The organism is Croceivirga sp. ABH4_376 (assembly GCF_056160685.1).
In genome coordinates this window covers 115,344-173,014 of record NZ_JBSWXQ010000004.1, presented here as the reverse complement: position 1 = coordinate 173,014, position 57,671 = coordinate 115,344, and the positions used below count along the sequence as shown (strand labels likewise).

General features: G+C 36.2%; 60 protein-coding genes and 1 tRNA gene (2 of these 61 cut by a window edge). 35 read left to right on the top strand and 26 right to left on the bottom strand.

Features of this window, described 5'->3' with window-relative positions; genetic code table 11:
* Positions 1-572: the 5' portion of a DUF6503 family protein gene (locus tag ACXAGS_RS10995; protein ID WP_474906727.1), read on the bottom strand. 286 nt of this gene lie to the left of the window's left edge; 572 of the gene's 858 nt are visible here — the first part of the coding sequence; it begins with the start codon at positions 570-572; its stop codon lies off the left edge, out of view.
* A gap of 51 nt (positions 573-623) precedes the next feature.
* On the bottom strand, positions 624-1,118 hold the full coding sequence (locus ACXAGS_RS10990; protein WP_474906726.1) for a metallophosphoesterase family protein: 495 nt from the start codon (positions 1,116-1,118) through the stop codon (positions 624-626).
* A gap of 81 nt (positions 1,119-1,199) precedes the next feature.
* On the opposite strand from ACXAGS_RS10990, the gene truA reads away from it, so the two are divergent.
* On the top strand, positions 1,200-1,946 hold the full coding sequence (gene truA, locus ACXAGS_RS10985) for a tRNA pseudouridine(38-40) synthase TruA (protein WP_474906724.1): 747 nt from the start codon (positions 1,200-1,202) through the stop codon (positions 1,944-1,946).
* Positions 1,939-3,711, top strand: a complete 1,773-nt coding sequence (locus tag ACXAGS_RS10980; RefSeq protein WP_474906722.1) for an ABC transporter ATP-binding protein — start codon at positions 1,939-1,941, stop codon at positions 3,709-3,711. The genes truA and ACXAGS_RS10980 overlap by 8 nt, the downstream gene beginning before the upstream one ends.
* Here the strand turns inward: ACXAGS_RS10980 and ACXAGS_RS10975 are convergent.
* Genes ACXAGS_RS10975 through folP form a run of 3 tightly spaced genes read right to left on the bottom strand, consistent with a single transcriptional unit; the run spans position 3,708 to position 6,175 of the window.
* Positions 3,708-4,505: a DUF3667 domain-containing protein gene (locus ACXAGS_RS10975; protein ID WP_474906720.1), complete on the bottom strand. Its 798-nt coding sequence runs from the start codon at positions 4,503-4,505 to the stop codon at positions 3,708-3,710. The genes ACXAGS_RS10980 and ACXAGS_RS10975 overlap by 4 nt on opposite strands.
* Positions 4,506-4,510: 5 nt before the next feature.
* Positions 4,511-5,296, bottom strand: coding sequence for a diadenylate cyclase CdaA (gene cdaA, locus ACXAGS_RS10970; RefSeq protein WP_010517863.1), 786 nt, complete (start codon positions 5,294-5,296; stop codon positions 4,511-4,513).
* A 45-nt stretch (positions 5,297-5,341) separates the two neighbouring features.
* Positions 5,342-6,175, bottom strand: coding sequence for a dihydropteroate synthase (gene folP, locus ACXAGS_RS10965; protein WP_474906719.1), 834 nt, complete (start codon positions 6,173-6,175; stop codon positions 5,342-5,344).
* Between the two features lie 92 nt (positions 6,176-6,267).
* Between folP and ACXAGS_RS10960 the strand changes: the two genes are divergently transcribed.
* The 16 genes from ACXAGS_RS10960 to ACXAGS_RS10885 all read left to right on the top strand — a co-directional run bounded on the left by ACXAGS_RS10960 (position 6,268) and on the right by ACXAGS_RS10885 (position 22,619).
* Entirely contained in the window at positions 6,268-6,810 is a 543-nt protein-coding gene (locus ACXAGS_RS10960) for a DUF1599 domain-containing protein (RefSeq protein ID WP_474906717.1), read from the top strand.
* 1 nt (position 6,811) lies between these two features.
* Entirely contained in the window at positions 6,812-7,909 is a 1,098-nt protein-coding gene (locus ACXAGS_RS10955; protein WP_474906716.1) for a BT_3928 family protein, read from the top strand.
* A gap of 6 nt (positions 7,910-7,915) precedes the next feature.
* Positions 7,916-8,665: a triose-phosphate isomerase gene (tpiA, locus tag ACXAGS_RS10950; protein WP_474906715.1), complete on the top strand. Its 750-nt coding sequence runs from the start codon at positions 7,916-7,918 to the stop codon at positions 8,663-8,665.
* Between the two features lies 1 nt (position 8,666).
* Positions 8,667-9,494, top strand: coding sequence for a 50S ribosomal protein L11 methyltransferase (prmA, locus tag ACXAGS_RS10945; RefSeq protein WP_474906714.1), 828 nt, complete (start codon positions 8,667-8,669; stop codon positions 9,492-9,494).
* Positions 9,495-9,512: 18 nt separating this feature from the next.
* Positions 9,513-9,788, top strand: coding sequence for an ATP-dependent Clp protease adaptor ClpS (locus tag ACXAGS_RS10940; protein WP_474906713.1), 276 nt, complete (start codon positions 9,513-9,515; stop codon positions 9,786-9,788).
* Positions 9,789-9,897: 109 nt separating this feature from the next.
* Complete coding sequence (locus ACXAGS_RS10935; RefSeq protein ID WP_474906712.1) at positions 9,898-10,494, top strand: hypothetical protein; 597 nt, start codon at positions 9,898-9,900, stop codon at positions 10,492-10,494.
* Positions 10,495-10,724: 230 nt separating this feature from the next.
* Positions 10,725-10,952 carry a hypothetical protein gene (locus ACXAGS_RS10930; RefSeq protein WP_010517853.1) on the top strand — a complete coding sequence of 76 codons (228 nt, stop codon included), beginning with the start codon at positions 10,725-10,727 and terminating at the stop codon, positions 10,950-10,952.
* 85 nt (positions 10,953-11,037) lie between these two features.
* Positions 11,038-11,898, top strand: coding sequence for a sugar phosphate isomerase/epimerase family protein (locus tag ACXAGS_RS10925; protein ID WP_474906710.1), 861 nt, complete (start codon positions 11,038-11,040; stop codon positions 11,896-11,898).
* Positions 11,899-12,049: 151 nt separating this feature from the next.
* Entirely contained in the window at positions 12,050-12,370 is a 321-nt protein-coding gene (locus ACXAGS_RS10920) for an integrase core domain-containing protein (protein ID WP_474906708.1), read from the top strand.
* Positions 12,371-13,012: 642 nt separating this feature from the next.
* Positions 13,013-13,207 (top strand): hypothetical protein, encoded by a 195-nt coding sequence (locus ACXAGS_RS10915; RefSeq protein ID WP_474906707.1) that lies wholly within the window; start codon positions 13,013-13,015, stop codon positions 13,205-13,207.
* A gap of 248 nt (positions 13,208-13,455) precedes the next feature.
* Positions 13,456-13,758 (top strand): hypothetical protein, encoded by a 303-nt coding sequence (locus tag ACXAGS_RS10910; protein WP_474906706.1) that lies wholly within the window; start codon positions 13,456-13,458, stop codon positions 13,756-13,758.
* 190 nt (positions 13,759-13,948) lie between these two features.
* Positions 13,949-14,638, top strand: coding sequence for an ABC transporter ATP-binding protein (locus tag ACXAGS_RS10905; protein ID WP_474906705.1), 690 nt, complete (start codon positions 13,949-13,951; stop codon positions 14,636-14,638).
* A gap of 23 nt (positions 14,639-14,661) precedes the next feature.
* Positions 14,662-17,154 (top strand): TonB-dependent siderophore receptor, encoded by a 2,493-nt coding sequence (locus tag ACXAGS_RS10900; RefSeq protein WP_474906703.1) that lies wholly within the window; start codon positions 14,662-14,664, stop codon positions 17,152-17,154.
* Positions 17,155-17,156: 2 nt separating this feature from the next.
* On the top strand, positions 17,157-18,596 hold the full coding sequence (locus ACXAGS_RS10895; RefSeq protein WP_474906701.1) for an ABC transporter permease: 1,440 nt from the start codon (positions 17,157-17,159) through the stop codon (positions 18,594-18,596).
* Between the two features lies 1 nt (position 18,597).
* On the top strand, positions 18,598-19,938 hold the full coding sequence (locus tag ACXAGS_RS10890; RefSeq protein WP_474906699.1) for a DUF3526 domain-containing protein: 1,341 nt from the start codon (positions 18,598-18,600) through the stop codon (positions 19,936-19,938).
* Positions 19,939-20,063: 125 nt separating this feature from the next.
* A complete protein-coding gene (locus ACXAGS_RS10885) occupies positions 20,064-22,619 on the top strand; it encodes a DUF1963 domain-containing protein (protein ID WP_474906698.1) in 2,556 nt (851 codons plus the stop codon).
* 33 nt (positions 22,620-22,652) lie between these two features.
* On the opposite strand, the gene ACXAGS_RS10880 is transcribed toward ACXAGS_RS10885, so the two are convergent.
* From ACXAGS_RS10880 to ACXAGS_RS10855, 6 genes are all read right to left on the bottom strand, one after another.
* Positions 22,653-23,564 (bottom strand): bifunctional metallophosphatase/5'-nucleotidase, encoded by a 912-nt coding sequence (locus tag ACXAGS_RS10880; RefSeq protein WP_474906697.1) that lies wholly within the window; start codon positions 23,562-23,564, stop codon positions 22,653-22,655.
* Complete coding sequence (locus ACXAGS_RS10875; RefSeq protein WP_474906696.1) at positions 23,561-24,310, bottom strand: 5'-nucleotidase C-terminal domain-containing protein; 750 nt, start codon at positions 24,308-24,310, stop codon at positions 23,561-23,563. The genes ACXAGS_RS10880 and ACXAGS_RS10875 overlap by 4 nt, the downstream gene beginning before the upstream one ends.
* A 12-nt stretch (positions 24,311-24,322) precedes the next feature.
* Positions 24,323-24,760: a hypothetical protein gene (locus ACXAGS_RS10870; protein WP_474906694.1), complete on the bottom strand. Its 438-nt coding sequence runs from the start codon at positions 24,758-24,760 to the stop codon at positions 24,323-24,325.
* Positions 24,750-25,958: an ABC transporter permease gene (locus tag ACXAGS_RS10865; protein ID WP_474906693.1), complete on the bottom strand. Its 1,209-nt coding sequence runs from the start codon at positions 25,956-25,958 to the stop codon at positions 24,750-24,752. Before ACXAGS_RS10865 ends, ACXAGS_RS10870 begins: the two co-directional genes overlap by 11 nt.
* Complete coding sequence (locus ACXAGS_RS10860) at positions 25,955-26,584, bottom strand: ATP-binding cassette domain-containing protein (RefSeq protein ID WP_474906692.1); 630 nt, start codon at positions 26,582-26,584, stop codon at positions 25,955-25,957. The genes ACXAGS_RS10865 and ACXAGS_RS10860 overlap by 4 nt, the downstream gene beginning before the upstream one ends.
* A 122-nt stretch (positions 26,585-26,706) precedes the next feature.
* Positions 26,707-27,105, bottom strand: coding sequence for a MerC domain-containing protein (locus ACXAGS_RS10855; protein WP_474906690.1), 399 nt, complete (start codon positions 27,103-27,105; stop codon positions 26,707-26,709).
* A 76-nt stretch (positions 27,106-27,181) separates the two neighbouring features.
* On the opposite strand from ACXAGS_RS10855, the gene ACXAGS_RS10850 reads away from it, so the two are divergent.
* Entirely contained in the window at positions 27,182-27,562 is a 381-nt protein-coding gene (locus ACXAGS_RS10850) for a Fur family transcriptional regulator (protein WP_474906688.1), read from the top strand.
* Here the strand turns inward: ACXAGS_RS10850 and ACXAGS_RS10845 are convergent.
* From ACXAGS_RS10845 to ACXAGS_RS10835, 3 genes are all read right to left on the bottom strand, one after another.
* Complete coding sequence (locus tag ACXAGS_RS10845) at positions 27,559-28,632, bottom strand: succinylglutamate desuccinylase/aspartoacylase family protein (RefSeq protein WP_474906686.1); 1,074 nt, start codon at positions 28,630-28,632, stop codon at positions 27,559-27,561. The two genes, ACXAGS_RS10850 and ACXAGS_RS10845, sit on opposite strands and share 4 nt — an antisense overlap.
* A 66-nt stretch (positions 28,633-28,698) precedes the next feature.
* Positions 28,699-28,863: a Lacal_2735 family protein gene (locus ACXAGS_RS10840; RefSeq protein ID WP_474906685.1), complete on the bottom strand. Its 165-nt coding sequence runs from the start codon at positions 28,861-28,863 to the stop codon at positions 28,699-28,701.
* Between the two features lie 11 nt (positions 28,864-28,874).
* Positions 28,875-29,096: a hypothetical protein gene (locus ACXAGS_RS10835; protein WP_474906683.1), complete on the bottom strand. Its 222-nt coding sequence runs from the start codon at positions 29,094-29,096 to the stop codon at positions 28,875-28,877.
* Between the two features lie 604 nt (positions 29,097-29,700).
* Between ACXAGS_RS10835 and ACXAGS_RS10830 the strand changes: the two genes are divergently transcribed.
* Together ACXAGS_RS10830 and ACXAGS_RS10825 are read left to right on the top strand one after the other, a co-directional pair.
* Entirely contained in the window at positions 29,701-30,066 is a 366-nt protein-coding gene (locus ACXAGS_RS10830) for a DoxX family protein (RefSeq protein WP_474906681.1), read from the top strand.
* 7 nt (positions 30,067-30,073) lie between these two features.
* Positions 30,074-30,544, top strand: a complete 471-nt coding sequence (locus tag ACXAGS_RS10825; RefSeq protein ID WP_474906680.1) for a DUF4199 domain-containing protein — start codon at positions 30,074-30,076, stop codon at positions 30,542-30,544.
* A gap of 234 nt (positions 30,545-30,778) precedes the next feature.
* Here the strand turns inward: ACXAGS_RS10825 and ACXAGS_RS10820 are convergent.
* Positions 30,779-30,852, bottom strand: a tRNA-Arg gene (locus ACXAGS_RS10820).
* A gap of 61 nt (positions 30,853-30,913) precedes the next feature.
* On the opposite strand from ACXAGS_RS10820, the gene ACXAGS_RS10815 reads away from it, so the two are divergent.
* On the top strand, positions 30,914-31,426 hold the full coding sequence (locus ACXAGS_RS10815; RefSeq protein WP_474906678.1) for an adenine phosphoribosyltransferase: 513 nt from the start codon (positions 30,914-30,916) through the stop codon (positions 31,424-31,426).
* Here the strand turns inward: ACXAGS_RS10815 and ACXAGS_RS10810 are convergent.
* Complete coding sequence (locus tag ACXAGS_RS10810) at positions 31,423-31,563, bottom strand: SsrA-binding protein (RefSeq protein ID WP_474906677.1); 141 nt, start codon at positions 31,561-31,563, stop codon at positions 31,423-31,425. The two genes, ACXAGS_RS10815 and ACXAGS_RS10810, sit on opposite strands and share 4 nt — an antisense overlap.
* A 135-nt stretch (positions 31,564-31,698) precedes the next feature.
* Between ACXAGS_RS10810 and ACXAGS_RS10805 the strand changes: the two genes are divergently transcribed.
* Positions 31,699-32,271 (top strand): hypothetical protein, encoded by a 573-nt coding sequence (locus ACXAGS_RS10805; RefSeq protein ID WP_474906676.1) that lies wholly within the window; start codon positions 31,699-31,701, stop codon positions 32,269-32,271.
* Positions 32,272-32,326: 55 nt separating this feature from the next.
* Here ACXAGS_RS10805 and ACXAGS_RS10800 read toward each other — a convergent pair whose 3' ends face one another.
* From ACXAGS_RS10800 to ACXAGS_RS10785, 4 genes are all read right to left on the bottom strand, one after another.
* On the bottom strand, positions 32,327-32,803 hold the full coding sequence (locus ACXAGS_RS10800; protein ID WP_474906675.1) for a hypothetical protein: 477 nt from the start codon (positions 32,801-32,803) through the stop codon (positions 32,327-32,329).
* Positions 32,804-32,872: 69 nt separating this feature from the next.
* Complete coding sequence (locus ACXAGS_RS10795; RefSeq protein WP_474906673.1) at positions 32,873-34,204, bottom strand: cell envelope integrity TolA family protein; 1,332 nt, start codon at positions 34,202-34,204, stop codon at positions 32,873-32,875.
* 510 nt (positions 34,205-34,714) lie between these two features.
* On the bottom strand, positions 34,715-36,661 hold the full coding sequence (locus ACXAGS_RS10790; protein ID WP_474906671.1) for a M56 family metallopeptidase: 1,947 nt from the start codon (positions 36,659-36,661) through the stop codon (positions 34,715-34,717).
* Positions 36,662-37,021 (bottom strand): BlaI/MecI/CopY family transcriptional regulator, encoded by a 360-nt coding sequence (locus ACXAGS_RS10785; RefSeq protein WP_474906670.1) that lies wholly within the window; start codon positions 37,019-37,021, stop codon positions 36,662-36,664.
* Between the two features lie 128 nt (positions 37,022-37,149).
* Between ACXAGS_RS10785 and ACXAGS_RS10780 the strand changes: the two genes are divergently transcribed.
* Positions 37,150-38,088, top strand: a complete 939-nt coding sequence (locus ACXAGS_RS10780; RefSeq protein ID WP_474906668.1) for a calcium/sodium antiporter — start codon at positions 37,150-37,152, stop codon at positions 38,086-38,088.
* 90 nt (positions 38,089-38,178) lie between these two features.
* Here the strand turns inward: ACXAGS_RS10780 and ACXAGS_RS10775 are convergent, their stop codons facing one another.
* Positions 38,179-39,189, bottom strand: a complete 1,011-nt coding sequence (locus tag ACXAGS_RS10775; RefSeq protein WP_474906667.1) for a glutamine synthetase beta-grasp domain-containing protein — start codon at positions 39,187-39,189, stop codon at positions 38,179-38,181.
* 217 nt (positions 39,190-39,406) lie between these two features.
* Here ACXAGS_RS10775 and ACXAGS_RS10770 point away from each other — a divergent pair, with 217 nt between their 5' ends.
* From ACXAGS_RS10770 to pyrF, 10 genes are all read left to right on the top strand, one after another.
* Positions 39,407-41,584 (top strand): glutamine synthetase III family protein, encoded by a 2,178-nt coding sequence (locus ACXAGS_RS10770; protein ID WP_474906666.1) that lies wholly within the window; start codon positions 39,407-39,409, stop codon positions 41,582-41,584.
* 42 nt (positions 41,585-41,626) lie between these two features.
* Positions 41,627-42,613: a serine/threonine dehydratase gene (locus ACXAGS_RS10765; protein WP_474906665.1), complete on the top strand. Its 987-nt coding sequence runs from the start codon at positions 41,627-41,629 to the stop codon at positions 42,611-42,613.
* A gap of 33 nt (positions 42,614-42,646) precedes the next feature.
* Positions 42,647-43,825: an AIR synthase related protein gene (locus ACXAGS_RS10760; RefSeq protein ID WP_474906663.1), complete on the top strand. Its 1,179-nt coding sequence runs from the start codon at positions 42,647-42,649 to the stop codon at positions 43,823-43,825.
* 53 nt (positions 43,826-43,878) lie between these two features.
* Complete coding sequence (locus ACXAGS_RS10755) at positions 43,879-44,337, top strand: Rieske (2Fe-2S) protein (protein WP_474906662.1); 459 nt, start codon at positions 43,879-43,881, stop codon at positions 44,335-44,337.
* Positions 44,338-44,345: 8 nt separating this feature from the next.
* Positions 44,346-44,771, top strand: coding sequence for a thioredoxin family protein (locus tag ACXAGS_RS10750; protein WP_474906661.1), 426 nt, complete (start codon positions 44,346-44,348; stop codon positions 44,769-44,771).
* Between the two features lie 96 nt (positions 44,772-44,867).
* Entirely contained in the window at positions 44,868-45,764 is an 897-nt protein-coding gene (locus ACXAGS_RS10745; protein WP_474906659.1) for an FAD:protein FMN transferase, read from the top strand.
* 7 nt (positions 45,765-45,771) lie between these two features.
* Complete coding sequence (locus tag ACXAGS_RS10740) at positions 45,772-45,981, top strand: DUF4266 domain-containing protein (protein WP_474906657.1); 210 nt, start codon at positions 45,772-45,774, stop codon at positions 45,979-45,981.
* 156 nt (positions 45,982-46,137) lie between these two features.
* A complete protein-coding gene (locus ACXAGS_RS10735; protein WP_474906656.1) occupies positions 46,138-47,406 on the top strand; it encodes a DUF3570 domain-containing protein in 1,269 nt (422 codons plus the stop codon).
* A gap of 57 nt (positions 47,407-47,463) precedes the next feature.
* Positions 47,464-48,540, top strand: coding sequence for a peptide chain release factor 1 (gene prfA, locus ACXAGS_RS10730; protein ID WP_474906655.1), 1,077 nt, complete (start codon positions 47,464-47,466; stop codon positions 48,538-48,540).
* The gene (gene pyrF / locus ACXAGS_RS10725; RefSeq protein ID WP_474906653.1) at positions 48,540-49,358 is read left to right on the top strand and encodes an orotidine-5'-phosphate decarboxylase; all 819 of its coding nucleotides are present in this window, start codon (positions 48,540-48,542) and stop codon (positions 49,356-49,358) included. The genes prfA and pyrF overlap by 1 nt, the downstream gene beginning before the upstream one ends.
* Positions 49,359-49,360: 2 nt before the next feature.
* On the opposite strand, the gene ACXAGS_RS10720 is transcribed toward pyrF, so the two are convergent.
* From ACXAGS_RS10720 to ACXAGS_RS10700, 5 genes are all read right to left on the bottom strand, one after another.
* Positions 49,361-49,552: a hypothetical protein gene (locus ACXAGS_RS10720; protein WP_010517765.1), complete on the bottom strand. Its 192-nt coding sequence runs from the start codon at positions 49,550-49,552 to the stop codon at positions 49,361-49,363.
* Positions 49,553-49,795: 243 nt separating this feature from the next.
* Positions 49,796-50,644 carry a hypothetical protein gene (locus tag ACXAGS_RS10715; RefSeq protein WP_474906651.1) on the bottom strand — a complete coding sequence of 283 codons (849 nt, stop codon included), beginning with the start codon at positions 50,642-50,644 and terminating at the stop codon, positions 49,796-49,798.
* A 24-nt stretch (positions 50,645-50,668) separates the two neighbouring features.
* Positions 50,669-52,099, bottom strand: a complete 1,431-nt coding sequence (locus ACXAGS_RS10710) for a SusD/RagB family nutrient-binding outer membrane lipoprotein (RefSeq protein WP_474906650.1) — start codon at positions 52,097-52,099, stop codon at positions 50,669-50,671.
* A gap of 12 nt (positions 52,100-52,111) precedes the next feature.
* Positions 52,112-55,300, bottom strand: coding sequence for a SusC/RagA family TonB-linked outer membrane protein (locus tag ACXAGS_RS10705; RefSeq protein WP_474906649.1), 3,189 nt, complete (start codon positions 55,298-55,300; stop codon positions 52,112-52,114).
* 341 nt (positions 55,301-55,641) lie between these two features.
* Positions 55,642-56,058 (bottom strand): helix-turn-helix domain-containing protein, encoded by a 417-nt coding sequence (locus ACXAGS_RS10700; RefSeq protein WP_474906647.1) that lies wholly within the window; start codon positions 56,056-56,058, stop codon positions 55,642-55,644.
* A 1,017-nt stretch (positions 56,059-57,075) separates the two neighbouring features.
* On the opposite strand from ACXAGS_RS10700, the gene ACXAGS_RS10695 reads away from it, so the two are divergent.
* Positions 57,076-57,671, top strand: the 5' portion of a protein-coding gene (locus ACXAGS_RS10695) for an alpha/beta fold hydrolase (RefSeq protein ID WP_474906646.1). Its footprint extends 181 nt past the window's final position; 596 of the gene's 777 nt are visible here — the first part of the coding sequence; its start codon is at positions 57,076-57,078; the stop codon falls past the right edge of the window.

Genomic DNA, 57,671 nt, shown 5'->3' with positions numbered 1-57,671 from the left:
GCGTCGTAAGTAACTTCAACTATATCATAATTTGTGTTGTTGTGTAATTCTTTGCCAATGTATTTGGCAATCGTACCCGGGTTATTAAGCTTATAGGGCATTGTAAACCAAAAGTAATTGGCGCGTCTAATAAAATCTGATAATTGAATAACGTTCTTATCCTCAATAAATTTACCGTTAAGGCTTACGGTAGTTGTATCCCCATTAAAGAGGTGTACTACGCGCCCTTCGGTTTTAGGAAAAACATTTATTTGGTGTCTCTCATAAGCACCGTAAGAAACTTCATTTTTAAAGATGTAACGCTCTAAGGATTTGTCCGCTCTATTTTCCGCAGTTATTTCATAATTATAGGTAAATTCAACATCTTTCTTTTTCCATAAATCGGCCCACCCGCCATACGCTTGGGCTACTATTTTAAGTAGTTCTTTAGGTTTATTGGTATCGTATGTTGGTTCTTGTTGTTCCAACTTAGTAGTTGTGTTAACACTTTTGTTTTTTGAGGGGTTTTGCTTGCAAGAAAGTTGTAGGATAACTAAAAAAAGCAAGATTACTATAGTGTTTTTTTTGTTCATGATTGATTGATGTTAATGTGTATGGTTTTAAAACTGAAAGGCTAAATAGGCTTATTTTTTTCCGAGTTCTATAACCTCTAAATCTGTTATTTTATCCTTGTCTATTACAAAACGAAGCATAGTCCTAACCTGATGAAAACCATGTTTGCCGCATGCGCCTGGATTCATATGAAGCAAATCCAGTTTTTTGTCAAACATCACCTTAAGAATATGAGAGTGTCCACAAATAAACAATTTTGGCGGATTAGCCTTTATTTTCTCTTTTACCCTAACATTGTACCGGTTGGGATAACCGCCAATATGGGTAATCCAGACGTCTACATCTTCGCAAAAAAATCTATTGTTCTCTGGAAATTCTTTCTGAATTATATGGTTGTCTATATTACCGTGTACCCCTTTTACGGGTTTTATTTTTGCTAAAGCATCCGTTACGGATAAATCCCCAATATCGCCGGCATGCCAAATTTCATCAGCCTTTTCGGCATAGGCCAATATTCTTTCATCTATATAGCCGTGTGTGTCAGAAAGGAGTAAGACTTTTGTCATGCCCTAAAAATATGCTAAAAAAATACTTGTGCCAGAACTTACCAATAGATTAAAGTATCTTTAACGCTTCAATTACCAAGTTTGAGATATTTTATAGAATTTGCTTACAACGGTACGTCTTATCACGGTTGGCAACGGCAACCCAATGCCATTTCCGTACAACAAGTTTTGGAAGAAGCACTTTCTTTATTGTTACGCCAAAATATTTCTGTTGTTGGGGCAGGTAGAACAGATGCCGGTGTACATGCAAAACAGATGTATGCCCATTTAGATGTGGCCAACAAGTTAGATGTAAATGAACTGGTGAAAAGGCTTAATAACTATCTGCCAAAAGATATAGCTATTAAGCGTATTTTTCTTGTAAAAGAAGAGTCCCATGCAAGATTTGATGCTACCTTAAGAGCTTATGAATATATAATTGTACCGTTTAAGGATCCTTTTAGTCAAGAAAGCGCACATCATGTTTTTTTGCCGTTAGATGTTGAGGTTATGAACCAAGAGGCAAAAGCGCTATTAGGACGGCAAGACTTTGAGTGCTTTTCTAAATCCCACACAGATGTACACACTTATTTCTGTGAAATTACCCAAGCAGAGTGGCGTAAAGTTGGTGATAAATTGGTGTTTACCATTGCGGCCGATCGTTTTTTACGTAATATGGTCAGGGCCGTGGTAGGTACCCTTTTAGAAGTAGGGTTGCATAAAAAACCGTGCGGACATATTAAAGAGGTTATTGCGAGCAAGAGCAGAGGTAAGGCTGGTGTTTCCGTACCGGCTAAAGGACTATATTTAACTAGAGTAGAATATTCAGATATAGAAATAGATGAGTAAAGAAAAAGAAAGCGGAACCGCATTTGATTTTAGGCTATTTAAGCGTGTTTTTGCCTATACAAGACCCTATAGATTAATTTTTTGGGTGGTAGCAATTACCGCAATATTTTTATCGGCCTTTGCCATTTGTACACCAGTTCTTGTAAAACGAATTATAAACGAAGCATTGCCCAATAAGGATGCAGCCCAATTAACGTTTTTGGTACTATTAATGGGAGGTGTTTTGTTGGGGCAAGTGGTGAGCCAATTATCTTTTAATTACTATGCCAACCTTTTAGGAGAATCTGTAATAAAGGATTTAAGAATAGGATTGTTTAAAAAAATGATGGCTTTTAAAATGACCTATTTTGATAAATCTAGTATTGGGCTATTGGTAACACGTGCCGTGGCAGATATGCAACGAATAGGCGAGATTTTTAGTCAAGGTTTTTTTGTGATTGTTTCAGATTTGTTAAAAATGATAGCTGCTGCTGGGGTAATGTTGTATATGAACTGGCGCTTGGCTTTAATTGTTTTTGCAATTATGCCCATTATTTTGGTAGCTACCCGCTTGTTTCAAAAAGCCATGAAAGTGGCATTTATAGAAGTTAGGGCGCAGGTGTCTAATCTCAATTCTTTTGTGCAAGAGCGAATTGCAGGAATGAAAATTGTTCAGCTTTTTAACCGAGAGGCAATTGAAAAAGAAAAATTTAGGGCCATTAATGAAAAACATCAGAATGCGTGGTTAAAAACGGTTTGGTACAATTCTATTTTCTTTCCGGTAGCAGAAATCTCTTTTTCTATTGGTATTGGCTTGGTGGTATACTTTGGCGTAATTATGAGAATAGAGAGCGCTCAGCTAGATAACGTTGGTTCTATTTTTGCTTTCTTTTTTCTAATGGATTTACTGTTTAGGCCGTTACGCCAAATAGCGGATAAGTTCAATACCCTACAAATGGGAATGGTTGCTGCCAATAGGGTGTTTAAAATTCTAGATACGGACAGCCATATTGCGGATACGGGAACCCAAGAGGTCTCCAAGGTTAAGGGAAATTTGAACTTTGAGAATGTAACGTTCAGTTATGTACCTGGGGAGGAAGTTTTACATGGTATTAGTTTTGATGTAAAAGCTGGGGAAACCGTTGCAATAGTTGGTGCTACCGGTGCAGGTAAGTCTACTATTATTAACTTATTAAATCGTTTTTACGAAATAGACGCTGGAACAATAAAAATAGACGGAATAGCTATTAATGATTTTACGCTTCAATCCTTACGCTCTCACATTGCAATTGTATTACAAGATGTATTCTTATTTGCGGATACGATTAAAAATAATATCGCATTAAATTCAGATAAGGTAGATATGGAGGCTATTGAAGCGGCGGCCAAAGCTATTGGGGTGCACTCTTTTATTACAGAATTACCAGATGGGTACAATTATAATGTAAAGGAAAGGGGTACTATGCTATCTAGTGGCCAGCGACAACTAATAGCGTTTTTGCGTGCTTATGTTAGCAACCCTAGTATTTTAATTCTAGACGAAGCTACTTCTTCCGTTGATACGTACACGGAACAATTAATACAAGAGGCAACCAATAAAATTACAGAAGGTAGAACTTCTATTATAATTGCCCACCGTTTGGCTACTATTAAAAAAGCAGATAAGATTATTGTTATGGATGCTGGGGAAATTATAGAAATGGGCACCCATCAAGAATTGTTGGCTAAACAAGGCTATTACAGAGATCTCTACGAAGCTCAGTTTATGGCTAAAGAAGCTGTCTAAAACAAATTTTTAAAAGTGTCTGTAAAAGCTATTAAGTAAATTAGAATAGCTATGCTAAACAAGATGTGGATTATAAATCCAACACCTAGGAAGAACAATATCTTTAAGAGTAGTTGTTTCGAGTTGAGGTCAAAAACTTGTTTTAATAAATGGGAATAAAAACCAATATAGCCTATCATAGGACCAAATACCCCAATATAATAGACGGCTTTAGAATTCCAAATAAAGGATATATAAAGTATATTTATAATGATGCTAATTTGTGAATAACCGTATAGGTTTAATACAAAATGTTCGCTGAGATTTAATTGTTTTTTGTCAAAGAAAACCAGTTTGGAAATCAGAGATATAAACGGAATCATAAGCATGTAAAAAATACTTTGATATTCAGCTAAGATTTTCTGCCATTTTAAAAAAGAATCTGTCACAAATATTCCGATAGGTCCTTCTTGTCGTTTTTCATAAACCTCAAATTGATAGCTCAGGGCATCTGGAAAAAACTTATTATGTAAAAAAAAGAACAGTCCGCCAAGGGTAACCGCGATCATAAAATAAGAGATGGGGTTCATGTATTTTTTACGGGTACCGTTTATGTAGCCCAACACCACATCTTTTGGGTTGGTAAAAAGACTTGCAAAAGTTCGGGTAAAGGTGTTGTCTAGATTAAAGAAGCGCTCAGTAAAGTCGAACCATAAATTTTTAATGGTTATTCGGTTTCTGATCACTTTGGCACCACAACCTGGACAATAACTATAATCGGTTCTAAGTTGGTCTAAACAGTTTTTACATTCCATGGAGGTTAGGCAAGGTCTTTTTTTATCATTTCGGTTAGTTCTTCAATACTTTTGTAGGGAACAAAGTCTCCTGTTTTTATGTAGGTTATATTGCCGGTTTCTTCACTTACCACTAAACAAAGTGCATCGGTCTTTTCTGTAATACCAACTGCGGCACGGTGTCTTAAGCCATAGCGTAACGGTATGCTTCTGTCATTGCTTACGGGTAGAATTACGCGTGTGGCCGTAATAAAGTTGTCTTGTACAATTGCGGCACCATCGTGTAAAGGACTGTTTTTGTAGAAAATACTTTCTAAAATGGGTTGGGTAATTTCTATGTTCATTTTATCGCCACTACTTTTTATAAAATCTAGGCTGTTATTGCGTTCAATAACCAGTAGGGCACCTGTTTTACTAATCCCCATATTTTTACAGGCACTTACTATGGCATCTACATCTACATCTGTAGGTAAAGCCTCTTGCTTTAAAAATTTAAAATGTCTTATAAAACTTCTTTTGGAGGCAAAATTAGTAGAGCCTATCAATAACAAAAACTTTCGAATTTCTTGTTGAAAAACAATAATTAGTGCGATCAAGCCAATATTCATAAAGCCACCAACCATGCTGCTTATCATTTTCATTTGCAATAATTCGGTCAATTTCCATAAGGCCCAAACTATGACAATGCCTATGAAAATATTAATTGCTACCGTACCCTTTACTAATTTGTATATGTAATAGAGCAGTATGGCTACCAATACAATATCTATAAAATCGGTAATTCTAAACTCTAGAAAATTAAGGAATTCCAAAAGTGGTGTGTTTTTGTAAATTTAGAAAAATCTAATTAGTACCGTTTAAAAATTATTCGGATACAAGTTTTGCCATAATGTTATGGTTTCTTTAGCCTCTTTAACATCATGTACGCGTAATAGTTTAGCTCCTTGTTGTAGACAGACCATGTGTAAGGCCGTACTTCCATTTAAAGCTTGTTGTGCTGTTGTACCAAGGGTTTTGTAAATCATGGATTTTCTACTTATTCCCGCTAAAATTGGTAGCTCTAATTGTTGCAATAAATGCATTTTGGAGAGCAGTTCAAAATTTTGGTTTTGGGTTTTGGCAAACCCAAAACCAGGGTCTATAATAAGGTCGTTTAACTTTAGTGCCGTTGCTTGTGCTTTTAGCTTAGAAAAGTAGTGTGTAATATCTTTCACCAAATTTTCATAAGACGTTAATTGCTTCATATTTTGTGGAGTACCCCTCATATGCATAACTATATAAGGAACCTGAAGTTGGCCAACCGTTTCCATCATTTTCTGGTCTAATTGGCCTCCAGAGATATCGTTTACTATTGCTGCTCCATTTTCAATGGCTACCTGCGCAATGTTACTTCTAAACGTATCTATGGAAATTAAAATCTCAGGAAAAACTTTTACCAGTTTTTGTAAAATAGGTAGAAGTCGTTTTAATTCTTCTTCTTCAGTTATATGTTTGGCGTCCGGTCTAGAACTGTAAGCGCCAATGTCTATAAAAGTGGCACCGTCAGTAATCATTTTTTCGGTTTGCCTAAGGGCATCATCAAGGTTTTTGTGTTTACCGCCATCGTAAAACGAGTCTGGTGTAAGATTTAAAATACCCATTACTTTTGGGGCGGTAAGGTCTACTAAGTTACCCTTGCAGTTTATAGTCATAAAGTACAGCTGCTTTAAAGCGAATCATTATCTTTGGCTCAGAGCAGTAATAGCTCTTAATTTGGGCTCAAATTACGTAAAATAGCACATACATGCAGAAGACTTCGGAACAATACGATGCCATTGTGGCCAGCTGCAGGGAATTGTTCAAAAACAAAACAAAAGACTACGGTACGGCATGGCGTATCTTAAGATTGCCGTCTCTAACCGATCAGATATTTATTAAAGCACAGCGCATTAGAAGTTTACAAGAACAAGATGTTCGTAAAGTAGACGAAGGCGAAAAATCAGAATTTATAGGCATTATCAATTACGCTATAATGGCTTTGATACAGATACAGAAAGGAATTGCCAGTCAGCCAGATTTAAAAGCAGAAGAGGCATTAGCTTTATATGACGAGCAAGTAAAGGTATGTAAAACCTTAATGGAAGATAAAAATCATGATTACGGCGAGGCTTGGCGAGATATGCGAGTAAGTTCTTTAACCGATTTGATTTTACAAAAATTACTACGGGTTAAACAGATAGAAGATAATCAAGGGAAAACAATTGTTAGCGAAGGTATTGCGGCCAATTACCAAGACATGTTCAATTATGCGGTTTTTGCCATGATTCATTTAAATGAAGCGGAATAGTATGAAGGTTTTAACGGGGATTAGTAGAATTTTTGTTGGGATATTATTTATTATCAGCGGACTTATAAAGTTGAATGATCCCGTAGGGTTTTCATTCAAATTAGAAGAATATTTTAGCCCAGCTGTATTGGACTTATCTTTTCTAGAACCTTACGCTTTGGCCATTTCTATTTTTGTAGTTATTGTAGAAGTGTTGTTGGGCGTAATGCTGCTTATAGGGTTCAAGGCCAAATTTACAGTTTGGAGTTTATTGGCAATGATAATTTTCTTTACCTTCTTAACATTCTATTCGGCATATTTTAATAAAGTAACGGACTGTGGTTGTTTTGGAGATGCCATTAAATTAACGCCTTGGGAATCTTTTACAAAAGATGTTATCCTGCTGGTGCTTATTCTAATTTTATTAATAGGCATTAAATACATTAATCCTATTCTTCCCAAAAACAAAGAATGGTGGGCAATAGGTTTGGCTACCTTGTCTTGTGTGCTTTTTTGTTATCATGTCTTAAACCATTTGCCATCAAAAGATTTTAGGCCCTATAAAATTGGAGCAAACATTGAACAGGGCATGACTATTCCAGAAGACGCCCCACAACCTTTATATGAGTATACATGGACGTTTAATGAAAATGGTACTGAAAAGGAATATGTTACCAATGGTGATTATCCAGATGTGGGCGGCGAATTTATTGGGGTAGAAACCGTAGAGATACAAAAAGGATACGAGCCACCGATTCATGATTTTACCATAGAGCAAAATGGAGCAGATTTTACTTCTGAAATGTTGGCAGAGCCCAAGTTGGTCATGGTTATTTCATATGATTTGGCAAAGGCAGAATTAGAAGCTTTTAAAGCGGTAAAGAAGATTACGGATAGAGCCCTAAAAAAAGGATATAAGGTTATTGGCATGTCTGCCTCTAACAGCCAACAAGCCCAAGTGGTGATAAAGGAATACAAGCTAGATTTTGACTTTTATTTCACGGACCAAACAACCCTAAAAACAATAGTAAGGTCTAACCCAGGTATATTGGTTTTGGAGCAAGGAACCATAACAGAAAAAGTACATTATAACGATATTGAAACACTTAAATTAAAATAGAATCCTATGAGAAGCCAAATAGTAGCAGGCAACTGGAAAATGAATAAAAATTTAGAAGAAACTGAGGCGCTTTTGTCAGAACTAGCTGCCAAACTTCCAGATACCAAGGCAGAAGTTATAGTAGCACCAACTTATGTAAATCTTTCTACCGCTGTTAAAGAGTTAGATGGTTCTATTATACAGGTAGCGGCCCAAAACATGCACTTTGCTGCAAATGGGGCTTATACAGGAGAAATTTCTGCAGATATGTTGCTCAACATAGGGGTAGATACGGTAATCTTAGGACATTCAGAAAGACGTTCCCTTTTTGGAGAAGATGATCAACTACTATTGCAAAAAGTAGAAACCGCATTGGAAAAAAACATGCGTATTATTTTTTGTTTTGGAGAGGAATTAGAGGATAGAAAATCCGATAATCATTTTGCAGTTGTGGAGCGCCAACTAAAAAATGTTTTGTTTGGGTTGCCTGCTGATAAATGGAGCAAAATAGTTTTGGCCTATGAGCCGGTTTGGGCTATTGGTACAGGCGAAACAGCTTCTCCTGAACAAGCACAAGAAATGCATGCTTTTATAAGAAAAACTATTGCAGATGCGGTAAATTCCGCTGTTGCAGAAAATGTTACCATACTTTACGGTGGCAGTGTAAAGCCAGCTAACGCAAAAGATATTTTTTCTAAGCCAGATGTAGATGGAGGTTTAATTGGTGGAGCTTCTTTAAAAAGTGACGATTTTATAGAAATAGTGAAAGCAATATAAATTGGAATATTTAGAAATAGCATTTAAAATTTCACCATTACAACCTGCTTCGGATATTTTGATTGCAGAGTTAGATGCAATGGAGTTCGAAAGTTTTGTGGAGCAAGAAGATGGGCTAATCGCTTATGTGCAGAAAGATATTTTTGACCTTAAGGCATTAGAAGAAATTTATCTATTTCAACAAAAAGAATTTGATATCTCTTGGACCAGTAAAACGGTAAAACAGCAAAATTGGAATGCCGAATGGGAAAAAAGCTTTAAACCCATACTGGTCCAAGATAAATGTATGGTAAGGGCACCTTTTCATGAAAAAAAGACGGTTACTTACGATATTATTATAGAACCCAAAATGAGTTTTGGTACGGGCCATCATGAAACCACTTTTATGATGTTAAGTCATATTTTGGATTATGATTTTACGGGAAAATCCGTTTTGGATATGGGTTGTGGAACGGGTGTTTTGGCCATTTTGGCAGAAATGCGTGGCGCTACGGATTTAGAGGCAATAGATATAGATAATTGGTGCTACCTAAATAGTCTTGAAAATGCGGAACGTAATAATTGCAATAAAATTACGGTAAAAGAGGGCGATGCCAGTTTACTAGGGGATAGAAATTATGATGTTATTTTGGCCAATATCAATAGAAATATTCTTTTAAAAGATATCCCAACATACGTTTCTTGTCTCAAAGAAGGTGGAGTCCTATTTTTAAGTGGCTTCTATTTAGAGGATTTAGAAATGATATCCTCAAAATGTGCAGCAAATGGTTTGCAATTTGAAAAAAAATTAGACAAGAATAATTGGGTTGCGGCAAAATATGTATTTTAGGGTAAGAAGCAAAGGGCTATGGGAGCACAGGAACAATATTCAGAAGAGCTTTTATTAGAAGAGGACGTTGGCAATCAAAATGAGATTGTCTTGTTTAATGATGATGTAAATACCTTTGACCATGTTATTAATACGTTGATTGCAGTTTGTGAACATACACCGGAACAAGCGGAACAATGCTCATTAATTGTACATTACAACGGAAAATGCACGGTTAAGACAGGAGACTATGACGATCTTAAGCCAAGATGTACCAGGTTATTACAAGCAGGATTAAGTGCAGAAATTGTTTAGCATAAATCTTTTGCTAACAATACTTTTACGTTTAACATAGGTAATTTATATGCCTTACGTCTATATTTGTTTTTAGCCTAACCAACTAGACCAAACTGTTTTACCAAGCATGAGCAATTTTTTTAAAGCAGAACTAAAAGATAAATTCTTGCAGTATGCAGCCGATCGTGAAGATTATTTTCAAGCACAATTGCTCTATGATGAATTTTTAAGACCCCATTATAGTCTTGAGTATGTAATACGCCTAATTAGGGAAATTATGGATTATGACCATGATTTACTAGACATAATGAGTGGCAATGGTTCAAAAATTTTTATGCTCTCTGCAACCGCACTAACAGCAGATTTTTTAGAAGAAGGTGGTTTTACCCAATTATTTATTCAGGAAGAAGAAAAATGGGATGTTTTTATTGATCAGCTATCAAATAATAGAAAATTATCTGCGATAGAAAAGCAAAACTTAGCGTTAAAACAAAAAAAGAAATTTAAAAAAGAAAAGGCTTACTTGTTTACTTTATTGGCTGCGGTAGGTATTAGTTTTGTTTTCACGGTCTATAGTATGTTGGGTAACCTTGTGGGTAAAAAGAAATACCTTACCGAAGCAGATGTAAATAAAAAAATAGAACAGGTAAACAGTCAAAATCAACAACTTCTATTAGAAATAAAGGAACTAAAAAACGTTATCAAAACTAGAGATACAATTTAGTTACCGCCGTTCATGGAAACTTTTTATTTGCCAAAAGTTTTTTTAAGTATTATTTAATATTAAGATTAACGCTTAATTCCCTATATTCGAAAATTATTTTTTAACACTTGCATTTTTGCTGCAAAATTTGTTTATGTTAAAAAATAAATTTGTAATAATTATGGAGCCAAAGGCTAAAAAAGTTCAAGATTAATACGCTTTTGGTGTAACATACATAACCTTATTGAAAAATGACTGCAGAATTATTGGAAAAGGCTACGGAGTTTGAGAACAGGACGCTAAGTCATATGTCCACAAGTGACCGTGTAGAAGCTTCAAGGGAAGCAAAACAGTTAATTTTAGATATCAACGAAATATATAAGGAGACCAAAGATTCAGAACTTATGGATTTGATGAAACGGTTGACTGAAAAGAAAAAGAAAATTGAAAAACGTTTAAAAGGAAATCCTTTAGCATAAAATATTAACCCGTGTAAAAGCGGGTTTTTTTATGGGTTTTGTTTTAATCATGTATCTTTAATAACTACCACAAAAACTGTATAAAATGACATCAAAACTGAAAAAGCTAATTTATCTTGGCTTAATCGTAATTGTATTACAATCCTGTACTAATGGTAATTTTGGCGGATTAGCACTTTACACTGTAAGGGACGATATGGGTAAGGCGCCAATTGAAACTTTAAAATCGGTTTCAGAAACTGGCTACGCTTATGTAGAAGCCGCAGGTTATGACAAAGGAATGTATTATGGTATGCAACCAGCTGCATTTAAGGATTCTTTACAGCAATTAGGCCTTAAACCTTTAAGTTCTCATCAAAGTTCCATCACAATTGATAATGCAGATAAACAATTAGCGGATGCCAAAGCAGCAGGTTTTACATATGTAGTAGTTCCTATACCTCCTATGGGCATGTTTACCTTTGATCAAGCTACCATGAAAATGGGTATGAACGGCACTAAAGAACAGCTTTTAAAAATTTTAAACGAATTAGGTAAAAAAGCCGATGCCGCGGGTATTCAATTACTTTATCATAATCATGATTTTGAATTTATGAAAGGCGAAGATGGCAGTATCCTAATAGATTATTTATTAGAGAACACCGATCCAAAATATGTGAATTTTCAGATGGACTTGTATTGGGTAACCAAAGCAGGTGTAGACCCCTTGGCCTATTTTGAAAAATACCCGGGTAGATTTAAATTATGGCATGTAAAGGATATGGACGATGAAGGTAAATTTGCTCCTGTTGGGGAAGGCCATATCGATTTTAAAAGAATTTTGGCAGAAAAAGACAAATCTGGAATGGAAGGCTATTTTGTGGAGCAAGACATGACGTGGGATAAAAAACCACTAGAGGTTATTAAAATTAGCCATGAAGGCTTAAAAGAAATCGGTTTTAAATAAAACGGGTTTATTAAATAATAAAAAAGCCATACTGAGAAATCGGTATGGCTTTTTTGTTAGCGTTAAACTATAACTGCTTAATTTTTATTGTTGCCTTATCTTTATACCACTACCAAAAGCTATGAAAAGATTTTATCTGGTATAGTTTTTAGTGTTGTGTTTTCTTACGCAAGGGCAAGAAAGCGCCCCTATACAGGCAATTTCACCTTTAACGTATGATGGTGAAAATCAGAATTGGGCCATAGCAGAAAGGATAAATAAAACTCTTAAATATGAATATGGGTTAAAAAACACCATCAAAAACACCCAACTGGCACAAAAGATGACCAAAAAAGCTATCTTTATTTACAACAATTTTAGGACACATTGGAGCTTGGGCCTTAAAACACCAAACCATATGCATGTAAACAAAAACAACAAGTACAAAGCGTACCGAAAAAACAAAAAACAACTGGAATTTTTAACCATTTAATCATAGAAAAATGGTCAACCTATTTGAGGACAAGACACGACAAACCGACTAAACACTTAATTATGAACAAGAAAATTATATTTTTAATTAGCGGAATAGTAACTGGAATAGCTTTTCTCAACTCTATTTCTGGATATTTAATTGATAATTCTTATGAAATAGACTGGACATCGACTCTAATGTCTTTGTTTTTTGCTCTTTTATCCTTGACTTATTACTTCAAATTGAAAAAATCTGAAAAGTAATCTTAATGAAAAAGCTTTTTCTTATAGTAGAATAATCCTGTAAAAAAAGACACAAATGGACTTATTAAAAAATAGGCAAAAGGACTTTTCAAGGACTTATTCAATACATTGATGGACTCACCAAAATTGTGCAAAAAAAGAATAGGATTTTTGCATAATTTAAACGTAACAAAAAAACGGAGAAAAAACGTTTGGTAACATTATGTATAGCCAATTGCGGTCGAATTTCCAGACGGAAATTCAACCTTAATTTCCTATATTTATTCCCAACCGTACGGTATGCACTTTTTTGGGCGCAACTTGCCATACATTTACCGTTGTAGTGCATTTCAAGACTCAAATCAGAAATTTAACTCGACATGGCCTAAGTTTAGAATGATAAACTCAAAGAAATATTATGGACAAGAAAAAAGCAGGAAAAATCTCATTAATAGTTTCAATCATTGGATTAGTAATACTTATAATAGGAGTTGGATTTCAACTTTACGGAGTAAATAATGATAATTATTCCACCATTGGCGGACTTTTAAACTCATTTGGACTCATAGTTCTAGCGGTTGGATTTATAATTTATGGGCTTAAAAACAAATAAAAACGCACTACAACAAAGAACTGAGGTAAAAATCAACTTTTTTCCACTTTAAATTTGAGACCTATCTATCTCGGCCAAAATCTTTGATTTTTTATAAGCCAGCTACATCACCATCTATTCTTAGGTATAATTGTTTAACTAGACACGTATATACTTAACATTGTTGGGTAGTTAACATGCATTCCATTGATTTTTTAGACCGTGAACAAATATTATTTAAATGTATTTGCATACTTTAGCGGCTTGCAATGAACCAAGTAAAGCACATAGCATCTTTGTTTTTTATGGCCCTTTTCCTTTTTATAAAGGTATCTGGCTGCCATGCGCTTTTCCATGATACCGATGAGGTAGAGGTACAACATTGTGAACTTTGCGATATTACCAACGCAGTTAATTTTACCCCAGTTTTACTGGCAGAAACTGCACAAAAATTACCTTCGCAATACGTTTCTAAAAATCTTAAAGAAAAAGTCAACCGTCCGGTACCTGTATTATTTCATAAATACACGGACGATTACCGCTTTACGCGGCCTCCGCCATATTTGGCATAATCCAAGACATAAATTTTTTAGTTGATTACCCTATAAGATTGGGCAAAGCTTTATTGCTTTGGTTTAATCCGTTAAGTATATACTTGGATTCTTCATTAAGCTAATCTAGCATTTTGCTAGTAGCTACTGGGTTTTAGGTTACTTAATACCCAAACGCATTAAAATTCATTTCAATCTTAATAATATAGACATGCTTAAAGCAGTAAATGTAACCAAATCGTACAACGGTAAGGTTGCTTTAAAAGACATTTCCTTCTCAGTAGAAAAAGGAGAAATTTTCTGCCTTTTAGGACAAAACGGGGCGGGTAAAACTACCACCATCAATATTTTCCTTGGTTTTATTAAAAAGGATGGCGGCCAAGCCTTTATTGGGGATAAGGAAGTAGGTAAAGACAATACCAATGCGCTTACCGCATATATTCCAGAAACGGTACAGCTGTACGGCAATCTAAGTGGCGTAGAAAACTTGGATTTTTTTAGTCGGTTGGCAGGGTATACCTATACCACCCAAGAACTAGAAGCCTTTTTATCTAAAACCGATTTACAACCAGAAGCACACCACCAACGATTGTCTTCCTATTCCAAAGGAATGCGTCAAAAAGTGGGGATAGCGGTTGCTTTGGCAAAAAATGCAGAAGTAATTTTTATGGACGAACCTACCTCTGGGTTAGACCCAAAAGCTACTGCAGAATTTACTAAAATCTGTAAGGAACTAGCAGCTATGGGTAAGGTCATTTTTATGGCTACTCACGACATCTTTAATGCCGTAGAGCTAGGTACTACTATTGGTATTATGAAAGAAGGTGTGCTAGCCCAGCAACTAAAAGCCAGTGAAATAGATGCAGGCAAACTAAATCAACTTTATTTAGAAACTATTTAAACACTATACTAACACCATCACAAATGAAAAAGTTTTTCTTATTGATTATCTGTTTGTTATTATTTTCCCTAAGTTTCGGGCAAACGGTAACGGGTAAAGTAATAGACATTAATGCAAACCCTATATTTGGAGCAACTGTTTCTTACGCAGGGCCAAGTGCATCTTCCGGAGGAACAGTAACTGGAGAAAATGGAAATTTTACTTTAAAGCTTAATCAATCTGGAAGCTACCAACTAACCATTTCATACATCGGTTACAAATCCATTAAACTAAACAAAGATTTTAATTCGGGGCAATCCTATGATTTGGGAGCACTGCAATTACAAGAAAGTGCACAGCAATTGCAATCTGTAGAGGTCATCGGTAGGGCCAGGCAAGATTACAACAGTGATTATTCCTTCTCTGCCACTAAAGTAGCTATTGCCAATAAAGAACTGCCACAAGCGGTGACCACAGTAACTAAAGAACTTTTGGCCGATAGGCAGGCATTTCAGTTGGTAGACGCCGTAAAAACGGTAAGTAATGTAGCCCCTACGGGATTGTACAACCACTATAATATTAGAGGTATTACCCAGGCCGATGACGGACAAGTGGTAAATGGTATGCGTACCCGTCAATATTACTTTTTACAACCCATCACTTCGCATCTAGAAAGGGTAGAAGTGATTAAAGGCCCATCTTCCGTAACTTTTTCTAGTGCCGACCCCGGGGGTACGGTAAATATGGTTACTAAAAAGCCATTGCTAGAGAAAAGGAACGAAGTTTCTATTACCGCAGGTAGTTTTGGTACGTTAAGGGCTACTGCAGATTTTACCGGTCCCTTGAACGATTCTAAAACGCTCTTGTATCGTTTCAATGCGGCTTTTCAAGAGGCAGATTCGTTCAGGGATGTTGTTAATAACAATGCCTTGCTAATAGCACCTTCTTTCAGTTATATTCCTAATGAATCAACTTCGTTGAACGTAGAAATGATTTACAATAATGCAGAGGGTAACTTGGATAGGGGACAACCCATTTTTGGCGCCATCAATGGTAATTATGACATTAACAGTACACCAATCACCAGAAATGTTGGGGCTTCTAATGACCATTACAAAAATGAGGAGTTGATTTTTATGGCGAATTTCAACAAGAAATTTACCGAGAATTTTGCTTTCAATGCACAATACATGAAGCAAACTTGGGACGAAGATTTGGCAGAGCATCGAGTAGATGGTACTGCTGTAGATATTGATGGTAACGTTATACCAACCTTGGCCAGAATGCGGTATGATAGAAGACAGCAATACTGGGAAACGGACAATTACAGCGCCTTCTTTACCTACGATATTAAAAAGAACAATATCACCAATAAAATTTTGGTGGGGTACGACGGCACCCGTTGGGAACGTAAAATTGGTGCCGGGTTTTTACGTGCCAGAAGGTATTTAACTGTAGCTGGTGGTCAAGCTAATTATGACCCTAGTAATCCGGATAATTACCAACAAATGGAAGTAGACGGTGTTGTAATGCCCGTACCTGCGGTTCCGCACTTTAACCTAGCAGACCCATTTAATGGTGCCAGAAATACCAATGCCTATAATTTGGCGGAGCTTACCATTCCTGCGAACTTAAATACGAGTGATGGAATCTACCTGCAAAATCAATTTAAAGTGGGTAAATTCTCTGCTTTAGTGAATTTAAGATACGAGTGGTTTATAGATATTTTTGATTACGAAGGCGATGAAGAAGAATTCACTACAAGTGCTTTTTTACCGCGTTTAGGGGTAACTTATGAGGTTACAGATGATATAAGTGCCTATGTAACTTATTTAGAAGGTTTTCAGCCACATACCAATACGGTTTCCTTATCGCCAACTGCAGAGGGCTTTTTCTGGGCCGCTTCACCAGCTAGATTTGATCCTTTGGAAAGTAGCTTAAAAGAATTTGGTTTAAAGGGCGAGTTTTTGAACGGAAAAGTTTTTGCCAACCTAGCCATTTTTGAGATTGAACAGAAAAACATCCTTTTAGGAGACACCTATGATTTGGATAACTTAACAACTAGAGGGGAACAACGCAGTAGAGGTTTTGAGATGGACGTGTCCGGTTACATAACACCAAACTTTCAGGTAATTGCATCTTACGGTTATAATGATGCAGAGATTGTAGAAGATGCTATTGAGGAGTTTATTGGGGAACGTATTGGTGGAGCACCAGAACATAATGGAAACATCTGGGCCAGGTATGATTTTACCAACCCTACCTTAAATGGAATTGGACTTGGTTTTGGAACACAATATGTAGACGAAAGATTTACTTGGTACAACCCAACTTATGATACCGATAGATTGTTATTGCCAGACTACACCGTGTTTGATGCGGCCTTGTATTATAGACCAAATAATACAGGTATGCAATTGACCTTAAAAGTGAATAATTTATTTGATGAAACCTATTGGTTAGGAGGTTTAAATCCGTCTAGGTTAGGACCTGGTGCACCAAGAAATGTATTGTTGAATGCGACTTATAAATTTTAAATATGCGTAAACAAGTAATTGTTTTAATAGCGCGGCAATTCTGGAAAGATGCCTTTAGGTCTAAAGTAATGAGTATTGCTTTGGGCCTAATGGCATTACTCTTGGGGTTTTCTGCCTATACAGGGTATGAAAATTACCATGAGCAGAATTTTACCCGTGACGCTATACAGGATAATGTGCAAGAGAGCTGGGAGAGTAATCCTGATAAACACCCACACCGCATGGCCCATTATGGTTCTTTTGCATTGCGATTAAAGCATGTGCTCAGTGTGTTTGATATGGGCATGGAAAACTTTGTGGGGAATGCGGTCTTTTTAGAAGCGCACAAACAAAATACGGTTAATTTTTCCGAAGCCAGTATGTCTACCGGACTCTTACGTTTTGGCGAAGTGAGTTTGGCCATGTTACTAAAAGTTATTGTGCCCTTACTTATTTTTTATCTCGGCTTTGCTACCATTGCCAGAGAACGGGAAAACGGTACCTTAAAATTATTGATAGGCCAGGGAATACAACGCAAAGAAATTGTTTTTGGTAAATGGTTGGGTTTATGGAGCCTTTCTTTGGTATTCTTAGGAGCGGTATTTTTATTGTTGTTATTTTTTGTATTAACAGAAGACCACGATACGCTACATGCAGAAAGTGTAGCCCGCTACATGGTTTTACTTGTTTCTTACGTACTATTCTTTGCAATATTAAGCGCCATTACCATCTTGGTTTCGGCGTTTAGCAAAACAGCGAAAGGCGCTCTGGTAAAATTATTGGGTATTTGGTTGCTATTTGTAATTATAGTACCCAAATCGTTGCAAGCGGTTGGTTATTATTTATACCCTACACCTTCTAAAATTGAAATGGAAACGGCTGTGGAGCACGATTTAAAAAAATTGGGCGATAGTCATGACCCGGACGACCCCCATTTTAAGGCCATGAAAGATTCTGTTTTATTAGCTAATAACGTAACAGATGTAAACGATTTACCATTCAATTATGGCGGTTTTGTCATGGCGCAGGGCGAAAGGTTAAGCTCACAGGTATATCTAAGGCATCAAGAAGATTTGTATGTCGTTTATGGCAAACAAAATAACTTGGAACGTTTGTCTGCTTTTGTAAATCCATACTCGGCAATCAAGAACTTATCCATGGCGTTCTCAGGGACGGATTTTCAATCCTTTTTGCATTTTAAGGATAAAGCAGAAACGTATCGGTACCATCTAGCACAAGAAATGAACCGTTTGCAAATGGAACTTATTCCAAACAAAGGCAAAGAAGGTCCAGACCGTATTTCTAGTGATTATTGGAAAGAATTTCCGCCCTTTGAATACCACTTTTTAAGTATTGGGCAAGTATTTCAGTACGAAATGATTTCCATCATTGCCCTGTTACTGTGGACCGTGCTATCTGTTTTAGGATTAGTACGATTAGCAACCAACTTAAAAGCCATTTAAGATGTATAGTTTATTGTTCAAATCCTTTTTTAGGACCAAGATTTTTATGGTAAGCTTACTGCTCTTATTTACAGTTGGTATTATCAGTATTTTAATTGGTAAGCAATATTTGGTAAAGCAAGAGAAGGCCATAGTTGCTGCCCAACACTTTCAAGAGCAAAGCATTAAAAATAATGTCGAATACCACACGGAAGATTTAGGGTTGGTACTGTATTATTTGCGCTTTACACTGATGAAAAAACCTACCAATATCAGTGCGATTTCTATTGGGCAGAGCGATGTAAATCCTCTGCTACAAGCGGTGACCATAAGAACATTAGAAGCACAAAAATACGATACTGATTTTGAGAATCCGTCTCTATTAATGTCTGGTAATCTAGATTTAGGCTTTGTCATTATTTACCTTTTTCCCTTGGTTTTAATTGCCATGACTTTTAACCTTTATTCAGAAGAACAAGAATTGGGCACTTGGCGTATGCTAGCCGCCCAAACGGCCAGTAAAATGGGATTTTTGCTTAAAAAAATGGCTGTTCGCGTTGGTTTTGTTCTAGTAGTCTTACTAATTCTACTAGCTTTGGCAGCGGTAATATTACAAATTCCGTTGGAAGCTAATTATTGGGCATTAGTATTCCAAAGTCTATTGTATGTTCTGTTTTGGAGTGCCTTGGCCTTATTGGTGGTCAGCTTTCAGAAAAACTCAAGTTTTAATGCCCTTACGTTAATCTCTGTTTGGGTAGTGTTGACCATTTTATTGCCTGCAATGGTCAATAATTACGTGATTAATACCTATCAAGTTCCAGAAGCTTTAGAAGCAATGGTAGAGCAGCGAGATGGTTACCACGAAAAATGGGATTTAGAAAAGGATGCTACTATGGACGACTTTTTTAAAGCTTATCCATCCTATAAAAATTACACGGTACCGGAAGACCGCTTTAGTTGGATTTGGTATTATGGCATGCAATTTATGGGCGATTTGGAGTCTAGTGAGTCCAGCGCAGAAATGCGAGAGAAAATCGCTTTGCGAAATACGGTAAGTGAAAAGGTAGCGCTTTTTGTGCCTACCATGCATACCCAATTAAGTTTTAATAAACTGGCAGGTACAGATATGCTAAGTCACTTAGAATTTCTAGATGCCCTAACGGATTTTCATGCAAGTTTACGGGAAGGTTTCTACAAACCGGTGTTTGACCAAAAATCTGCAGATAGTATTGATTGGAGTAAATACCAAGCTAAGTTTTATTCCCTAAAACAAAATTTTAGCTGGGCATTGGTTTTGTTACCCACTTTGCTAATAACACTGATTATTGGCAGTTTGGCACTCGTCAAACTAAAAAAGTTGTAAAGAAAAGACCGGTTTAAGCCGGTCTTTTTTATTTCCCTGAAATCAGGGTAGGGCGGTAAGCTTTTATACTGCATTTTTGTGGCACTCGTTATTTAAAGATATTTAATAGATAAATCGCTTTACTTATGTCAAAGACCGCTACTACTAACTTATTTACTTTAATATATCCAGATTTTTTTGAGGTTGATGACCAAAGTAAAATAGGGTTTTGGGCAAGTGCCAAAAATGTAACCTACGAGAACCAGTGGCCTAGTCTGCAAGTTGCGGTTTTAAAAAGGCAAGATTTAGAATCAGATACCTATTCAGGAAATAGCTGGCAAGAAAAGTTTGAAGATTCCTGTTTGTCCCTCTATTATAAATCGGAAAAATTAGATGCCGAAGAAACACTATTTAAAGGTTGCCAAACCTATATTGTTAAAGCACATACCGACTCACCCTTTCAAAATACACATTTTAAGATTACTTACTTCTTTGCCTGCGTGTTGTTAGACGATGAATTTTATCTGGAATTTAGGGGCATTCACGAAAAAGACGAGGGTAATACCTTGGCCAGTTGGGTAGAAGAAACCTTTAATTCTCTTGAAATTATTGGTAATGTAGAGAACAGAAAAGTTGCCTGGCAACAACATCTATTGGAGCTTGAAAAAGAGGAATTGGCATTTGACCAAATTTTTGAAACTAAGGAACCCGAGAAGAAAGTCTTTACGCCTAAAATGCCAGAAAATGGATTGGAATACTTAAAAATTGGTGATTTTACCTTCGAATTTATACCAGACGAGTGCAAGGCCAGTATTCCGGATTTTTCTAAAATGCTTGTGGTAGACCTAGCGGCAAAAACCAAAGACCATAAAAAAGCAATTAAAAAACAATTGCTAGACGATTATCCTGGCGATGGAAAGATAACCCTACAATTTCCTGCAAAGGGTATCTATAAAAATGGGGTACCCACGGGTAGTTTGGTGTTTGAAGAAGGCAAGACCAATGCACCGTTATTTCTATATGCCAGATTACAGGGTTTTGATTATCGGCTAGATTTTAACGGAACCGTTGAATTTAAAGAGGGTTGGTTGTTGGTAGCTGGCGAAATGTCTAAAAGCTATCACAATAAGGTATTTCCCATAAATCTAGCTAAAAAAATAACTGCAGAAAACTTGGATTGGGGCAACTATCAATTTACTTCATTAGAAGAGTTGCAAACGGCAACACCGGAAACTGTACGACATATAGCTTTAGAAAACCCTGATTTTGTTTTCTTGCCTAAACAGTTTTTAGCTTATAAAAACCTTGAAAATTTTAGTGTTTCGCAACGGTCACAATACTATGAAAAGCAGAAATTGCCCTTAAAGGAAATCCCAGGGGAGATTGGAACATTTACAGCATTAAAGCGGTTTCATCTTAACGGTGCTTCGGTAAAAGAAGTACCCACAGCTTTAGGCGAATTGAAAAACCTGGAACATTTTAGCATTAACAATTGCTTGCTGACCAAATTACCAAGTGACCTATTTAATTTGCCTAAGCTTACCTATTTATCCGTTGCCAACAACCAAATACAGGCTATACCAACAAACATACAATTACCAAAGCTTACACATATTGGTTTAGAAAACAATTTGCTTAAAACCTTACCGGAAAGTTTGGGCCATCAGCCTAAACTAAAAAGCATTAAACTAGATGGTAATCCATTAGAAATACTGCCGCAAGCTTTTAATGAAATAGAAAATATTGAATTAAATATAGCGGATAAAAAACGTTTGTTAAATTTTGAATATTTAGGAGCAGATGGTAGTGGTTTGGTGCCTTGGGAAGATTCAGCGTATTGGTCTGTCAATGACCCGGATTTACTACCGCAGGTGTATAGCGTTATAGAAAAGTATAAGCTCAATACGTATAAAACACCCCTAGCGCATCTGGTTAAAAAAGCAATTGGGTTTACCCATACCCAAAAGGAAGATTACAACCAAATTGGCAACCATAGGTTTGGTGGCATGCCAGATTTACCAACTCATATTCCGTACCCTAAGTTTGGAGAAAATTGGAGAGAAGGGAAGGAAAACTATAGCTATGAATTTATAGGGCAAGTAAATTGTGAGGCAATTGCCCACCTACAAGACTATTTGCCCAGAACAGGAAGTTTGTTCTTTTTTCTAGAAACCATGCATAACATTTATGGGGGAGATAAGCATCCTGGCAAGGTAATTTACGTGGCAAATAATAAAGAATTAGCCTCAGGAAAAAGATTTGAATTTGAGGAGGATGATTATTTTGAAATGGTAGGAACAGCTTACCAAGGTTTTAAGGTAGAGGTGAATAAAATGAACAGCGCACCTAGCTTGTATGCCAGTTATGTAAATACCCATCTGTTTCAGGGCCCTGCTGAAAGTTTAAAAGATGAAGAAGATTTATTGGACGATTTGTATGATACATTTGAAAATCCATTGAACGATTTAAATAAGTACAATTACGCTATGAATAACCATGGCTTTACCCAGCACGAAGCACCAGAACTACAAGCTTCTTTGGTCCTAAAAGGAAATCCGGAAGACTGGGTAATCTTACTTACCGTAACCTCTTCTGGAGACATGCAGTGGGGAGATGCCGGGGATATTTTTTACGTTATCCATAAAAGTGATTTGGCCAAGCAAGACTTTAGCAAGGTGTTCGTAACGCTGGAGAGTAGTTAATGCTGATTAGTACAATTATTGGGTTAGCATTAGTTAAATAATAATGGAAGTTCCACTAGATTCGCTGTTCTTCATTTCATCAAAATAAAAATCAACCCTACCTAGATTAACGCCATAGGCACCTACCTGGTTTACCAAGACATTTTTATTGTCCAGGTTTTTAACCAGCGTTGGTTTGGGTAAAAAAGTATGGGTGTGCCCACCAATAATCAAATCAATATCTTTTGTAGCCTTTGCCAAGTTTAAATCTGATATTTTTTTAGCATTGTCTTTATAATGATAACCCAAGTGCGACAAACAGATAATTAAATCACATTTCTCGGTCTGCTTCAATTTTTGGGTCATCTCTTGGGTCATTTCTACAGGGTCTAAGTATTTGGTTTCCTTATACATTTTTTTACCCACCAAGCCTTCTAATTCTATACCCAATCCAAAAATTCCAATTTTAATATCGTTCTTGATTAAGGTTTTATAGGGTTTAACATGTGTATCTAAAACAGTTTTGGAGAAGTCATAATTGGCAGATACAAAATCAAATTTAGCATGGGGCAATTGTTTGTATAGGCCATCTATTGAATTATCAAAGTCATGATTTCCTATGGTTGCTACATCATACTTTAACATGCTCATTAATCGGAACTCAAGCTCGCCACCAAAATAATTGAAATAAGGTGTACCCTGAAAAATATCGCCAGCATCCAGTAAAAGGGTATGCGGGTTTTCGTTTCGAACCTTTTCAATTAAGGTGGCTCTTTTGGCGACCCCGCCTTGGTTGGCGAACCTAAAATGGGTAGCCTCAAAGGGTTCTATATGGCTGTGGGTGTCATTGGTATGTAAAATGGTAATATGCCTTTGACTCTTTTTCTTAAAAGCGGGTAGCATTAAACCAGAAGCGGTTAGTGCTGCTGCACCTCCTAATTGTTTTGTAAAGTTTCTTCTTTTCATTTTCTAATAATTACCCGGTTGTCTAAACTAACTTTTAAGGTGTCCGTCTTTTTAAAATAGTCGATTATGGCATTCCTTACTTTATAATCTAGTGGTGTAAGGGTTACAGGATTTTTAAAGAAATCCATATGGTCTCCTCCATTTTGTAAATAGTCAGAGGTAAGCACGTTATAGGTTTTATTTGGGTCTAATGGTTTACCGTGGATCATTAGGGTATAATCCTTACCATCTAGTGTTAGGTTGAGTTCTTTTGATAGGGGATGGGCACGATTATTTTCAATAAAAAAGGATACCAATTCCGCTACCTTTTCCCCCGTTAGCGTTGCCACCACCAATTCATTTTCAAAAGGCATTAATTGAAATGCATGCTGCATGGTTACCGCTCCTTTTGGAATAGGCGCGCGTATACCGCCGTTGTTGAACATGGCAAAGTCTATGGAATTATTGGTCTTTTCTTGGTATAGTGGATTGGCAATATCCAAGCACATATCTGCCATTAAATTACCCAAGGTACTCTGTAGATTGCCATCTTCTCTGGTCAGGTTTATAGGGGTGTAACTTAAAACCTGTTCCATTTTAGTAGTTAATTGCTTTTTATATGGCGCTACAAAATCTGTAATGGTAGTGGTGCTGGCCACAGTGCTGTCTACAACAGTGGTTTTTGCGGTTATTTTGGTAAGCTGTGTTGGTGCTTTTTTACAACTTACTAAAACAAAAAGAATTAATATTATCTGAATTAATTTCATGAGTAGTTCTATTTATTTCATTTTTAGTCCAGTACTTTCTGTTAGAATGTAGTTGAAATGTTCTACATCGTCTTTATTTAACTTTAGTTTACCCGTAATAACCACAATGTCATCGGTTTTGAAGTTGGGTTTGGATTTAAACTGAATTTCCATGGCGGTTTCTGGACCGCTGGCACCACAGAAAAAGCAAGACGCCATTGGATTTTTAGATAAGATAAACAAGTTTCCGCTAGGGTCTATATCTAAAAAATAACCAACAATAGATACTTCTTTGCCCTGTAATTCTTCTATACTTTTACTAAAGTCTGGATATAAAAAATTAGAACCATAATCAGGGTAATATTTTTCGGTATAGGTAATATCTGCTAAGTCTTTCCACGTTAGTTCTACCTGTGCAAAAGAGTATGTAGCGACCAACAATAAAAGCAGGGTTATCAATCTATTTTTCATCACTTAAAATTTTAGAGATATTCATTTTAAATAGTGGCACTATTGCCATTGCAATACCTATCAAAATTACAGCCAATATTAGTATTACGGTGTATAAAAACGATTGCAGCGGCAAGGTGGGCATAATGTCTTGCTGTAAGCTAGATTTTAAAATAGCAAATACGAAATGCAAACCAAGTTGACTTAAAGCAAAACCAATTAATAGGGATAATACCACTACAATAATCCCTTCAAAGGCAATAATGGTACTTATTTTTAGATTACTAGCACCATAGGTACGCATTAAAGCAAGGTCAAACGCGCGGTCTTTCACCATTTTGTACAAACTAATGAAAATGGTAAGGCAAGAAATCACCAAAATGATATAGGCAATCCAAGAAATGGCTTGTATGCCAACGCCTGTAAATTTAAACAGCCGGTCTAACTCAAACTTAGGTAATGCTGCCTGCATATTTGTTTGTTCGTTAATCATCCTAGGTGTGGTAAGCAATCCTACCGGACTTCGGAAAGAAAGCAACAGGGAAGTAACCTCCTTAGCCTCGTGTTGGTGTGCTTCTTCATTTTCATGTGCTACATGTTCTTCATGCTTATGTACATCCCAAATACTTTCTAAGGGAGTGATGATTAATCGGTCTAAAACTTTATAACTTTTCTTATAAATACCTACCACCTTAAATTCGGCATCATGTGCTTCCATAGCTTCATCTGTAAGCCCATGCGCACTTTTAAAGGTGTCACCCAGTTGCAATCCTAATTTTTGTGCCACCTCACTGCCAATCACAGCTTCCATAGAAGTTTTAGGGCTAGTACCAGTTGCTATTTCAGCAGCGTAAAAGGAATCAAAGACTGGGGTGGTCCCTACAATACGGTAGCCTTTATAGTTATCGCCATAAGAAATAGGGGCTGCATTTTTAATTAAGGGATTGCGCGTTAGTTTTATAGCCTCAGAATACAAAATGTTACCGGTTGGATTGTCTGCATGCAAAACAGAAGACAGAACCAATTGTAAAGGACTGCCTTTGGCACCAACTACCAAGTCCACATCACCCAAATTATTTTTAAACTGGTTTTGAACGGAAGCATCTAACTGGATAACCCCTAAGAGCAAAGCGATGCTTACGGAAAGTGAAAAAACGCTGAGAAAAGTATACAGCGGTTTATTTTTTAAATTACTAAGTACTATTTTCCTAGTATTCATAGCGATAGTACATTTTTAAAGTTCGCTTTAATACGCTGGTCGTGTGTAATAACGATGAGGTTGGCCTTGTTTGCTGCAGCCTGCTCTTGCAAAAGTTGCATTACATTAGTACAATTAGTGTCGTCTAAACTAGATGTGGGTTCATCTGCTAATATTATTTTAGGTTGATGCACCACTGCCAAGGCAATACCCAAGCGTTGTAATTGACCAATACTTAATTCGTTTGTTTTCTTATTCTTGCAATCTACAATCCCTAATGCGTCTAATAATGCTAAGAGTGCACTTTTGTTACTTGGTTTTTTAGAAAAGTACAAACGTGCTTTTAAGTTTTCTAATACGGTTAATGTACGTAAGGCATGATTGTTCTGAAAAACCATACCTATGTGCTTTCCCCTAAACGCATCTAGTGCCTTATCGGATAAGGTATTAATGGTTGTGTTGTCTATGGTAACACTGCCGGTAGCCGGACTTAGCAAACCTGCCAAAAGATGTAAAAGCGTTGTTTTGCCTACACCAGATTTTCCTAATATTAAAAGGCTTTCTGCCTGTTCTAAATTTAGATTAGGAAATACCAGCGGGGATAAGCTACTAGGATATTGATATGTGAGGCCATTACTACAAATCATAGAACTGTACTAAAAACAAGCTTAAAGATAGTGCTAACAAGATAGTTGTTAGATGAATTTAGGCTTAATTTAATCGTGTTACGGGGCAATGTTGTCTTCTATCTAAAAACTACTGTATTTGATTACCTATTTTTAGTACAACATGTATCGGTTTTACATTGGCAGTATTTTCTATTGTACAGATGTAGTAGTACCAAACTTATGGCTACAACATAGGTTGCTATTTCTGGTATAGGTAAACCTTCAAACTTTTCATTCAACAATAAAAAGGTTAGGGTAAACCAACTCAACCACAAGGCAGGTTTAATCAGTGGGGCAGCTGTTGTTTTTGTTGCTTGTAAAACGGCTAGAAAAGAAATAACTAGAAAGAACACATCTAGCTGCTTCCACCAGTTAGGAACAACATCGGACTCAAAACCGATAGGTAGTAAAAACAAAAATGGTGTGGCTATACAATGTAGCAAGCATAATGCACTGGCTAGCGCACCCAAAGTATCTGGTTTTTTTAAGGTAATGTTCATTCTTCTTTATTGCAATTGAATTGCAAAAGTACTCAAAGCGATTGTAATTGCAACTGTTTTGCATTAAATTTGTGATATGGGAGTAGTAAGAACCACAAAAACGGTACGGTTGGTAACGCAATTTTTTGATACCTATGAGCATGCAATTGGGGTATTGGATTTAGTAGAGAAGTTTAAGGAAGAAATGAACCGTTCCACCATTTATAGAATTCTAGACCGTTTGGAAGATGAGGGCAAAGTGCATTCTTTTTTAGGTGTAAATGGATTAAAGCACTATGCCAAATGCAAAGATTGCAACCATAAAGAGCATGTAGATGTACATCCACATTTTCAATGTACTAATTGTGGAATGGTAGAATGTATTGCTTACGAGATAAAAATACCGGCATTACCAGACAAGCGAGTGGAGCAGGCACAATTACTCTTAACAGGTGTTTGTGCAAATTGCATGGATTAATTAGCATTTGCCGGTATACCAATACACATTAGGGTTTCTCCTTTTGCCACCGGTGGTGTACCAATTTTGTATAGAATTATTCCTGTTGCCGTGGCATTTATTTTAGTAAGGGTATGCCCAAATTCGTTGGTAATATAGCCCACTTCTTGTCCTTTGGTAACCCTATCTCCCGCAACAAAAGAACTGTAAAATATCCCGTTCTGGGGTACTTTTATGTAAGATTGATTGTTGTAATACCGTAAAGTGCTCAAGGTTGATTCTGGCTCTTTAACAGCTAACATTTCCATTGTCTTTAGAACATTGTAAATACCTTCCTTATTAAGTTTTACAGCCTCTTCTTGAACGGTACCCAATTTACCTGCTTCAAAACTTACACCAACTTTGCCATCTTGTACGGCTTGTTTAAAAGCGTACTTAGCGGGTTCGGTTTCTTTTAAAGTATAGGGGTAAGACACGACATTGGTAAAACCACTTTGTTCAGCTAAATTCTTTGCCATAGCTGTTGCTTCATTATGGTTGCGGTTATTATAATAGCAAACAAAAGGAATTAAATCTTCACTGGCATCACCGCCATGGATATCTAGAAAAATATCGGTAAGGGGAATTATATTGTTGGTTATGTAATATGCAATTTGCTGTGTAACCGTACCCTTTTCTTTACCCGGAAAGGCATTATTTAGGTTAACACCATCCTGTGGATTAAGAAATGGGGACCTTCCGTAAAAGCTCCCCATATTACTTATAGGTAAAACAATTAAGTTACCTGATAATTTTTTCGGATTAATTTCCTTTAAAAATTCTTGAACGGCAATAATTGGAGGATATTCATAACCGTGGACACCAGCTAAAATAGACAAAGTTTTACCTGCCTTTTCTCCCTTGATTAATACCAAGGGTAGGGTAGCGGTATTGCCCTTTAAATCTCTAAATTCTATTAATTGATTTTTACGCGTACCAGGTTTTAAATTATCCCAAACATTGGAAAAACTATACCGTTGCGCATTAGCAGAACAAAAAATTACTAAATAGAAGATGGGTAGCAACCCAATGCTTAATTTTTGACGAAACATAATTTTAAAAGTCATGCTTGCAAAGCTAAAAACAGCTACATATATTTAAAAACAATGTTCCAAAATTTATGAAAGCTGTTCTATTTGTTTCATAACTTCATTGGCTTCATACGTTTTTTCATCGCTTAGTTTTCTATTAGACGTAGAAAGGGTATGCGCCTCTTTCATCAATTTAGCATATTGCTGTTGTAGTTTTGCTTTTTCCGATTTCTTCTTAAATAATCCGAACATAACTTTTCAATTTAGACTAAAGGGGTTCCTTTTAATCGTTTTTCTATTTTTCGTTTTTTAACGGTAATACGTTTCATGGCCTCCATTAGCTTGCTATCTTTCGTTTTCTTGTAAATTTCATTAATAGCTAAAACCAATTGTTTGGCCTCTCTAGAGGCTTCCACACGATCACTGGTAGACATGTGACTCATTGGTCTTTTCTCAAACTCTTCTGCTTTAAGTAATAAATCCATATCCTGTTGTTTAATAATTATATCAAATAAATAAACAAAAATTAGTAAAGCAAATTGTCTTTGTTTAATTAATAATATTTTGTGATTTGAATAAGTTATTACATTTTACAATGTATTTAAGCTTTAAATCACATAAAGTATGGTGTTTTGGAAGAAAATTAATGCTTAATTAACAGAATCAATAACAATTAATGTTTAAGTTTATATCACATTAATTAAACAAAATAAAATAGAAGTACAAATGTGATGAGGTTAAGTAATGCAAATAGTAAAGAGGGAAGGGATAGGAACAAGGAGTCTTTTATAGCGATTCGCATTATAAATCCGGAAAATAGTAATACGGCTAAACACAAAGCACTTAATAAGGCCAAAAATTGGAAATAAAGGCCAATTAAAAGACCAACGGAACCCATTAATTGAAAGATGCCTGTGCTAAGCCTATAGGAAGCTAAGTTTTAACGTTCAAATTCTATCTTGATAAAAGGTGAAAAGAAGCAGGATAGACCAAAAAACAAAAAGCTAAGCGAGTTAAAAAGTAAAAGTGCCTTAAGAAATAATTGCATTAAATAATTACTAACATATTACAAATCAACAAAGTTAAAGTATGGACTATATACTAATTGCAATAAAGGTGTTTATTTTTATTAGCATCGTTAACGTATGGGTGTTTCGTTTTCATAAACCTACCCAATGGCGTGGCAGCAACGCTGATTCTATGAAAGATGAATTTGCCAATTATGGTTTAAGCGAACCTATTATGTATTTGATAGGTGGCTTAAAACTAACCGCAGCAAGTTTATTATTGGCTTCTATTTGGGTTTCTAATTTAACATTTTACGGTGCCCTACCCATGGCGCTGCTTATGGCGGGTGCAATCTTTATGCATTTTAAGGTAAACGACCCAATAAAGAAGTCCTTACCCGCATTCATCTTTTTAGTACTATCAATTTTATTACTAATCTTAAATTAAAGAAATCATGAAAAATTTTACATTACCTATCCGCTTTGGGTTAGCCACTAGTGGATCTTTAATAGCATATTTTTTGGTGTTGGCCTTATTTGATTGGCACACCAATATTTTTTACAGTCTTTTTAATGGAATTATTACAGGCTTTGGTATTTATGAGGCCATTAAATACAGAAAGTTAGAAGAGGGTAAAGCATTTAATTACCGTAAAGGTTTTGAAACAGGAATTATAACCGGCTTTATGGCTACTTTAATTTTCACCTTGTTTTTTACCGTATATACCACCGAGGTAAATCCTGCTTTTCTGGCCCAACTTTCTGCGCAATGGTTCAGTAATTTGGAGTTTAAGGGAATTGTTTATTTTACCGTAGCTATCATGGGCTTTGCTACCTCTTTGGTGCTTACACTATCCTTTATGCAGCTATTTAAGGTGCCCAATACCATTAAAAGAAAGAAGCAATTGCAAGTAGTAACGGAATAGAAGTTCACTTAAAAAGCATTTACACAAAGCAAGCTAAATTTTTAGCTTGCTTTTTTATATAACTCGTGACCTCGGTAGGGTTACCTTGGTTGTTCCTTTGCGTCCTCCCATGAAAATAGAAAGTACAATTGCAGAGCAATCGTATTTTCATTTCTTCCAAACTTTTAAAGTGTAGGTTTATGTTTTCCAAAAATGAAAAAGTCCATCATGAAAATGATGGACTTTTGCTTTAAGTGACCGCGGCAGGATTCAAACCTGCAACCTTCTGAGCCGTAATCAGATGCGCTATTCAGTTGCGCCACGCGGCCTTATTTAAGGGGTGCAAATATATTTCTTTTTACCTTTACTGCAAAAATAGAGCGCAAAAAAATGGATTTTAAATCATTTATTCGTGATGTGGCCGATTTTCCTAAGGAAGGCATTGTCTTTAAAGATATAACCCCACTTTTAAAGAACCCAGATATGCTGAACAAAGCATGTGATACCTTGGCTGGTTTTTTAGATGGCAAGCAGGTGGATAAAGTGATAGGTGTAGATAGCCGTGGATTTATTTTTGCGCCAATGTTGGCCTCTAAATTGGGCGCAGGCTTTGTGCCTGTTCGTAAAAAAGGCAAACTACCTTACACTACGGAAGCTGCAAGTTATGATTTGGAGTACGGTACAGATACCTTGGAAATTCACGTAGATGCTATAGAAAAAGGGGAAAAAGTGTTAATTCATGACGATGTATTGGCTACCGGTGGTACCGCTGCAGCGGTATGTGAATTGGTGCAAAGACTTGGTGGCGAAATTGTACAGTGTAATTTTTTAATTCATTTGGCTTTTTTAAAGGGCGAAGATAAATTAGGAGAAATACCTGTGAGAGCGTTAATGACTTACTAATCTAAAGCACGAGTAGTCACAAAATAACGCCATGCTATAATTGCTAATTGTAGTTTGCTAGCCTTGGACAAATCCAACTGTTTTTTAGCGTAAGAGGGGAGTAGGTGTTTATTGAGCTTGGCTAAAAATTTGTACATCAGGTTATTTAGTTGGTTAGGTTGCAAGATAAAATTTTATTTAGGAGTATAAACTAGTAATATTTTGTAGTTTAGCTGCTTATGCCTAACAGGTATAGAAATTTAAATTCTACACATCATTTAGAAGACATTTTTATGAAATCACAGTTATTAATCATTGTTTTTTTTGCTTGTATTGGTTTTAGTTTTAGTCAAGATAATTGTGAGGAAAAAGTAACTATATTGAACCAAAAGCTCGAAGTAAAATCAAATGAAATTTTTGGTTTAAAGCAAACTGTTGCAAAACAATTAAAAGAAATAAGGTATTACAAAGAAGTGTTGGAATTATTGAATTCTAAAGTTGTATCAGAAAGTAAGGATGTTGAATTTAAAATAAACACTGTTAAAGGTAATCAAGATACTGGAGTTGTTGTTATAGAGGGTTTAGTTACTAATAAAGGTGTTTTGAGGTCAATACAAGGACATAAGATAAATGTTACCGATGCGAAGGGCAACGGTAACATTAGTTACCAAATTACTGTAGGTAATCAAACTAGATTAGACAAATTACTAAAAGATGTGCCTACAAAATTTGTCGCAGAATTGGAAGGTATTGTGGCAGAAACGCCAATGCTTAAAGCAATAATTCTAAACTTTTATTCTCGTTCGGGTTATAAAAAAGATGATTTAGAAGCTATTTTCAAAAATGTAACTATAACTTGGGAATAGCTGCCTACTATTCTATGCAACTATTTACTCTAAAATAGCTTAATAACTATTAAAGCTAAAAAGCGCTTTGAGATGCTTTCATACTTACAATAGTAGCATAGAGACCTACCAAACTCACAAAGGAAATTTGACTGTCTTCTATGGCATTCCCTAGTTCTATTTTGAACGTATAATTCCACTGTTTCCAAGAATAAGTTGGTTTAATGGTAAGTATAATTTGATTATTTGAGTTGTACAGTATATACGTTGGTGCAAAAAAACCCTTAGATTTTAATGTGTAATGACCAATATCTTTAAGGTTTAGTTTAATACTGTTCCAGCTAAATTTTACGCTGCCTACCATGTCATGCTTATTTCTTATCCATGAAGTGTTACTAAATATACTTTTACGTTCCATGTTAAGCACGTTATTCTCCCAAGTTATAGTAGCGCCCATAGAAAAAGAACTTTTAAATGCTAAAACGCCTATCTCTTTTTTATTTAGCGTAAGTGTATGTTTTAGATTGCTATGTGTTGTTTGTAAAACTCTCATATTTTTAAAGTTTTAAGGTAAATAAAAGCCCGGAAAAACCGGGCTTTTTTAATATAGTATGGGTGGTGTTTAGTCCTGTTTTTGCATCATGGTCTTGGCTAAATCTGCACCAATGAGCGACTCCAATAAGTTGCCATTACTGCTCTTACCTTGGTTGCCTTCAATGTAAATTTCAGGTAGGTTTAAGCTTTTTAGTTGCCCGGCAACTCCTACAGCTGTTTTGTATTCCCATTCAGCTTTTTCTTGTGGGGTAAGACCAGCACTAACTAGTTTTGCATTTTGATACGACTCTGCATCGGCAGCAACTTTTTTGCTCTGTGCCTTAAATTTTTCCACCTCAAATTGTTTTTTCTCTTTGATTAGGTTAAACTCGGCAACTTTAGCCTCGGTTTCTGCGGCAATAGTCTTTTGTATTTGTTCTTTTTCTAAACGTGCACGTTCTGCAGCTTTCTCTGCTTCGCCACGTGCTTTTTCTTTTTGAGCTCTATAGAATTCGCGCTCTGCTTGTTGCTTTTCTAATTGGGTTTGGGCAACTTCTTCTTTTTGCAATTGCAGACGCTTATCAAAAGTTTGCTCCCAGTCTATTTCGGTAACAACTGCTTGTACAACTGTAAGACCATAAGCTTTTAAAGAGTTACCTTTTTCCCTAACTGGTAAACCGTCTTTGTATTTAATACGAAAGCGTTTTTGTTTACTTTCTTTATTTACAACGGTACGTACGGTGCTAGAATCGCCAATAATTTCCCTGTTTTGGTTGGTAGTATACTCCTCTAGAACATACATTCCATTTTCTAACTGGTCTTTAAAATAGCGGTCAAAGTCAGACGCTTGTCCAGAAATATAGTCTTGTGCATCCATTAGCTTACAGGTGTTTTTAATACTCTGGTCAATATTGGGTATTATCCTTGAGCGTATTAAATTACGTTCTGTTTTGTTTCTATCGGCTACGGATAAAAATTGTGTTTCGTCTTCTGTATTTATACTAATAACAACAGATGTAGCTATTCTAGCTTTTACGGCATCGCTAAATGCCCAATACTTGGCTTTGTCTACATTGGCGTATTCACTTTGCTCGCCTAAATCGCCTTCTCCGTTGGGTATTACGTATTTAATAGGTAGTTCAAATTGTATGGGTATAAGTCTACCCCACATTTTACTGTTAATTCCTTGCCTAAAGACTGCTTTCTGGCCACCCCAAGGGTATTGTACGGCGTAAGCGGTACCTGGTTCTGCATAGAAAAATGCCCCGGTAACAATGCTAAGCACTAGACCTAACAAAACAATTTGTAGGCTTCTTCTGGTAGTAAACCAGTTAAGAGCGGTTACGTTTTTAAATAAGGTTTTGGTAATTAAAGTTCCTAAACCAAAGACAATAACGAGTATTCCTAAGAATGTAAGCATAGGTTAAAAATTTAAAGCGTTAGTAAATAATTAAAGTGATTTCTGGTTAAGAAATCGGTTGGTTACAATTGTGATGGGTTACATGGCTGCGCTTACTAAAGTAAGTACAAGGGTCACAATTAATTTTACAATGGTTATCATGTTGATTGTTTTTTGATGGTTATAAACTCCTGTTTTGTTGATTGAGTTTTCAATATAAAATGAGTTATATCATGTTTGCAAATAAATTGAAGTTAAAAAATACAATTGAATACAAATATGTAAGTTTAAAAATGTATCTGCTGTCAATATTTATGTGACCTACTTGTTAAAGATTTAAAAATGTAAGTAAAACAGGGTGTAAATGGCCTTAATTGAAGGTTTTCAAGGGGTAGTTAAGGGGTTTTTACAAAATACAAGGGCCTTTCTATTGCAAAAACGGTTTGTTTGGGCTTTTCTATTTGGAAGCAAAAAAAAACCGACCTTAAAAAAGGTCGGCTCAAAAGACAATTTTTTGATTGATGATTGTGACTAATTTTTCTTTTTAGTGAAGATTTCTATAACACCGTTTTTCGCTTTTTCACCATATTTTTCAATAGCTTTTTTCCCTTTAATAACGTTAACGCTTTCAATGTTCTTAGGAGATAGTTTAGCCATTTCTTCCTTATTGGCTTTTTTTCCATCTATATAATATAACGGTTGTTCTTTCTCTTGTTGGGCATTATTTTCTTCTGGTCCTATTAGCGTTACCGTGTTGCCGTTGTTGCTAATGTGTAAGCCCTCTTCTTTGCTGGTTGCTGCATCCATAATGTCTACAGTTTCTCCCGTAGCGGTTTCTTTAATTATGATTACGTCATTTCCGTTATTAATTTCTTGTTTACGTATTGTAATGTTATTGTGTTCTCCAATTTGGTCCAAGCCATTAATCATTGCTTTATCGGAATCTTGAGAAGCTTTTGATTCCGAAACCAAAAATATTTTATTGGTAGGGCTAGAGTTCTGTTCTAAATAGGTAATTTTTTTATAATCCCCATTGGCTTCCTGTACTTTAACTTCATTTATCTCCGTATCGTGGTCTATAGATTCTGTTACCTTTAAAGTTTTGATAAACTTCTCTTCTAGTTTTCCAATTTTACTGAGTGAGTCCCTGGATACTTCCTTACCGTCAACTAAGATTTTTTCTACTCCATTAGCGGTAATTATTTCTATAAGTTTGGAATTTGTATCCGTATTATAAGTAGCGTGGTTTTGTTGGTAACCTACCTCTTTTGTATGGGTATTGTCTTCTTGTAGTATTTCTATGGTTGCCGTTTCATCATTTTTAAAAGAAACAGATATTTTAAAAGGTTTAATGGTACTTCCATTTTTAATTTGCTGGTAAACCCCTTTGTTGCCATTACCGTTGTTATAAGTAATTTTTAGAGCGGTAATTTCACCGTTAGCATTACGCTTTAGTCCTTTGTACTTCAAAGAAACGCCATTCTCGGCTAAAAATTTAGCATCTTTTTGTAATACCTCGTCAGAGCTATACTTATCTATTGTTATGGTTATATTATCAATCTTTGCACTTGATACGGTATCATTGATTGTGGTCTGAGGGTTTTGTTCATAACTATAAATTGTTTTGGTCTCTATATTAAATGCCATTAAAAAAATGGTAATTAATGGCATAATCAGTAATACCTTTAGTTGACTTCGTTTTGTAGATGATTTTTGATGTAGCATTTGTATTCTATTTTTGATTAATGAATTGAAAAATGGATTGGTCAATGCCCCGGCTACATAACCTGTAGATTGTTTTAGCATAAGGTATTGGTAATCTTTTAAGTTTTTTGTTTGGCAAATGGCATAGGCATCTGCAGCATATTCTAGGTTTTGTTGTACAATACGTTTATAAATCCACAAAAGCGGGTTAAACCAGAATACCATACAACAAAGTTGTAAAATCAATAAATCCCATGAGTGGTTTTGTCTGGCGTGCGCTTTTTCATGGGTAATAATACTCTTAAGTTCCGCTTTAGAGTAAGCGTATGGCGAGTAAAAAATGCTTTTAAAAAAGGAAAAAGGAGCTATTGGTTTTCTACTTGTATATAGTTTAAAAATTGTTTCATGGTTTAGTTGGCAAGTCCTCTTTAACTTATGTATTTGAACCAATTGGAGGGTAAATCTCACAGTAAAAAATAGTAAGCCAAAGGCATATAAAATACCCAATAAAATAAACCAATTAAAACTTGAGTTATCTGCTGTTAGAACTTGGGCCGTAGTGGTGTAAAGTTGAGGAGCAGTGTAAGGGAGGGTAACGGCTTCTACTTTTGTAAATTTTACAAATGGAAGTAAAAAGCTTAAAGGCAAACCTAACAACAAAAACCAACGATTGGTTTGGAAAAACGTATCGTGTTTTAGAAAAAACCAGTATGCTCCTATAAGTATTAATAGTATGCCACTAGATTTTAAAATATAAGCCAGAATCATTTCCATTTAGTTGTTTTTTTCAATTAAAGCGATAATTTCTTTTAACTCCTCCACAGAAATCTTTTCTTCCTTGGCAAAATGAGAAACTACGTTCTTGTAAGAATCGTTGAAAAAACCTGCAATTGCTGTGTTCACAAAAGAGTTTCTATAGGTTTCTTTAGCTATAATAGGGTAATATCTGTGTGTTTTACCAAAAGCTTCATGTGCAACAAAGCCTTTTTCTTGGAGATTTCTAACTATGGTAGAAAGTGTGTTGTAGTGTGGTTTTGGACTAGGCATGGCTTCTAAGATTTCTTTTACAAAGGCCTTTTCCAACTTCCACAATACCTTCATTATTTCTTCTTCCTTGTTCGTAAGTTTTTCCATTTTATTAGCTTTTGGGTAAATGTATAACTATAAAATCAGTTTTACAACTATAAAAATAGTTATTTAACTAAATGTATAGTTTTTAGGATTCCAGTGGGGTTAGGTTATCTTTGTTTAAAAATTGGTAAATGCTATACTTTTTATTTGTGGTTTTGGGCTTGGCCTTATTAATTTTTGGAGGAGATTGGCTATTAAAATCGGCCGTAGCTTTATCCTTGCGTTTGGCTATTCCTAAAATTGTAATTGGGATGACGGTAGTTTCTTTTGCTACTTCGGCACCAGAACTTATAGTAAGCATAAAATCTGCCCTAGATGGTTTGCCAGATTTGGCCCTAGGTAATGTAGTAGGCTCCAATATTGCCAATTTAGGGTTGGTATTGGCGGTTACCGTGTTATTGGGTAGTATAGATGTACGTAAAAGCTTTTACACTACTGATTGGCCTGTTATGATGTTGGCTTCGTTGTTGTTTGTTGGTTTCATCTATTTTGATGGCGTATTACAGCAATATGAAGGTATTATAATGGTAGGATTACTTTTTGTGTTCTTGGTTTATTTGTTGCGTTTTCAAAAACCTGCCGTAGTGGATGAGTTGCCAGAAGATGATAAACCCCTGCCTTTATATAAAATAGTACTCTTATTGGGAGTAGGAGGTGTAGCGCTATGGGGTGGCTCAGAGCTTTTAATAAAAGGTGCGGTTGGCTTGGCATCTTCTTTTGGGGTTAGTGATCGTGTAATTGGTATAACCGTAGTTTCTGTTGGTACCAGTATTCCAGAATTGGCCGCATCTATAATTGCTGTATTGAAAAAGGAGAAAGCAATATCTCTGGGTAATTTAATCGGTTCTAACATTTTTAACCTATTGGCCGTTTTGGGTATAACCGCAATCATAACGCCAATACGGGTTCTGGATCAAGGTTTGTTGACCAATGACATATTTTGGATGCTGGGTGTATCTTTTATGATATTACCTTTGGTATTTATACCTAAAGGATTGCGTTTAGGTTGGAGGGACGGTGTTATTTTATTGCTAACCTACGTAACCTTTGTTTATGTTACCGTATCTTAATTAGTTGCTAATAAATTCCATTTAAATGCATAAAAAAAGCCCTTACCAAAAAGTAAGGGCTTTTTTAAATAAATAATCAACAACTAAATCTTAAATATCGGCAGACTTAACAGTCTTAACGATTCTAGCAGCTACTTTGTATGGATCTGCGTTAGAAGCAGGTCTTCTGTCTTCTAGCCATCCTTTCCATCCTTTTTCCACGGTTAAAATTGGAATACGGATAGATGCACCACGGTCAGATACGCCATAGCTAAAATCTTTGATAGAAGCGGTTTCGTGTAAACCAGTTAAACGCTGGTCGTTGTACTCACCATAAACTTCAATATGTTCTTTTGTTACAGGTCTAAACGCTTCACAGATTTTCTCGTATGTTTCTTTAGAACCACAAGTTCTTAAAACGGTGTTAGAGAAGTTGGCGTGCATACCAGAACCATTCCAATCACCTTTAACAGGTTTTGGGTGGTATTCTATGTAGTAACCGTAACTTTCGGTTAATCTTTGTAGTAAATATCTAGCAACCCAGATTTCATCTCCTGCTTTTTTAGCGCCTTTAGCAAATAATTGGAACTCCCACTGTCCGGCAGCTACTTCTTGGTTAATACCTTCAAACTGTAAACCGGCATCAATACATAAATCTGCATGCTCTTCAACTAAATCTCTACCCCAAGTGTTTCTACCACCAACAGAACAGTAGTATAAACCTTGTGGGCCAGGATAACCACCAACAGGGAAACCTAAAGGTAATTGGGTTGCAGTGTCCATAATAAAGTATTCCTGCTCAAATCCAAACCAGAAATCATCATCGGCATCATCAATGGTAGCTCTAGAGTTAGATACGTGTGGTGTTCCATCAGGATTTAAAACCTCTGTCATAACAAGATATCCATTTCTTCTTGCTGGATCAGGATAAATTGCTACAGGCTTTAATAAACAGTCAGAAGATCCACCTTCAGCTTGTTTTGTAGAGGAACCGTCAAAAGACCAAGTAGGACAATCTTCTAGTTTGCCACTAAAGTCTTCTTCAATTCTAGTTTTACTTCTTATGTTAGCGGTTGGTTCATAACCATCTAACCAAAGGTATTCTAATTTTGCCTTGCTCATAATTTTGGTCGTTATGTCTTTAATAATATTAGGTAACAAAAATAAAATTTATAATGAATTATACTGTTTTAGGTAGGGTAAAAAGGAGTTATCTTTGTAAAAATTATGATACCCCCCATTAAGACAGGGGGCTTATTGATAATCATTCAAAAAAATCAATTCTTATTGAGAAATATTTAATGAATGAAATGTTAAATTAGAATTATTAATACGTTATATGAGGTTTAAAGCAGTAACGGAGAGCAATAATAGAACGCCTTTTGTTATTTCCGAAATGGAAAGAAGATCCACTCTTTTTGGCAAGCATGTATTCAATGATGAAAAAATGCTTCAATTTTTAACCAGGGATGCATATGATAAGGTGCAAGCGGCTATTTTCTCTGGGAGCAAAATAGATCGTAAAATAGCCGATCAGGTTGCGGAAGGTATGAAGGCATGGGCCATGTCTATGGGGGCAACGCATTATACACATTGGTTTCAACCTTTAACTGGTTCTACTGCAGAAAAACACGATGCCTTTTTTGATTTGCAAGATAATGGCAGGGCCATGGAAAAGTTTGGCGGTAGCCAATTGGTGCAACAAGAACCAGATGCCAGTAGCTTTCCTAGCGGCGGTATACGTAATACATTTGAAGCTCGTGGTTATACGGCATGGGATCCAACATCTCCAGCATTTATCTATAAGACCACCCTTTGTATTCCTACCATATTTGTAGCCTACACGGGAGAGGCTTTGGACAACAAAGCTCCTTTGTTGCGTGCGTTAAATGCGGTAGACGAAGCAGCTACTGCTGTAGCGCAATATTTTGATAAAAACGTTAGAAAGGTATATGCTACCCTGGGCTGGGAGCAAGAATACTTTTTAATAGATAAGGCATTGGCCAAATCTAGGCCAGATATTTTAATAACAGGTAGGACGTTGGTAGGAAGTTCTGCTGCTAAAGGGCAACAGTTAGACGACCATTATTTTGGGGTTATTCCTAGTAGGGTATTGGCTTTTATGAGTGAGTTGGAGAAAGAAAGTATGCTACTGGGTATACCGGTAAAAACCAGGCATAACGAAGTTGCGCCCAACCAATTTGAGGTGGCACCGGTTTATGAGGAGGCCAACTTATCCGTAGACCATAACCTGTTGTTAATGGATATTATGGAAGAGGTTGCAGACCGCCATAATTTTAAGGTGCTTTTTCATGAAAAACCTTTTGCGGGCATAAATGGATCGGGCAAACATAACAATTGGTCCTTAAGCACCGATACCGGGGTTAATTTGTTGAGTCCTGGTAGTACGCCCATGAAAAACCTACAATTTTTAACCTTCTTTGTTAACACCATAAAGGCCGTAGATAGGTACGAAGAGCTATTGCGTTCTTCAATAGCTTCTGCCAGCAATGATCATCGTTTAGGGTCTAATGAGGCGCCACCTGCAATCATTTCCATTTTCATAGGTCAGCAATTAGCAGATGTTTTGGATGAGTTGGAGGGTGTTTCTAAAGGAAAATTGTCTCCACAAGAAAAAACTGAACTTAAACTAAATGTGGTTGGTAAAATTCCTGAAATTTTACTAGATAATACAGACCGCAATAGAACTTCGCCTTTTGCTTTTACAGGTAATAAGTTTGAAATGCGTGGGGTAGGGGCAAAAATGAACTGCGGTAAGCCTATGACTGTTTTGAACACCATAATGGCCAACCAGCTAAAAGAATTTAAAAAGGAAGTAGATGCGCTGATTGATAAAAAGAGCCTTAAGAAAGACGAAGCCGTTTTTAATGTTCTAAGGGAATATATTAAAACCTCTAAACGGATTCGTTTTGATGGTGACGGATACAGTTTTAATTGGCAAGAAGAAGCAAGGAATAGAAAACTAAGCAATAACAAAAACACCCCGGAGGCACTGCAGGTGCTTACCTCTAAAGAGAGCGAAGAGCTTTTTGCCAACACGGGGGTTATGAGTGCTATCGAATTAAAAGCACACCAAGAAGTAGAATTAGGTAATTACGTGCATCATATTCAAATAGAAGGCAGAATTTTAAGAGAATTGGTGTACAACTATATTGTGCCAGCTGCGGTTCGCTATCAAAACGAACTATTAGAAAATATAGGTGGCCTTAAAGAGGTGTATGGTGCCGCACATAAATCGTTTACCGAGCCCCAATTAAACATTTTGGAAAGCATGGCAGAGCACATGGTGGCAGCTAAAAAACTTACCGATAAAATGATAGAAGCTATGGAGCGTGCCGATAATATGGGAACGGTGGCTAAAAAAGCTCAAAGTTATTGCAACGGCATAAAGCCCTTTTTAACGGAAATTCGTACCCATTTAGATGGACTGGAAAAATTGATTTCGGACGATTTGTGGCCATTGACCAAATACCGTGAATTGTTATTTATAAAATAAAGTTTACCAAGGGTTATGACTATTTTTGAATAAAAAAGTAGCATGGCCCTTTCTTTCTCAGATATTCTGGCGGCGCAAAGCCGTATAACTCCCTTTATTAATAGAACACCGGTGATGTCTTCTACCTTGTTAAATTCTTGGTTAGGGCACGAAATCTATTTTAAGTGTGAGAATTTTCAAAAAGTAGGCGCTTTTAAAGCACGTGGCGCGCTAAATACACTAGCGTGGCTTAAAGAACAAGGTATTCATCCCAAAAAAATAATAGCCAATAGCTCTGGTAATCATGCACAAGCTGTGGCTTATGCAGGTCAGCAATTTAAAATCCCTGTTACTATTTACATGCCAGAGTACTCCAGTGCGGTTAAAATACAAGCAACCAAGAATTATGGTGCAACCGTGGTGTTGAGCAAGGATAGAAATGTAACGGATGCCTTGGTTAAGGAAGCGGCAAAAGAAGAAGGGGTTTATTGGGTGCCGCCTTTTAATAATGAGCAAGTAATTTGTGGGCAAGGAACCGCGGTTTTGGAAGCTTTGGAAGAAGTACAGGGAATCAATGCTGTTTTTACTCCCTGTGGAGGTGGTGGTTTAACCTCTGGTAATTTTATTGCAACAAAGGGGTTTAATAACACTATAAAATCTATGGGTGTAGAGCCTTTAAATGCCAATGATGCAGCGGAATCATTACGAAAAAATAGCATTCAAAAGCTGCCTAACATACCCAATACCCTTGCAGACGGTGCAATGACCATGGCGGTAGGAAACCTAACTTTTGAATATTTAAAGCAGTTAGATGCCTTTTTTGAGGTAGAAGAGGAGGTTATTGTTTACTGGACCCAATGGCTAACCCATTTACTGAAAATTAGATTGGAGCCTACTTGTGCTATGACAATGGGAGGTGTTATACAATGGTTGCAAACACAAGAAAAACCTCAAAAGGTGCTTGTGGTTATTACCGGCGGAAACATGGACCAAAACACAACGTCTAAAATATGGGCAAAGGATTGTTTGTCAGACGTGCCAAAACTATAATTGGATTCTTTATTTTTGCCAAAATTCCAGTTTATGTCATCCAATCCCAGTAAAAGATATGCGCAAAGAGGTGTTTCCGCTTCTAAAGAAGACGTGCATAATGCTATAAAAAATATAGATAAAGGTTTGTTTCCAAAGGCCTTTTGTAAAATAGTACCAGATTATTTAACGGGAAGCAAGGATCATTGTTTGGTTATGCATGCAGATGGCGCCGGTACTAAATCTTCTTTAGCCTACATGTATTGGAAAGAGACCGGAGATGTTAGCGTTTGGAAAGGTATTGCCCAAGATGCGTTGATTATGAACGTAGACGATTTAATTTGTGTTGGAGCAACGGATAACATTATGCTATCTTCCACAATAGGAAGAAACAAAAACCTTGTTCCAGGCGAAGTGATTTCTGCAATTATTAATGGTACGGAAGAGCTAATAGCCGATTTAAAGACACACGGTATCTCCATCCATTCTACCGGTGGAGAAACGGCAGATGTTGGGGATTTGGTACGAACCATTATAGTAGATTCTACGGTAACGGCACGTTTAGAGCGTAAGAAAGTTATTGATAATGCCAATATTAAGGTAGGAGACGTAATTGTAGGTTTTGCTTCTTATGGTACCGCTACGTATGAAAAGGAATATAATGGAGGTATGGGTAGTAATGGGTTAACCTCTGCACGCCATGATGTATTTGAAAAATATTTGGCGGATAAATATCCAGAAAGTTACGATGCTTCGGTGCCGCAGGAATTAGTATACTCGGGTCACAAAAAATTGACGGATTCGGTGGCAGATGCTCCCCTAGATGCTGGCAAATTGGTATTATCACCAACACGTACCTATGCCCCAATCGTAAAAAGGATTTTGGAAAAATATACCTCGGAGCAAATACATGGTATGGTGCACTGTAGTGGAGGTGCCCAAACAAAAATTTTACATTTTATAGACAACTTACATGTGGTTAAGGATAATTTATTTCCTGTTCCGCCACTATTTAAACTAATTCAAGAGCAATCCGGTACAGATTGGAAAGAAATGTATCAGGTCTTCAATTGTGGGCATCGATTAGAGCTCTACGTAGACGAATCTATTGCCAACGATTTAATAGCTATTGCTAATTCTTTTAATGTGGAAGCCCAAATCATAGGCAAGGTTTCTGCATCTGAAACCAAACAACTTACCATTGCAAGTGAATTTGGAACGTTTACCTATTAGCCATACGATTCTTTTGTTTTTGACGTTATTTTTTTAAGTAAAACAATTATGCTATGGAAAGAAAAGAATTTTTAAAAAGTATAGGTGCCGGTGCGGCGTTTGCCGTGTTATTTCCTTGTATCAACGGCTGCTCTAATGATAGTGGAGACCAAGAAGTTTTTGAGGTCTCTGATGGGGTAGATTTTACGGTAGACCTGAATTCTGAAGCAGCAGCACCATTGGCAGAAAATGGTGGTTTTATTTTCTTAAAATCCTACCCGGACTTAAAATATCTAGATATTGTAGTTGCTCGCAACTTGGAAGGTGATATTGTAGCTGCTAGTAAAATATGCAGCCACGAGCAAACAGAAGGTATTTATTTTTCAGATACGGATGGTGGAGTTTTTATTTGTTCTACCCATAGTTCCAAGTTTGCACAAGATGGTACTTCTTTGAACTTGGCCACCACCAGCAATCCACTTAAAATATTTAACACAACAGTAGAAGGTTCTATTGTTAGGGTTTTTGAATAGAAAGGTAATTGAAACGTATAATTTACATAGTATTTTTGTTACCCTTGGGCTTGCTGGCCCAGAATTGGGAAATGGATTTTGAAGTTGCTAATGGCAAGGCAAATTCAGAACAAAAGAACATCCTTTTGGTTTTTTCCGGTTCAGATTGGTGTGCACCATGTATTAAATTGGATAAAAAGATTTGGTCTGCACCACTTTTTAAAAAAGAGGCAGCCAAAAATTGGGTGCTGTACCGCGCAGATTTTCCAAGAAAAAAGAAAAACAAGCTTAAAACTGAAGTTTTAAACCAGAATAAAGTACTGGCAGAAAAATACAATTCAAAAGGTTATTTTCCATTGGTTGTAGTATTAAGGCCAAATGGTACGGTTGTTGGTACAACAGGATTTAATGGTATGGATGTTGAATCTTACATAAAGCATTTAAAGTCCCTCTAATTGAAAAAGTTTTTTTTACTTATATCGATTGCGTTCCTGTTCTTGTCAGTTCAAGGGCAAGAGTCTTTGGTGTCTGTAAAGAAGAGTCTATTGTTAATGGGAACTAAGTTTGAAATTACCGTGGTAGCAGATAACCAAGATTTGGGCTATATCTACATAAATGAAGCTACCGCCGAAATAGAACGTATAGAAGGCATAATATCTTCTTGGAAACCAAATTCTGAAACTAGTATCGTTAATAAAAATGCGGGAATTAAACCTGTTCCCGTAAGTTTGGAACTATTTACTCTGTTAGAAAGAGCAATTAAACTATCAGAATTAACATCTGGTGCGTTTGATATTAGCTATGCTGCATTTGACCGAATTTGGAATTTTAATGGCGAAATGACTACCATGCCAACGGAATTGGAAATTGAAAATACTATTGCTAAAGTTGGCTATCAAAATATTATCCTAGATAAAGAAAAACAGACGGTTTTTTTGGCCAAAAAAGGAATGAAGATTGGCTTTGGTGCCTTGGGTAAAGGTTATGCGGCAGATAAAGCAAAAGAATTGTTGGTAGGTAAAGGAGTAGTAGGAGGTATCATAAATGCATCTGGAGATTTAACCACATGGGGTACCCAAGCCTCTGGAAAAAATTGGGTGGTGGGTATTACAAACCCATTGGCAAAAGATAAAGTGTTTTCTTGGTTGCCGGTTATAGAATCTTCCGTAGCTACCTCTGGTAATTATGAAAAGTATGTTACTTTTAAGGGAGAAAAATATTCTCACATTATTGACCCTAGAACGGGTTATCCTTCTAGAGGAGTTAACAGCGTGAGTATTTTTGCAAAAAAAGCGGAACTGTGCGATGCTTTGGCAACTGCCGTGTTTATTATGGGTAGGGATAGTGGTATTCATTTAATTAATCAAATAGACGGTGTAGAAGTTGTTGTTGTAGATAATGAAAATAAAGTGCACAAAAGCTCTGGTATTGTGTTGGATAGCAACTAATATTTTTATGAAAAAAATACTTCTATTATTGGTACTATTTGGATCTCTAGGTTCTTGTGTTGCCGTAAAGGAATATGAAAAAGTGTACTTAAACGATCCCGATATGCAATTAGGGGCATTTTCTTCAGAACGTTTAGAAACAACGTTTCAAGTATATAGGGAAGGAGCGGTAGGTGCTAATGGTGGTAAAACCGGTGGCGGATGTGGCTGCAACTAAATACGGCTTGAAATTCTGTTTTCAATTTAAATTTTTATGCTCTTAGATATTTGGTTATTAGACTAAGTTTGTATTGTAAATAGTGATTTGAAGTAATCTAAATGTTTAAGCAAAAGTTTCGTTAGAAGAATTTAAAGTGAAATAACCTGCCAGTTAATGAAAAACTATCTTTTCGTATTTCCACTGTTTTTTGGTTTTTGGGTAGGCGCCCAACAAACTAATTCTACGTATAAGAAACGGATTTTAGAACAAGCAGAGCTAGAAACCCTTTTTAGTTATTACAGCCAAGATGGGCAAAATGCTGCTGTAACCGGCGGGGAAGGAACGGAAGAACTAACAGATGTAACTTCTACCCTGGTACTGCGCATGCCCTTAAAAGAGGATGCTATTTTAACCATTGATGCAGGTATTTCTGCCTATTCTTCTGCGTCAACCAGCAATATAGACCCTTTTGATGGTAGGCAAGACGGTAATCCTTTTCAAGCTAGTAGTGGCGCATCTCAAAACGATGTCCTAGCTTATTTTAATCCCTCTATAAGCCATTATTCCAATTCTAGAAATTTTATTTGGAATGCAAATGCGTACGTTTCCAATGAATACGATTATTTCTCCGTAGGTTTTGGCGGTGCAATTACCCAACTATTTAATGAACGAAATACCGAATTTTCCCTTGGCGTTCAGGTGTTTTTAGATAGTTGGAAACCTCAATATCCAATTGAATTAAGACCTGGTTATAGTAACAGTGTATTTGGGTATGACCCCAATTTTATTGCCTTTGAAAATGAAAATAGAAACTCTTATTCGCTAAATTTTGGTTTTTCGCAGATTCTATCCCAACGCTTACAATTTAGTTTGTCTGTAGATGCTGTTTTTCAAGAAGGTTTGTTGAGTACACCTTTTCAACGAGTTTATTTTCAAGATAGGGAGGATTATTTTCAAGAAGATTTCCAGTTGGCAGATGACGTTGAACAGTTGCCAAATAACCGTTTTAAGCTTCCTATAGGTGGTAGATTAAATTATTATGTAAATGATTGGCTCGTGTTGCGTAGTTTTTATCGGTATTATTGGGACGATTGGGGTTTAACCGGTAATACGGCGCAATTAGAGGCGCCAATTAAATTGAACGATAAATTTACAATATATCCTACTTACCGCTATTACCAGCAGAGTGGGGTGCGGTACTTTTACCAAAAGGAAGAGGCTGTGTCTACGTTAGATTTTTATACCTCAGATTTTGACTTGTCCAGCTACAAGGCCAATCAGTATGGTTTGGGGGTGCAGTATAAAGATGTCCTGGCGGCCGGTAAAATTTGGTTCTTCGGTTTAAAATCCATCAATCTTAGATATGCCTACTATAATAGAAATAACGGATTGGATGCTTCTATTGTAACGCTTAGTTCAACATTTATTTTAGACAACAATTAAACTACTTTTTAAAGCTATAAATTGTTGTAAATTCGTAGCCCTAAGGAAGATTGAACTATGCTCGATAAATTGAATATTGTAAAGCAACGCTTTGATGAGGTTGCCGATTTGATTATACAGCCAGATATTATTGCAGACCAAAAGCGATACGTAAAGCTTAATAAGGAATATAAAGACCTAAAAGAGCTGGTAGATAAACGCGAAACCTATATTGAACTTAGCGATAATATTTCTGAAGCTGAAGAGATAATTGCAGATGGCAGTGATGCAGAAATGACAGAGATGGCCAAAATGCAATTGGATGAAGCTAAAAGTAAGTTGCCTCAATTAGAGGAGGAAATAAAATTTTTACTGATACCTAAGGACCCGGAAGACGAGAAAGACGTTGTAATGGAAATACGCGCGGGAACAGGTGGTGATGAAGCGAGTATTTTTGCTGGAGATTTATATAGAATGTACTCCAAATATTGTGAAAGTAAAGGTTGGCGTACCAATATTATAGATTTAAATGAAGGTACTGCCGGTGGTTACAAAGAAATTCATTTTGAGGTTACGGGAGAAGATGTTTACGGAACTTTAAAATTTGAGGCAGGGGTACATCGTGTACAGCGAGTACCACAAACCGAAACTCAGGGTAGGGTGCACACTAGCGCGGCTACCGTAATGGTAATACCAGAGGCAGAAGAATTTGATGTGCAAATAGACCCCAAAGAGGTTAGAATTGATTATTTCTGCTCTTCTGGACCCGGTGGGCAATCTGTAAACACCACTTATTCTGCCGTTCGTTTAACCCACTTACCTACGGGGTTGGTAGCACAATGTCAAGACGAAAAGTCTCAGCACAAGAATAAGGACAAGGCATTTAAGGTGCTGCGTGCCCGTTTATATGATTTGGAGCTGGCAAAGAAACAAGCCGAAGATGCTGCTAAGCGTAACTCACAGGTTAGTAGTGGAGACCGTTCTGCTAAAATTAGGACCTACAATTATCCACAGGGTAGGGTAACGGATCATAGAATTGGCCTAACCTTGTATGATTTGCAAAACATCATCAACGGAGATATACAAAAAATAATAGATGAGTTGATGTTGGTTAACAACACAGAAAAATTAAAAGAAGCCTCTGAAACCATTTAATGGAAACAGCTCAATTAATTTCAGAAATAAAGCGGAAAAAATCTTTCTTGTGTGTTGGTCTAGATACCGATTTGGATAAGATACCGGCACATTTGCTAAAAGAAGAAGATCCAATATTTGAATTTAATAAGGCTATTATAGATGCCACACAGGCCTATTGTGTGGCTTATAAGCCTAATGTAGCTTTTTATGAAGCTTATGGTATTCCCGGTTGGAAAAGTCTACAAAAAACCATGGACTATTTGAATACCAACTACCCAGAACAATTTACCATAGCGGACGCCAAGCGGGGCGATATAGGTAATACCAGTACACGTTATGCAAAAGCTTTTTTTGAGACCTTACATTTTGATAGTATTACCATAGCGCCTTACATGGGTAGGGACAGTGTAGAGCCATTTTTAGCTTTTGAAGATAAACACACTATTTTATTGGCTTTAACATCTAATCCTGGTGCGTTTGATCTGCAAACCAAGAGTATGGGTAACTCTCAACTCTATAAAGAGGTTTTAAAGGTGTCTACCAGTTATAAGAACGCAGAGCGCTTAATGTATGTAGTAGGTGCCACTAAAGCTGAATTTTTAGCAGAAATACGAAAAATAATACCTGATAATTTTTTGTTGGTTCCTGGGGTAGGGGCGCAAGGGGGTAGTCTAGAAGAAGTATGCCGTTTTGGAATGACCAAGGACGTTGGTCTTTTGGTAAATTCTTCTAGGGGAATATTGTATGCATCTAACGAGACGGATTTTGCATCGGTAGCTAAACAGAAGGCAAAAGAATTACAGCTCCAAATGAAAGAACAAATGGAGAAGCTGTAATTCTATAATTCTTCCAATAGTTTTTTAATCCCGTTAGCTTTAGATTCTAAAAATTCTGTAAGCTTACTATCTATACCTGCAAATTGAGCGGCTTTTTCTAAGAAAGACTCATATCTAAGCTGTAAGATGGATAAACTTTGAGGGTCATTACCTATTGCGGTAACAGCTCCTACTTTACAAAATTGATTTTCCATAGTTATAATTTTTTACAATACCAAATATACGATGCATGCATAGTTTTAGATGTTTGCCTTTGGTCAATTTTACCTAATATTAAGGTTATTTGTCTAAAATTTAACAGATTAGCTAGTTACCGGAAATAATTTTATTGATAGCCATAAAAAAAGCCGCTCATTAAAGAGCGGCTTTCTCATTCAAACTATAATAACTAAACTAGGATTAACTACTTTCTAAATAGAAAATACTAATTAAGCTTTTTACTGCATGGTGTAGGTAGCGGTGTATTCGCCATTACCAAAGAAATCATCGTTCAAAATAAGTTCCAGAACACCGGTTTCTTGGTTCCAAGTACCACCTTGGATACAACCAATACCGTAATCTCCACAAAAATCTACATCAGAAGAAGGTTGTACTACGCCACATACTACAGAAATCTTTCCTCCGTTGACCAATGCCGTATTAGAGGTACAATATTGCAACAAACCACCATCTGCAGTTTGCAGTTCCCATGCACCATCTGGAGTTTCTGTAATCTGGATAGGAGGTATGGTACCGCTAGAACCAGATCCACAAACTGAATTGGTAACGGTGTAAGTTCCGTTTAAATCTGCAAAACAGTTTACGGTTAAATTAAAAGATTGGCCTTGGAAATAGTAAGATTCTCCATTGGTTTGGTTAACCTTAACCGTAAATCTAAATTGATCACCAATTTTTAAATCATCTTCTGTTACCGTTAAACCAGCTACAAATTCACTAATATCAGATAGGTTTACCGTAAATGGCAGGGCATCAAACGTATCCACAAGAACTTCGTCTCCACCATTAAAGGTTTTAACCACTTCAAAATTTGAAATTAAAGAGGCATCCTCTATAGAACCTTCTGTAACCTCCATGCTCAATTCATTAGCAAGAATGCTTACGGCACTTTCATCCAAGTTGTCATAATCTTCAGGTTCTCCCTGAACTTTACCAAAACCACTAACGTTTATTGCTACACCGGCAATTTTACGGTTCTGTAACACCTCTGACTCTTCCTCGCCATCGCAACCTGTGAAGACTAGCGCTACACAGAAAATCAATAGGGAATATAAATTATATTTTTTCATTATAGAATAATTAGTTTTTATCAATTACTTAACGTCCCACCAAAGTTTTGTTGTTAGTGCATCTTCACCTTGGTTAGCCACGGCACCTGCTACGTTGTCTGCATTCAATGACTTTTCATCATTAGTATAGCCATAACGTGTAGGGATGCTGTTAACCCCTGGTTGTGGGTCTATAGCTAAAGATAAATTTGCAGGAATATCCGATCTTCTCCACTCAGACCAAGTTTCATAACCTTGTAAAAAGGTACTTGCCCATAATTGCTCCGCAATGGATTGATATCCGTTATACGAAGGAGTAAAAGAACCTGCATCCAAACCATTCTGTTCTAAGGAAGCATCTATACCTGCTTGAAAGTAGGTTGCGGCATCTCCGCTAGCTCCAAATCTTTCTATGGCTTCTGCAATTAATAAATTAACTTGGGCTGCCGTCATTAAAAATAATGGAGCATCTGCAGCCATGTAGGCGTCTCCAATTTCTGATACAACACCGGCACCAAATCCAGATATACCTGGGTTAATATATCCTGCAGGTTTACCAACGTACTCACCACTTGCGTTTTCTTTGGCATACACTGCTAATCTTGGGTCGCTTTGGCCTTTCATAAATTCAACCAAAGCTTCTCCCATACACCACTCTGCTTGACGTCCGTTCTGTACGATACCATAATACGGATTAGCGTTGGGAGCGTTTTCTGTTTGGAATGCGATAAATGCATTGTCTGCATTGCTTGTAATTAAATTGCCAGAATTAATCAATGATTGCATTTCTGATGCGCTAAAAAGCGAAGTATCAGAAATTCTCATTAAAGCTCTAAACTTAACGGATGTGGCAAATTTTAACCACTTATCAAGGTCGCCGCCGTACATTAAATCTTGAGAACTACTTAACGCACCTTCACCCGTGGCAAATTTTGCAATAGCTTCGTCTAACATGGTAAATATTCCTTGATAAACCGCTTCCTGGCTATCATAAGCTGGTGTAAAGTTACCATCGCTTAAACCTGCATTGGCTTCGGACATTGGAATGTCTCCAAAAGAATCTGTCAAATATTGTAAAGCCATTGCCTTTAAGGTAAGCGCTGCTCCTTGTATAGCAGGGTTTTCTGCTTCTCCACCTAACTTATACATCTCATCGGCTTCAGCAATAACGTTTACATACATGGTGTTCCAAAACGTATTGATTGCTCCAAGTCTTGGATAGTAACGATCTGCATCGTTATAAATAGGCTTAGAGATATGCTGTGGCCACGTTGCCGCACATTCACCAGAAACAAAGTAATCATACACCTCGTTTACAAGAGAACGCTCAATATAACCCAATTGCAAGTCAGCAGAAATTTCCGTTGGCTTATCTGGGTCTGTATTTATTTCTTCAAAATTACTATCACATCCTGTTACAAGCATAGTTAGACCTAAAGGCAAACAGATGGATAAAGTTTTATATATATTTTTCATTTAATGTAATGTTTAGAAGTTAACATTTAAGCTTACACCAATTGTTCTAGTTGCGGGAGTTTGAGCATACTCTAATCCCTGTTGGCCAATTTGAGTACCAAAAGCTGTTTCTGGATCAATGTGTGGTGCTTTTCTGTATAACACGGCTAGGTTACGGATGTTAACCCCAAGATTAACAGACTGTACACCTATGTTTTCGAAAAACTGTCTTGGAATATCATAGCTTAAAGAAAGCTCTCTCCACTTTACAAATGTTGCATCGTAAACTGAAGATTCTGCTATGTTTTGATTAAATGCAGAAGAATAATAATCTATTGCAGGAACAACAACGTTGTTAGGTACAAAACCACCTGCACCATCAGACATTACACCGTCTCCAATAATACCAGATTCTCTACCAATTACCGTTTCTTCTAAGATACCGGATAGCATACCCCATGTATTGGTTTGAGAGTAAACTTCTCCACCAATTTTAGCATCAAATAAAGTACGGAACCTAAAACCTTTGAAAGAGGCGTTTATACCAACACCACCTACCCAGTCTGGTTGAGAGTTTCCTAGAATTTTATTGTCTCCAATAACAGGAAGACCATTTTCATAAATAATTTTACCAGACGCCTCGTCACGAGCAAATGCAGGGCCAAAAATGGCTCCAATAGACTCTCCGTTTCTTGCTTGTGTATTTACGTTCCATAAACCACCAGCAGAAAGGTTGATAACCCCAGAGCCTTCTATATCTGATACTTCGTTTACGTTTTTAGCAAAGTTGATGTCTAAACCTAAATTTAAACCATTGTCTTTAGCACTTCTTAAAACGTCTATGCCTAAAAATGCCTCAACACCTTCGTTAGTAATGGTAGCTGCGTTTTTCCATGTACTGGTAAATCCAGAAGATGAAGAAACGTCTAATGGCATAATTACATCTTCGTTCTTTTTGTTATAATACGTTAAATTAAGATTAACCCTGTTTTGAAATAACCTTGTTTCGAGACCCGCTTCAATAGCTGTTTCCGTTTGTGCTTTAATGTCACTGTTCCAAGCTGTATTAGGAACAAAAGCCGTAGGTGTACTACCGTTAAGTGGGTTTCCAGACAATTCGTACACTGGGTTTACACTATAAGCACTTAATGGACCTGCGCTACCCGTTTGTGCCCAAGAAGCTCTCAATTTTAGGAAATTCAACTGCTGAGATTCTATGTTAAGAATATCATGTGCCAATACACTAGTTGAAACCGCAGGATAGAAAATACTATTGTTCTGGATAGGTAATACACTTGCCCAGTCGTTTCTACCAGAAAAGTTCAAGTAAATATTATCATTGTAACTTAAAGAACCTGTACCATATAAACTGTTAATACGTTGCTGGCTACTATCATCTGAAAGTACAGGTGCACCGTCTGAGTTAGCTAAGTTAAATAAGTTATCTATAACTAGGTTTTGGGCTATACCTCCAAAATAAGAATATTTGTTTACCATTATTTGACCACCAACCAAAAGGTTTAGTTTCCATTGGTCTTCTGCACCATATCTATCATCATAAGAAAACATAGCTTGTGAGTTTACCTCGTATCTATTCCTTTCTTCTAATTGGTAGTATCCATTTCTAAAATCTACAGTACCGTACTTAAATTGTTTTTCTCTAGTATCATCAAAATAATCAATGGCAGTACTAACATCAAACCTGAACTTATCATTGAATTGGTGCCCAATATTGGCAGTAGCTATAAAACGGTTACGCTCCCAAGGATTTAAGTTGTTGTCCAGTGCCCAAAACGGGTTGTTGTTATATCTTAAGTTCCAGTTAAGCGGTGTAAGTCTTTCTCTACCGTCATCTACGGTATTTATTAATGGTAAATTTCTCCAATCTTTTAAAAGAGACCAATCTACTTGTCTTGCAGACCATACTAACTGCCCCACCTGATTGGATACCTCTCCGTAACCAACACCATTTCTTTGGTCAGATGTACTTTTGGTGTAACGAGCACTAAAACCAGCGCTCCACTTTTCATTTAAATCGAAGGAAACATTACCCGCAATGTTATATTTTTTTAGGTCTGTATTGTAAACAATACCCGTTGCATCCGTTAAACCAAGAGACAAACGGTAAGAAGTTGATTCTGTACCACCAGAAAGCGCAACAGTATTATCCGTAGATAAACCAGTTTGGTAAAAATTATCTACAACGCTATTTGGGTAAGATACCCATGGAAGTGGTTGTGGGTCGTCTGGGTTTTGAAGGTAAGATCCAAATTGTACAAATTCTAATCCTGCATCTAATCTAGGTCCCCAACTTTCATCAGTACCACCATCACCACCTGCTAATCCTTCATCATAACCAAAACCATCTATAAAATGAAATAAGTCAGGGCTATGTCCTTGACCGTATTCATTTTGATAATCTGGGAATATGTAAGGATTAGAGAAAGAAACGGTACTATTGATGCTAATACCTAAAGCTTTACCTTTTTTTCCGGTTTTAGTGGTAATTACCAATACACCGTTTGTACCACGCATTCCGTAAAGTGCAGTAGCTTCACCACCTTTAAGTACATTAATACTTTCAATGTCTTGTGGGTTAATATCGGCCAGACCGTTTGGAACATCTGTACCAGAGTTGCCACCATTGTATGTGTTGTTATCTACAACGGCACCATCTACAACAATTAATGGTTGTGAGTTACCAAAAATAGTAGATACACCTCTTACGGTAATTCTTGAAGAAGAGCCAATATCTCCTGAAGACTGCGTAATGTTTACACCTGCAATTTTACCAGAAAGTGCGTTTACCACGTTGGTAGTTGGTACATCTGCAATACTTTCGCTTTCTAGTTGTTGAGAAGAATATCCTAAAGACTTTTCTTCTCTAGAAATACCTAAAGCCGTTACCACAACTTCATCCAAGGCTTGTGCATCTTCTTGCATAGCCAAATTTATAGTGGTATTGGCACCAACAGTTCTAGTTGCATCCGTCATACCTATATAGGTATAAACCAATACATCGCCATTGCTGGCAGTTATGGTGTAATTACCATCAAAATCGGTTTGGGTACCATTGGTGGTCCCTTTAACCATAATGTTTACTCCAGGTAATGGTAGGCCATCTTGGTCTGTAACTGTACCTGAAATTGCTTGCTGTGCAAAAGATAGATGCACAGTAAACGCCGTGAGGAGCGTCAAAATAAATTTCAATTTTGTTCTCATCTAGATCATTTTGAGTTTGAGTTAGAAATAATAATGAGATATTGAAATGAATAAAAAAGGACCCGCCTTCATTTATTTGTGATAGCTAATTCAATAATTAAATGAAAATCAAAACCAATAATGTTTTTGAAAAGGCGAAGTCCTTAGTTAAAGTATTTCTAATATCTGTTTGGATCAAAAGAACTAGATTAAACAGTAAAATGGGTATTTTCCGACCTAAGTGAACGGTTTCCGATAAATATTAACCTTTACTCTTCAGGTTAAAAAACTGATAATTAATTAAGTACGCTTAAATTGTGATTTTAGCAAAAAATAAAGGAAAAATTAATAAATCCTTAATACTATAGTGTTTTATGGTATTCTAACGGAGTTTTGTTTAACCTTTTTTTAAAGGCTTTGTAGAAGGATACTTTATTATTGAATCCGACCTGAAAGACAATATCGCTAATTACTATATCTTGATTTATTTTATTTTCTAGCATTGTTTTTGCATAGCTGATTCGGTAGTCGTTTACAAACTCATAGAAATTCTTGTTGAAATTTTCATTGATTACCTGAGATATGCTATACCTGTCCGTATCTAATTTTTCTGCAAGGGATTGAAGGTTTAAATTAGAATCCAAGTAAAGTTTTTCAGCCTCCATAGATGCCATTAGCCTTGACTTTAAATCAATGGCCATATCTTTGGTTAATGGACTATTCTTATACTTTGTTACTTGTAGTTCAGTCTTTTTATCTAAAACATGAGAAGCGTTCATAAAAAGCTGTCCAATTAAAAGAATTAGAAAACAACTTAAAAACAAAGAAGCAATAAGGTTAATAGTTATTGCATAGTTTAGGTTGTATTGTAATTCTGCTTTTAGGCTTAAAAATATCCATATAATGAATAAAGTACCTATAAGTGTAAGTAGTAGCTTAATATCCTTTCTTTCAATTTGTATTCTAAGACGAAAAAAATTGTAAATAAGTAAGCCTAAATAAATCGCTACATATATTGACCGTAGCCACACATTGTTCAATACAGATGTTATTTCTTGGGTTATGTAACTTTCTCTTACTAATAGCACCCAACTATAACCAAACAAGGCAAGAATAAATGGGCTAAAATGTAGTAGGCAAAAATTAGATTTACAATTAATTTGCTTATAAAACCTTGTATTTATGTAGAGAAATAAGAGTGGCGTAAAACATAATATGTTAACTCTAAAAAAAGGAATTCTAGGATTATAAGTAATACCATCCCAAGAAAACATAAATAACTCTAATACAATACTGGCACAACTTAAAAGAACAAGACTTAAAAAGATTGTTGTTTCTTCTTTTGATTTAAAAAATTTTATCAATAACCAACTACCAAAAGCAAATCCATTTAGGGCGCAAACCAAAAAAAAGTAGTTTAAAACATCAGTTGCTAAAGAGTTAGCATCAATTTTAATACTGGGGCTAATGTACGGGTTGGTATTGAGAGTGGTTATTAAACATGTAATGGTTTTTAATTCTATTTCAAAAATGGGAAATAGCAATTGGTAGAAAACTTTTAAAAAAAGTTCCATTTTAATTTATTGATTAGCCGTTGAGTCGCAAATGTAGATTTTTTTAAATATTAAAATTCTATTGTTTTTTTTAAGAATTGTTAAGAATGAGTTAATGTGAACCTATAAATTTAATAATTGTTAAATATTTCGTGTTTTAATTAAGAATTTTGCATTAAGATTCGAATTGAACAAAACATATGTTTTCATCAGAATAGATTAACTTGCCGTTTTATTAGAAATTTGCTCAATTATAATACGTATATAAAATCTAATACTACACCATGGGTAACCTTTGTACATGGTGCTGGCGGAAGTTCTACCATATGGTATAAGCAGATTAAGGACTTTAAGAAACACTTTAATGTTTTGCTTATAGACTTAAGGGGGCATGGTAGGTCTAAATTTCATCTAACGGAAGCATTTAAGGAAAAATACACTTTTGAAGTAATCACGGATGACATTCTAGAGGTGCTAGACCATCTAAAAATACAGAAATCACACTTTGTAGGTATTTCATTAGGTACTATATTAATACGAAATATAGCCGAAAAACAACCGCATAGAATTGATAAGATGGTTATGGGCGGTGCCGTTATGAAACTAAATTTTAGAAGTCAGTTTTTAATGAAAATGGGAGTTTTATTAAAATCTGTTGTGCCTTATATATGGCTGTACCGCTTTTTTGCATTTGTTATTATGCCCAATAAAAACCATAAGGAGTCTAGAAATCTTTTTGTAAAAGAGGCGAAAAAGTTATATCAAAAAGAATTTATTAGATGGTTTAAATTAACCTCTGAAGTAAACCCATTGCTAAAATGGTTTAGAACAGTAGATGT

Coding starts and splice junctions, on each gene's coding strand:
- ACXAGS_RS10710 (WP_474906650.1), bottom strand. CDS start 52,099: ATGAAAAATATATATAAAACTTTATCCATCTGTTTGCCTTTAGGTCTA.
- ACXAGS_RS10800 (WP_474906675.1), bottom strand. CDS start 32,803: ATGAGAGTTTTACAAACAACACATAGCAATCTAAAACATACACTTACG.
- ACXAGS_RS10855 (WP_474906690.1), bottom strand. CDS start 27,105: ATGAACATTACCTTAAAAAAACCAGATACTTTGGGTGCGCTAGCCAGT.
- ACXAGS_RS10790 (WP_474906671.1), bottom strand. CDS start 36,661: ATGGAAATGATTCTGGCTTATATTTTAAAATCTAGTGGCATACTATTA.
- ACXAGS_RS10895 (WP_474906701.1), top strand. CDS start 17,157: ATGCGTAAACAAGTAATTGTTTTAATAGCGCGGCAATTCTGGAAAGAT.
- ACXAGS_RS10760 (WP_474906663.1), top strand. CDS start 42,647: ATGTCATCCAATCCCAGTAAAAGATATGCGCAAAGAGGTGTTTCCGCT.
- ACXAGS_RS10745 (WP_474906659.1), top strand. CDS start 44,868: ATGGGAACTAAGTTTGAAATTACCGTGGTAGCAGATAACCAAGATTTG.
- ACXAGS_RS10775 (WP_474906667.1), bottom strand. CDS start 39,189: ATGAGCAAGGCAAAATTAGAATACCTTTGGTTAGATGGTTATGAACCA.
- ACXAGS_RS10990 (WP_474906726.1), bottom strand. CDS start 1,118: ATGACAAAAGTCTTACTCCTTTCTGACACACACGGCTATATAGATGAA.
- ACXAGS_RS10905 (WP_474906705.1), top strand. CDS start 13,949: ATGCTTAAAGCAGTAAATGTAACCAAATCGTACAACGGTAAGGTTGCT.
- ACXAGS_RS10830 (WP_474906681.1), top strand. CDS start 29,701: ATGGACTATATACTAATTGCAATAAAGGTGTTTATTTTTATTAGCATC.
- ACXAGS_RS10885 (WP_474906698.1), top strand. CDS start 20,064: ATGTCAAAGACCGCTACTACTAACTTATTTACTTTAATATATCCAGAT.
- ACXAGS_RS10720 (WP_010517765.1), bottom strand. CDS start 49,552: ATGGAAAATCAATTTTGTAAAGTAGGAGCTGTTACCGCAATAGGTAAT.
- prfA (WP_474906655.1), top strand. CDS start 47,464: ATGCTCGATAAATTGAATATTGTAAAGCAACGCTTTGATGAGGTTGCC.
- ACXAGS_RS10955 (WP_474906716.1), top strand. CDS start 6,812: ATGAAGGTTTTAACGGGGATTAGTAGAATTTTTGTTGGGATATTATTT.
- ACXAGS_RS10795 (WP_474906673.1), bottom strand. CDS start 34,204: ATGCTTACATTCTTAGGAATACTCGTTATTGTCTTTGGTTTAGGAACT.
- ACXAGS_RS10850 (WP_474906688.1), top strand. CDS start 27,182: ATGGGAGTAGTAAGAACCACAAAAACGGTACGGTTGGTAACGCAATTT.
- ACXAGS_RS10825 (WP_474906680.1), top strand. CDS start 30,074: ATGAAAAATTTTACATTACCTATCCGCTTTGGGTTAGCCACTAGTGGA.
- ACXAGS_RS10880 (WP_474906697.1), bottom strand. CDS start 23,564: ATGAAAAGAAGAAACTTTACAAAACAATTAGGAGGTGCAGCAGCACTA.
- ACXAGS_RS10875 (WP_474906696.1), bottom strand. CDS start 24,310: ATGAAATTAATTCAGATAATATTAATTCTTTTTGTTTTAGTAAGTTGT.
- ACXAGS_RS10865 (WP_474906693.1), bottom strand. CDS start 25,958: ATGAATACTAGGAAAATAGTACTTAGTAATTTAAAAAATAAACCGCTG.
- ACXAGS_RS10740 (WP_474906657.1), top strand. CDS start 45,772: ATGAAAAAAATACTTCTATTATTGGTACTATTTGGATCTCTAGGTTCT.
- ACXAGS_RS10835 (WP_474906683.1), bottom strand. CDS start 29,096: ATGGATTTATTACTTAAAGCAGAAGAGTTTGAGAAAAGACCAATGAGT.
- ACXAGS_RS10780 (WP_474906668.1), top strand. CDS start 37,150: ATGCTATACTTTTTATTTGTGGTTTTGGGCTTGGCCTTATTAATTTTT.
- ACXAGS_RS10925 (WP_474906710.1), top strand. CDS start 11,038: ATGACATCAAAACTGAAAAAGCTAATTTATCTTGGCTTAATCGTAATT.
- ACXAGS_RS10785 (WP_474906670.1), bottom strand. CDS start 37,021: ATGGAAAAACTTACGAACAAGGAAGAAGAAATAATGAAGGTATTGTGG.
- ACXAGS_RS10735 (WP_474906656.1), top strand. CDS start 46,138: ATGAAAAACTATCTTTTCGTATTTCCACTGTTTTTTGGTTTTTGGGTA.
- ACXAGS_RS10960 (WP_474906717.1), top strand. CDS start 6,268: ATGCAGAAGACTTCGGAACAATACGATGCCATTGTGGCCAGCTGCAGG.
- ACXAGS_RS10975 (WP_474906720.1), bottom strand. CDS start 4,505: ATGGAATGTAAAAACTGTTTAGACCAACTTAGAACCGATTATAGTTAT.
- ACXAGS_RS10890 (WP_474906699.1), top strand. CDS start 18,598: ATGTATAGTTTATTGTTCAAATCCTTTTTTAGGACCAAGATTTTTATG.
- ACXAGS_RS10705 (WP_474906649.1), bottom strand. CDS start 55,300: ATGAGAACAAAATTGAAATTTATTTTGACGCTCCTCACGGCGTTTACT.
- ACXAGS_RS10765 (WP_474906665.1), top strand. CDS start 41,627: ATGGCCCTTTCTTTCTCAGATATTCTGGCGGCGCAAAGCCGTATAACT.
- ACXAGS_RS10810 (WP_474906677.1), bottom strand. CDS start 31,563: ATGTACAAATTTTTAGCCAAGCTCAATAAACACCTACTCCCCTCTTAC.
- ACXAGS_RS10915 (WP_474906707.1), top strand. CDS start 13,013: ATGGACAAGAAAAAAGCAGGAAAAATCTCATTAATAGTTTCAATCATT.
- ACXAGS_RS10935 (WP_474906712.1), top strand. CDS start 9,898: ATGAGCAATTTTTTTAAAGCAGAACTAAAAGATAAATTCTTGCAGTAT.
- pyrF (WP_474906653.1), top strand. CDS start 48,540: ATGGAAACAGCTCAATTAATTTCAGAAATAAAGCGGAAAAAATCTTTC.
- ACXAGS_RS10930 (WP_010517853.1), top strand. CDS start 10,725: ATGACTGCAGAATTATTGGAAAAGGCTACGGAGTTTGAGAACAGGACG.
- ACXAGS_RS10815 (WP_474906678.1), top strand. CDS start 30,914: ATGGATTTTAAATCATTTATTCGTGATGTGGCCGATTTTCCTAAGGAA.
- ACXAGS_RS10715 (WP_474906651.1), bottom strand. CDS start 50,644: ATGAAAAAATATAATTTATATTCCCTATTGATTTTCTGTGTAGCGCTA.
- ACXAGS_RS10870 (WP_474906694.1), bottom strand. CDS start 24,760: ATGAAAAATAGATTGATAACCCTGCTTTTATTGTTGGTCGCTACATAC.
- tpiA (WP_474906715.1), top strand. CDS start 7,916: ATGAGAAGCCAAATAGTAGCAGGCAACTGGAAAATGAATAAAAATTTA.
- ACXAGS_RS10980 (WP_474906722.1), top strand. CDS start 1,939: ATGAGTAAAGAAAAAGAAAGCGGAACCGCATTTGATTTTAGGCTATTT.
- ACXAGS_RS10805 (WP_474906676.1), top strand. CDS start 31,699: ATGAAATCACAGTTATTAATCATTGTTTTTTTTGCTTGTATTGGTTTT.
- ACXAGS_RS10940 (WP_474906713.1), top strand. CDS start 9,513: ATGGGAGCACAGGAACAATATTCAGAAGAGCTTTTATTAGAAGAGGAC.
- ACXAGS_RS10860 (WP_474906692.1), bottom strand. CDS start 26,584: ATGATTTGTAGTAATGGCCTCACATATCAATATCCTAGTAGCTTATCC.
- ACXAGS_RS10700 (WP_474906647.1), bottom strand. CDS start 56,058: ATGAACGCTTCTCATGTTTTAGATAAAAAGACTGAACTACAAGTAACA.
- ACXAGS_RS10845 (WP_474906686.1), bottom strand. CDS start 28,632: ATGTTTCGTCAAAAATTAAGCATTGGGTTGCTACCCATCTTCTATTTA.
- ACXAGS_RS10770 (WP_474906666.1), top strand. CDS start 39,407: ATGAGGTTTAAAGCAGTAACGGAGAGCAATAATAGAACGCCTTTTGTT.
- ACXAGS_RS10755 (WP_474906662.1), top strand. CDS start 43,879: ATGGAAAGAAAAGAATTTTTAAAAAGTATAGGTGCCGGTGCGGCGTTT.
- ACXAGS_RS10900 (WP_474906703.1), top strand. CDS start 14,662: ATGAAAAAGTTTTTCTTATTGATTATCTGTTTGTTATTATTTTCCCTA.
- folP (WP_474906719.1), bottom strand. CDS start 6,175: ATGACTATAAACTGCAAGGGTAACTTAGTAGACCTTACCGCCCCAAAA.
- ACXAGS_RS10910 (WP_474906706.1), top strand. CDS start 13,456: ATGAACCAAGTAAAGCACATAGCATCTTTGTTTTTTATGGCCCTTTTC.
- ACXAGS_RS10840 (WP_474906685.1), bottom strand. CDS start 28,863: ATGTTCGGATTATTTAAGAAGAAATCGGAAAAAGCAAAACTACAACAG.